Source organism: Paenibacillus sp. LHD-38, assembly GCF_031157315.1.
In the GTDB taxonomy this organism is placed as follows: domain Bacteria; phylum Bacillota; class Bacilli; order Paenibacillales; family Paenibacillaceae; genus Pristimantibacillus.
The window spans coordinates 57672-115342 of sequence record NZ_JAVIFU010000007.1; the positions used below are offsets into that span (position 1 = coordinate 57672).

Here is a 57671-nt window from a genome sequence, read left to right on the forward strand (position 1 = left end):
CATATCAACTATTTGCAGGACGAGAACGACTCGCTATGGTATCACGGCTACAACCATATCAAGAAGGACCATATGTCCGGCATGTACTGGGCGCGCGCCAATGCTTGGGCGGCCTATACGATGTCCCGCGCGGCAAGGATATTACCGGAAGGTTATCTGTATCCTCCGATGATGCATATATGGAGTTCATTGCGCGATCAATTGGCCGCTATCAAGAAGTTACAGAAGGAAGATGGTCTTTGGGGCACCGTGCTCGATTACCCGGAAGCTTACGGCGAAGTGTCGGCCACGGCGGGCATCGCGGCGGCAATGGTTACCCAAGGCAATCCTCTGCACGGGAAGTATGTGAAGAAGGCGCTTGACGGCTTACTGACGAACATCGCGGACAACGGCCGCGTGCTGAACGTATCGGGCGGTACCGCGGTCATGAACGACATCGCCGGCTACCTCGGCATCGATAGGAAATGGGCCCAAGGTTGGGGGCAGGGGTTGGCGCTCGCGTTCTTGGCTTCTGTCATAGAGAATGAGAAATCCTGATTTCGGAAACAAAGTGAATTGAAACGAGGTACCACATTTAAGGGAGGCTAAACCATGTTGTTGGAACCAAAATCGAAATTGGTCATGATCGGCGACTCCATTACGGATTGCGATCGGGCTAGGCCTTACGGGGAAGGGCTCTTCGGGGCTATCGGCAAAGGCTATGTTTCGCTTGTGGATGCGCTGCTGACGGCAGCATATCCGGAGTGCGGAATTAGGGTTGTGAACATGGGAACAAGCGGCAATACGGTTCGTGATCTGAAGGAGCGCTGGCAGACGGACGTGCTGGATCTGAAGCCGGACTGGCTGTCGATCATGATCGGCATTAACGATGTCTGGCGGCAATATGATCTGCCGGCCCAGACCGAGCAGCATGTCTATATCGACGAATATGAAGAAACGCTGGAGGCGCTTGTAAAGCGTACGAGGCCGCAGCTGCAAGGGCTTGTATTAATGACACCGTTCTATATCGAGCCGAATGAGGCAGATCCAATGCGCAGGACGATGGATCAGTACGGCGAGGTCGTAAAGAAGTTGGCGTTCAAGAATGATGCTCGGTTTGTCGATACCCAGGCAGCATTTAATCAGGTTCTAGCCCATATTTATCCGGGCACGCTCGCCTGGGACCGCGTACACCCGAACATGGGCGGACATGCGGTAATCGCTCGAGCTTTTCTGCAAGCGATCGGATACGACTATAAATGCGGTTTATAATACGCTTTATTGTTTATGGAAAAAACAATTAGAAAACCCTTGCGGCGCAAGGGTTTTTTTGTGCTTGAATTTTCTACCATTTGACTCATTTAAGAACTGCAAGGATGTTGTTGACGAATTGTTGATGGGAATTACATTGTCCATTCATGTCTGAATCTGTATTTCTTCCGCAAAGTAGCGGTATTTTTACGCAATATCAAGACACAATCCTAAGGTTGTTCTTGTTACGATAAAAGCAACAAATTAATTGGAGGTTGTGAGATGCTGAAGGTTGCTATTATCGGCGCAGGGGCAATTTCTACCGCGCATATCGAGTCGTACTTAAAGTTTCCAGGCCGTTGTAAGATCGTGGCAATTAGCGACAGTTATGAAGAAAAAGCATGGGCCCAAATCGAGAAGTTCGGACTTGAGGCTAAAGGTTATAAGGATTATCAAGATTTATTGGCGGAAGATATCGATCTCGTTTCAATCTGCACACCTCCTTATACACATGCTTCTCTGACAGTTGAATTTTTGCAAGCGAATAAGCATGTACTCGTAGAAAAACCGATGGCTTCCTCCTTGGAGGAATGCGATTTAATGAATGATGCTGCCCGCAGAACCAGGAAACTGTTGTCGGTCATTGCGCAGAACCGTTTCAGAGCACCTATGATGAAATTGAAATCAGTTCTCGACAGCAAGCTGATGGGAGAAATCGTACATGTTCAAGTAGACTCCTTCTGGTGGCGGGGGCATTGCTATTATGATTTGTGGTGGAGAGGCACGTGGGAAAAAGAGGGCGGAGGGCCGACACTAAATCATGCGGTGCATCATATCGACGCGATGCTGTGGATGACAGGCAGACCAAATCAAGTACAGGCTTTCATGAGTAACGTATCTCATGACAATGCAGAAGTGGAGGATCTGTCTATCAGCATGCTAAAGTTCGATAACGGGGCATTGGGTCAAATTACGAGTTCCGTCGTCCACCATGGTGAAGAACAGCAGTTAATATTCCAAGGGGCCAAAGCTAGAGTTTCTGTCCCATGGAAAGTAACAGCATCGACGTCGCGCTCGAATGGATTCCCCGAGACCGATACTGATTTGGAGAAGCAGCTCCATGACTATTATGAGAGTTTGCCTGAAGTCGTGCACGAAGGGCATGCCGGACAAATTGACGATGTTCTTACAGCTATTGAAAAGCAAACAGCTCCGTTGATTGATGGAATTAGTGGTAGACAGACTTTAGAGATGATAACAGCTATCTATAAATCGGCAAGCACAGGTCAACTTGTTCAACTGCCGTTACAACCAGAAGATGCCTTTTATTCAAGAGAAGGCATGCAGGCTAATGCAACTCATTTCTTTGAAAAAAGTAAATCTATTGAAAACTTTCAAGCGATTTCGATAACGACCGGTAGCGACTACAAAGCATAGGAGAGAATAGAACCACCATATTAGGAACGGATGGTTACATTGAATTGCGCACGGAGAACGCCATGACCCAAGAGCATGCCTTCAAGGCGGCTGAGCTCAGCTTGATCGCGCAACGAGATGCGATTCGAATTATTTGACATGATCCTGCCATTGCCTTCGGTATTGGTAAGGCGTCGATCCGAAATGTTTTTTGAATAACATGCAAAAGTGAGAACTGTTCGTAATGCCCACTTCCTCAGCAATTCGGGAAACGGCATAATCGCTCGATTGAAGAAGAATGACGGCTTGCTGCATTCGCTTAGCGTATAGATACTCCGATATCGTGCTGCCCGTGCAATCCTTAAATAAGTGTGACAAGTGATAAGGTGAAAGATGCAAATCCTTGCTCAACTTCTCCAGGCGCAATGGTTGCTTGTAATGGCTCTCAAGCCACTCCATGATCTTCTCGGCTTGGTGCAATTGACGTGATTGCTGCTCCATTGATGAATTCGAGCGCCGACTTTCGTAAAGAGGTCTGAAAGAACGGAAAAAAGCGATCAGGAATAGCGAGAACTCCTCGAGATATTGATCCTTGGACAAACTCGCTATCGATTCTTGCAGGCTTAGCAGGATATTCGAGAGCCGCTCCATCTCCTTAGGTTCGTAGTATTGGGGAGACGGAGGCTTTCCTTTGTGAAATTGCTTGAAGAAAGCATGAAGAGCAGGCCAATTCTCAAAGAAAGCTTCATATAGTGAGGGTTCGTAATGAATGACGGAGCGCACGAACGGCGTTTGCTCTCCGATTACGGTTTGAACATGATGCAATTGGAAGGGTTGGAACACGCAGATCATGCCTGGCTTGATCTCGTAGTTCCGCTGATTGACGATCAGCGAGCCCTGGCCTTCATGGACCATCAGGATTTCGACGCCTAGATGGGCATGAAATACGCCTTGGTATTGTTCATCGTAGTTGCTTTTACGTTTATATGCAAAGTACAGAGGTACTTTACGAAGGTCGATTGGAATACGGGTCACTCGGATATCTCCCTTGTACCACTTTTTTAGCATCTATCCATAGTTTAATTGTATTATCCCGAAAAGCAAGATTTCTTTGCTTGGTATAAACATTATCTCATGCCGGAAACGGAGAAATATATCTTGATCAATCTAGTTATATGTTGCGATGTCGGAACTCTCGGGGCGACAAGCCGGTCTTTAGCTCTATGATCCTAAGAACAAACGATTGTCTCCATATGGAAGCAACTTAATCAACAGCTATTGCCATGCTTGGAGTTGTACGCCAACCTACTTCATTCGTAAATATTTCAGCTAAAAGGATTTTTCTTATCTATAATGATCTTAATGATAATGCCAAAAAATAGATAAGAAATCTAGATGAAATGAAATAGAATGATGATTTTTTTGGCGTTATAATCTAAGAAAACTGTACGTTCCTTAACCAGGATCGTACAGTTTTCTTATTCATTTGAGACGGCAAGGACGTTATCCGATATGGGCATTAAAAAGAGAATTACATCGCAGCGTCTATTTCCAAAGCTGGTCATTACCTTCCTCCTAGTTATTCGGGATTCCGAATAGTATTGAAGCAGATGTTCAGATTCAACGGGAAAACGGGCTTGCTGCAGATTATTTCGATGTCACATTGCGGTATAATGATAATCTCAAGGTCATTCTCAAATCTTCCCGTTTTGTGCGGGAACCGGGTCCTTGATATATGCTGCACGGCTCGAAAGGTTCATTCACCAAATATGGGAGCGACCCTCAGGAGCCGGCACTGATTGCTGGTGGCACTCCTGATTCCGTGCGGAATTGGGGAAAAGAAGCAAAGGAGTTCTGGGGTAAGCTAAACGCTTCCATAGGCGGGCTTCATGTCGAGGGCAGAATCGAGACTCTTCCTGGCAATTATGCAGATTTCTATCGGAATGTAAATGAACATATTGCCGGTAATGAGGAGCTCGAGGTAAAGCCGGAAGAAGCAAGAACGGCGGTTTGGTTAATGGAATTGGCGTTAAAGATTCATAAAGAAGGCAGATCAATACCCGTTACATATTAGCGAGAGGGAGATGAATATGTTTCCATTCAAAACGGCATTAAACGCTTCTACTTTATTCCCATTTCAATTGGATGTTGAACAGCAAATTCAGGTGGCAGCTGTGGCGGGTTACGAGGGCATTGAGTTATGGGTAGGCGATATTCAAAACTACATAAAAAAAGGGGGGACCACAGCGCAGCTGCGTTCGAAGATGAATGAATCCGGCATTCGGCTTGTAAATGCCATCGCCTTTTTTAAATGGGCGGATTCGGACGATGATATTCGGGCTCAGGGCTTCATGCAAGCCGAAGAGGAGATGCGCCTTCTTGCGGAGCTTGGCTGCGAGGCCGTCGCTGCTCCTCCATTCGGCAATGTGGAAGACGTAACGCTTGATCAATTTGCGTATTACTTCTCCAAGCTTTCTGATATGGGCCATAAAATCGGGGTTGAACCTTACTTGGAATTTTGGGGCAGGGCAAAGAAACTTTCAACCCTTTCAGAGGCCTATCAGATTTTGGCTAAAAGCGGACTTAAAGATGCGAAACTTTTACTGGATCCTTTTCATATGTATACTGGCGGTAGCGATTTTGAATTATTGAAAGAGATAAACGGATCCCATATTGGAATATTCCATGTGAACGATTATCCTGAGAGTCCGTCCTCTGATGTCATTCAAGATAAGGAAAGAGTGTTTCCGGGGGAAGGCATAGCGCCCTCAGCTAGACTCGCAGAACTTTTATTTGACGCAGGTTACAGAGGTTTCTTGTCCTTGGAACTCTTCCAAGAGAACTATGGACAACGAGATGCATTAGAAGTAGCAGCGTATGGCCTGAAGAAAATGAAATCAGCATACAGCGTATGATTGCTGACATTAAAAAATTATTTTGAGTAACGCTTGAACATCAAAAAAGAACCCCTCCAATCGGCGAGCCTACGCCAATTGAAGGAGTTCTTTTTGTGCTTAGGATCTATTGCTGATATAAATTAATCTCTGCAAAGGACCACCATTGACCGGCGGTGCCCGTTTGGTTGATATTGAAGTATCTTGCATTAACGGTTGCGAACTTGACCCGCTGAACCGGTCCTGTACCGTCGCTGCTCGCTATCGGTGTCCAGTTCACGCCATCGTTCGAGACATAGAGGGTGAAACTTCTTGACAGAGGATCCGAATACGGAGCATTTCTCGCCGCCTGTAACCACTCATCGATTGCGACGCCAGGATTTCCTCCCGTCTCGGTATGCGAAGCAGAAGCCGTCCAACCGGTATGACTAATCTTTGTTCCGGCAGCCGAAGCAGATTCGACACCAAGTACGTTGACTTCAGCAATGGATCACCAATTGGCAGCTGATCCGGTTTGTGTCACGACGCGCTGCCAGTTGGTACCGTCAATCGATAGGTCTACGGCATAACCGCGCGGATAGTCGCCGGTAAAGGAAGCCGCATTTAATGTAACGCTGGAAATGGATTGGATCTTGCCCATATCGACTTGGAACCATTGTCCGTTAGCCTGTGAATAGCCATTCGTCCAGCGAGTAGAGAGACTGCCGTCCAGAGTGTCGCTAGCTGTCGTTCCGCTTCCGGAGGCGGAGCCGGTTGCGCTCCAGCCGGAACGATTTAACAGGGAGGGCGCTGCGTTGTAGACGCGGAACTCGGCAATGGACCACCAGTTAGAAGCTGAGCCTGTCTGAATGAAACGAAACCTCTTCATTTATAAAGCGCTTACAAAGTATAGCTTCATTTGTTGAATTCATTATAAATCGGCTGGTTCGCGCATTATATCTCTCTTTGTTTAGTTCTCTTATCTTTTATTTGCAAGATGGAGAGGAGGCTAATAACTAAATCGAGAATAGGGAGTGCATCGCTTTTTGCCAGAACGCCATAGATGTTGGAGTGCTCTGCAAGATGATCAAAAATCATGATCGAATTCACTGTCAGAAGAAAATAAAGTCTTAGACTTCCTGAATATAGCAATAGAAAAGAAATTACATTATTTGCTGTATGTTAATATGGAGTATATATGCGGATAAGTAGGTGTGGCTAATTGAATTATACCGAGCTAATTGAGTCATACAAAAGCGATTTGCAGCGTTATTCCTTGGATCAGTTAAGGTATGTATTCGAGCTAGGGGTTTGGTCTTTAGGACAAATGTATGATCACTTGATACTAGCTGCGCTCGATTACCTTGACAAAGTGAAAATATGTGCATCTTTAAATGAGGAGCAATCTCAAGGGAAAACGGAGGGCGGTGTGCAATTGTTTGATATCGGCGCATTCCCTCCGATCAAAATCAAATTGCCGGATTTCCCCGGAAATAATCCGAGTAATTCGGAAAGTAAAGAGGACCTATTGAGTGGACTCGACTTAGTACTAAAGAGAATGTCTAAATGTGAAGAGAAACTAAATACGATAAACCCAAATTATAAAGTCAGACATGACGGCTTTGGGTGGCTCAACGCGCGAGAGTGGCACGTTTTGGTAGGTATGCATTTTCGTCATCACCTGCGCCAAAAGGTCGAACTGGAACAAAAGCTTGTGTTTTAATTTAATTTGAATGTGAAGAGGTGTTCGTATGAAGACTTTAGGGTCCATGAATGTTGATGAGAATCTGGATCTCGTTTCCAGTTTACCATTCGTGTGGATGATGTGGGTGCAGTATGTAATGAATTGAATACACGAGGCGTTGCTCTACTTAATGGTCCAGTGGACCGTCCGTGGGGAGTACGCACTGCTACCTTTGCAGATCCGGCAGGACATATCTGGGAGCTTGCGCAGCAATTGACATAGATTTAAAGTTTGTGCATTGAACTAACGAGGAACGATAGTTGAAAACTACTAATGGATGAGCAGACACTGTGGTGGACTGCTCATTTTATTAAGTAAACGGGCAGTAATATTTAGTTATAGCTATAATTGACGTTAATCAACATTTGGCCAACTGGTAAAATAGGTGTAAATGCAATTGAACATTGGGGTGAGATTATGAATAATTGGATTGAAATTCGTCAAATGACAGGATCAGACGTAGAACTTGTTTATAGGGTTTTCACTGAACACGGTATTGGAAAACCTAGGGATTACATCTTGAGATGTTGGGAACAGAACGAAGAAGGAGAAAGAATAACTTTACTAGCCTTTTACCAAGGACAGTTTGCGGGAAGCTTACATCTACTTGCTACATCTCATTATCCTTACTTTGTTGAAAATGGCATACCTGAAATTAATGATTTTAATGTCATTCCTCCAGTTCGAAAGTTAGGAATTGGCAATGCATTAATGGGAGCCGTTGAGAAAATCGCATTTGAGAAATACTGTAGAGTGGGAATTGGTGTTGGACTCTATCAAAGCTATGGTAATGCACAGCGATTATACGCTAAAAGGGGATACATTCCAGATGGCAGGGGAGTGATGTATCAAGCACAACCAGTCAACCCTGGTACCATAGTTTGTGTTGATGACGATTTAAATCTGTATTTTACCAAAAGTAGACCATAACATTAAGCTAACGGGCAGGAGAGCTTAAACACCAGAAGTTAATTAAGCATTACAAAAAAACATAGTTTAATATAATGAGCAATATACTATCAAGACATGGGGTGAGATCAAGATCATGAAAAGTGATATGGCTTTGTTAGTAATTGATGTTCAAAACGGTATGTTTCAGGAAGAATACCCAGTATACGACGGCGATGGTTTACTTGAGCGCATAAGCGGACTTATAAAAAAAGCTAGAGCATATGATACTCCCATTATATATGTCCAACATAATGAAGATGAAGGTTTGGTAACCAATAGTCCAGATTGGAACATACACCCCGTGATAACTCCTGTTGGTGGAGACATCATCATTCAAAAGCATATGCCAGACTCGTTCCATGATACTAATCTCCATTCGGAATTGGTGGCGCTCGGGATTAGAAAAGTTGTTTTGGTTGGGCTTCAAACAGATATGTGTATCGATGATAGAGCACTACAACGATCAATTTCGATCTTTCGCGGAAAATCTTGAATCGTCGAATATTGAATTCAGCTAGGTGACAAAGAATGGATAAAAGCCCTCTCAATGAGGGCTTTTATATTTTTCAAATGGTGGCGGGTAGCGACACCGTAATTTGTGTAGACAACATCTGATTCTGATCCCATGTGACATCTGATGCAAGCGATTTGGAAACAAAACTGATTGGGTCGTACAGATCTGTGCATTGTTGTCCCAGTATGGAATAAAATAAGAATAGGGATCCGTCGGCGAATATAATGCCAAAAAAACAAGGAGAAGATGGTTATGATTTCAGATTGGAAACATGCTGAGGAAGCATTGAGGGATATTGAGGTCGTTGGTCATGAAAACAATAAGCCTGTTTCCGTCATCGGTTTTGCGGAAGCTTTGCGTTGCATCGGCATCGGAACGGATGCCGCGGTCTTTTATTACCCGGACACCCCAAATTACGCTTATAAAGTGTATTCCGCTCAGGCATTAGAGAAAAAGGAAGTTGAAGAAGGTATATACAAACGCTTAAAAGGATCGCAGTATTTCCCCCAATGTTATGGATCCGGACCTAACTATTTGGTTTTAAGTTTTGAACAAGGAGTTACCTTATATGATTGTCTTCTACAAGGTGTCCGTGTTCCAGAGCAAGTGATCCAAGACGTTGAGGAGGCTCGCGAGTTTGTCCGAAGTCAGGGGCTGAACCCAAGGGATATTCATCTAAAAAATGTTCTTTTGCAAGAGGGAAGAGGAAAAGTTCTTGATGTATCGGAATATATCAAGGAAGGAAACGATAGTCGATGGGAACACTTGGTATGGGCATACAAACATTTTTATCCACTGATATGCGAGGTACAGGTACCTTTATGGATATTGGAAACCGTATCGAACTGGTATAACCGGATCGATACGGCAGGTTTTGGAATAGAAGACTTCTCTAAACGAGTGAGTCGGCTTTTCTTTGGGGAACGCAAATGAACGGGGAGAAGATTACCCTTTCATCGATAGAGACAGTGCTGCCAAATAGCTTGCTGAAGATGATTCGCTGGATAACCCGTCCCAACACTCGTCTACATTTTTGACCATTCGAATATATTCGTAGAGAGAAGGCAGATGTAGAATGAAGGAGGAAAGGTGCAAATGGAGAGTTTTTCTACCGCTACTAACATACATACAGGCAGCACGCCAAGCATGCAAAAGGTTGATGACTTTATCGATTTTATCCGTGAAGTAAATGAACTTCTTCAAAAAGAAGAAGATCTTTCTCCTGCCAATCAACGGGCGACGAACATGATTGGGCGCCTTTTAAAGCAATTGCGCTCCTACTACTCGTCCGAGGAAGTCAAGGCCGTTCTAAGCAATGAATATATTGTAATGAACCAGCGAATGTTGCAGGATAAGTTGTCTGAAGCCGAATTCCTTGTAGAACTAGGTGATTCTCGTCACATTTGCAAATCTGAGGGTTCCGTCATGGATATCGTTACAAGGCTGCCTACCTGGAACATATACATGGCCTTAGTTAGTCAGGAACTGTCCACTCTTCGTCGGTTCATTCGACAGGATAGTCACACAGAGAAGTCGCCGATTGTCTTTGTTGGTAGTGGGCCGATGCCGCTAAGTCCTATTATTTTGCATCTATTCGGCGATGTGGAGGTAATCTGTCTGGAAATGGATTCTGTGGCCTATGATGCATCAAGCTCTTTACTCGAGCACATGGGCTTAGGGTCTAAAGTGACTGTCGTAATGGAGAATGGGTCAAATTTCGATTATAGCACTTATAACCGAATCTTTGTGGCTAGTCTCGTGAGAAATAAGCGAGCGGTGCTTGAACAAATTAGTCGTACTTCTCCAGATCCTCTCATAGCTATTCGCACAGCTGAGGGGATGAGGCAAATCATGTACGAAGCGATTGATGAATCGCAGTTGAATAAGCAGGGGTGGCGGATTCTGGGACGAACTTGTCCTGAAGATAATCTGGTCATCAATTCGACTTTGTTTCTAGATCGCTTTACTACTCCTACCATATCGGATTGACTAGGGTCGTGCGAAGCGTTGAAATTAAGCATCATCATTGACAACGAAGAGGTCAGTGATTGACCCCTCATATGAAACTAAAAAACCACTTCCTCTGGAAGTGGTTTTTTAGTTGGTGCTTTCTACAGGGTGTTGAGTCTGGGATTTGCAGACGTATGATAGTATGCAAACTGCTCCTATATAGATTAATTATAATGCAGTAGTTTCATTAATCGTAATTATAACTATTTACGACTACAAACGGATGTGCTAATCTTAATCGTAATGCATACGAAATACATGCGAAGTACATACGAAAAAATGGAGGTAAAAAGATGTTTAAGGGATACAAGTTATTATTAATTTTCATTTTATCCGTTTTTATTTTGGCAGCTTGTTCTTCTGTGCCTGTTGAAAAACAAGCTGAGGGAAGTAAAAAGGTAAATCTGCTCTTTAATTTTGCGACTAGCTCGCTTGATCCTAATGTGGATACAAGTTATGTCTCCGTTCGTGCAGGAATAACGGAAACTTTGGTACATCTCAATGATACGGACTTGACCATCGAGCCTTGGCTTGCAGAAAGCTGGGATAGTCAAGATGGTCAATTATGGACAATTGAGCTAAAAAAAGACGTGACCTTTCAGAACGGTAAACCTATGGATGGAGCAGCTGTTAAAGCCTCTCTCGAACGGGCAATGAAAGATAGCCTCGCGATAAAGAATGCCTTGCGTATTGAAACAATAGAAGCCAAGGCCAATACGTTGACGATTAAAACAGAAGTTCCATTTCCTGAATTTCCATCTGAACTGGTACATCCAAACACTTCAATTATTGACGTAACGGAAGCAGACTTTGTTAACAAACCGATAGGCACAGGACCATTTGCTGTATCTTTTTTTACACCGGGTACGGCTGTGGATCTTGTGCGTTATGAGGGTTACTGGAACGGGGCTGCAAAACTGCAATCAGCGAAATTCTCATTTAATGAAGACGCCAATGCCCGGTCTCTTGCGCTTCAATCAGGAACCGCCGATATTGTTTTCCGTCCTGAAGTAGAAACACTCACTAATTTAGAAGCTTCACCAGGAGTAAAAGTGGAGTCCACATCTACGTTCCGAGTGCATCAAATGACGATGAACCTAGAACGGAAGCCGCTGCGAGACATCCTTGTTCGTAAGGCTGTTGATGCATTAATTAATCGGCAAGCTATCGTGGACACCATTTTAAGAGGACATGCTGAAATTGCGACTGGACCTTTCCCATCCACCTTTTCGTTTGCACCGGACTATCCTGAGAAAAAGACGGGTATGGACGCTGCTAGAGCCTATCTTCATGATGCCGGGTATACAGAAGTGAATGGGGTTATGCAAAAAAACGGCGAACCGCTCACATTTAAACTCCTAACTTACAGTGCGCGTGCTGACTTGCCCTTGATTGCACAAGTGTTTCAGTCGGATGCAGGCCAGCTCGGAATAGAGGTTCAAATCCAGCAGATCGAAATTCCAGAAGAGTACATGGCAGCCAATCGCGATTGGGACCTGACTACATACAGCAATTTAACTGCACCTCGAGGGGATGCTGGTTACTATTTGAATGCAACGTATCATCCAAAAGGCGCTTTGAATTTCAGCGGAGCGGATGATAATCATTTAACCGCTCTAATTGATGAATTAAACGCAAGCGTTGGTCAAGACAAGCGTTCGGTTAAAGCTGAACAAGTTGCCTTGTATGTCGATGAGCAAGTCTATAATTCTTTTATTCTGCATCCGAACACACTCATTGCATATAAGTCTGATAAAGTTCTGAACTGGGTAACATCCCGAAGTGAATATTACATGTTAACGAATGAATTGGATGTGAAGTAAATGTTTCAGATTCTAAGCAGGCGATTAATCGAGGTTGTAATCTTTCTTCTGGTCATTACGTTCATAAGTTTTCTATTCGTGCGTCTCGCTCCGGGTGATCCGGTTCTTTCCATGCTTAGAGTCGATGATGTATCGGTTACAACTGAACAAGTGGAAGCACTTCGTGAACAATTAGGATTTAATGATCCTTTACTCGTGCAGTATGGTCGATGGTTGGCTGACTTTGTAAGATTAGATTTTGGTAACTCCTATATAACGAATCAACCTGTGATGGAAATGATTCTACGCGGATTACCTGCAACACTCGAACTGTCTTTCGGTGCACTCATTGTCATGCTAAGCGTGGCTATTCCTCTTGGCTCACTCGCTGCTCTATATCGGGGAAGCTGGATAGACCAATTAAGCCGGGGAGTATCGTTACTCGGCGCTGCCATCCCGAGTTTTTGGCTGGCACTCATTTTTATTGATTTATTTGCGGTGCGGTGGGGCATTCTCCCTCCGATGGGGAGGGACGGCATTATTTCTGCGGTCCTTCCATCCATTACTTTAGGACTTGCCATAACAAGCGTTTACGTTCGCTTATTGCGTTCAAGTTTGCTTGACTCTCTCAGCAATGAATTTATATGGGCGGCACGATCTAGAGGATTATCGGAAATGCGTATTTTTTTCGGCCATGCATTTCGTTATAGTTTGCCGCCTGTTATTACCGTGTTCGGTATTAGTTTAGGCAGCTTGATCGGTGGGGTTGTCGTTATTGAAGTTATTTTTGCCTATCCCGGTATCGGCAAGATGGTTGTTGACTCGATTCGATCACGGGATTACGCCGTCATCCAAGGATATATTTTTGTGATGGCGATTATCGTATTTTTCGTGAACAGCGCTGTTGATTTATCTTATCGATATTTAAACCCAGAACTGCGGATCAAGGAAAGGAAGAACAGCTCATGGAGTTAGTGGTTACAAGAAAACGCAAGAATATTCAAAAACGCTGGAACGTTGCCCTAATGCTCTCTATGGTAACTTTGTTACCAGTTGTGATTGCTTACACCTTCCTTGTGCTGAATCATGACCCATCATTAGTTAAGCTTACCGAACGATTGTTGCCAATGAGTCTAAAACACCCGCTTGGAACAGATCATCTGGGGCGTGACGTATTAACACGTTTGCTGCTGGGCTCACAGCTGACAGTTGGTTATGGTCTCATATCATTGTTAATTGCAGTTATCATTGGTGTGCCGTTCGGTTTGTTGGCTGGCTTTAAAGGTCGTGTAGTTGATCGGATTTTCATGCGTATAGCAGACGTTTTTTTGTCATTTCCGGATACGATAGTGGCGATTGTGTTGAGTAGTTTACTAGGTGCCGGCATTGAAAATCTGCTTTTTGCCATTGTTCTGGTGAAATGGGTTAGTTATTCCCGTCTTGTTCGAAGTACGGTATTAACTGAACGGCAAAAAGACTATGTCATTATAGCTAAAATTAATGGTCTTAGTTCGGGGCGTATTATGATCAAACATATATTGCCGCATGTTATTGGAAACGTACTCGTGCTTGCCAGCCTCGATTTAGGGAAAATCATTCTGCTCATTTCTGCTCTTTCCTATATAGGACTCGGTGCGCAGCCTCCAGCACCGGAATGGGGGGCAATGCTCAATGACGCTCGTCCGCATTTTCAATCCAATCCGCAGCTCATGATTTATCCGGGACTCGCGATTGTATTTATCGTTCTCCTGTCAAACTTATTCGGTGATTACTTGCGAGATAAATTTGACGTCAAAAAGGAGGTTGGAAATTGAACGTTATAACCGTTAACCATCTGTCTGTGACGGGTAAACAAAATAGGATCGTTAATGATATTTCGTTTAAAATTCAAGAGGGGGAATGGTTTGCCCTAGTTGGGCAAAGCGGCAGCGGAAAGAGCATGACTGCTTCGGCAATCGGACAATTATTATCTCCGAACCTTCAAGCAACAGGCGAAATAAAATATGCAGGCAGCAATTTATTAGCGCTTACCCCTTCAGAAATGCGTAAAATTCGCGGTAAACATCTTTCTTATATTTTTCAAGATTACCAAGGCTCGTTTACACCGTTTCTTACCATCGGGCGACATTTCGAGGAATATCAACAGCGACATTTAGATTTATCCAAAACCGCAAGAAAACAGCAAGCCAAGCAAGCACTTGTTTCCGTGGGTCTGTCTGAAGATATTTATACTAGATACCCAGTCCAATTAAGCGGTGGCCAGCTGCAGCGGGTATCCATTGCGATTGCTCTACTCCTTAAGCCAGATTTATTGATAGCGGACGAGCCAACTGCGGCATTAGACAGCGTCACTTCTTTTAAAGTTTTGGAACTATTATCTCAGTTGCAGGCGGAAACCGGTTGTGCGATTTTGTTTATTACTCATGATTTACGTCACGTAAGAAAATATGCTGATCGCATAGCTGTAATGAAAGACGGAGTAATTATTGAAACGGGTAATAAAGACCAGATACTCAATCATCCAAAAAATCCTTATACAGAGCTGCTTATCAATTCATCGCCATCACTTAGGACCATGCTCTCACTTTCGATTGAAGGAGTGATACGATGAGCTTATTAGAAGTGAAGAATGTTTATAAGAAATACGATAATGGTGAGGCTGTGCTCCGGGATGGGAGTTTTACAATAGAGAAGGGGCAATGCTTAGGTCTTGTAGGCGAAAGCGGCTGCGGTAAAAGCACACTTGCGCGCTGCCTTTTGCGCATTGAGCCAATTGATGAGGGAAGTATTTTGTTCGAGGGTATACCTCTCCATAACAAAAACGAACGTCGTTTAAAACCCTATCGAAAACATATCCAAACGGTTCTACAAAATCCTTCTGCAGCGTTGAATCCCAAGCTTAGGATAAAAGATTCCCTAATGGATCCCTATTTGCAATTTGGCAGCCAGGCAGCGATGAAACATTTTCATTATATGAATCATAAAGACTTTGTCGCACAACTGTTAGACGCTGTAGAGCTTCCAGCAAGTCTAGCTGATCGATATCCTCATGAACTGAGCGGTGGGCAGAAGCAGAGGGTAACTATTGCTCGCGCAATTAGCATTGAACCTGATATTATTATTTTGGATGAACCCACTTCGAGTCTTGACGTTCTATCTCAAGCTGCCGTTCTACGTTTGCTGGATGATTTGCGGGTGCAGTTAGGCACCTCTTATCTATTCATTTCACACGATCTCTCAGCAGTGTATACAATGAGTAAAACAATAATGGTCATGCGCGATGGCGTTATTGTGGACAGTTTTGAGAAGGAGGGGCTATTTTCTAAGGTACGTCATCCATATACTCAAGAGCTTGTAGCCATGTTTGATTAATGAACATGCGTAGGGAGAGGTATTTTTGAATCATCGATCTTATCTTGCACTAGCTATTCCACTCATTATCTCAACCTTAACTACCCCATTACTTGGTGCTGTAGACACAGCAGTCGTCGGTCATTTGCCTGACCCTGCTTATATAGGTGGAGTAGCTGTAGGGAACATTATTTTTAATACGATGTATTGGTTATTTGGGTTTTTACGAGTCAGTACTTCGGGTTTTACTGCCCAGGCACATGGAGCTAATAATGAAGTTCAAGGGGTTTTGGCTCTTACAAGGCCGTTTATTATTGCTGTGGTGGTCGGAATAAGCTTTATTCTCCTTCAGGGACCGATGGAGCATTTGTTTTTAGCTTTGATGAGTCCGGAAGCTGACGTTCGAAATGTCGCGTCTGATTATTTCAGCATTCGCATATGGGGCGCCCCGTTTACTTTGTTGAATTACGTGATCCTTGGATGGTTAATGGGAATGTCTAAAATAAAAGTTTCTTTGATCATACAAATTGTTATGAATCTTATGAATATCGTTCTTGCCTTGTTGTTTGTGAGCGTGTTTGCTTGGGGGGTATCCGGCGTCGCAATAGCAACCCTAATATCAGAAGTAACAGCCTTTGTCATTGGAATGTTTTTTATACGGAAGGTTTCTCCTTTCGAATTTAAGCTGCCTCCTTTAAAAGAGATCGTTGATTCCGCCTCATTAGGAAAAATGATGTCCGTCAACCGGGACCTGTTTATCAGAACCCTTTGTTTATTAGCCGTATTTAATCTCTTCACGGCGCAGGGGGCTTCTTTTGGAACGGAAGTCTTGGCAGCGAATGCGGTTCTCATCCAAATTCATTACATTATGGCATACTTCTTTGATGGATTTGCCAATGCTTCAAGTATACTAGTTGGAAAAGCCATAGGATCGGGGGATCAGCGGCTTTATAAGAAGACACTTATGCTATCATGCCAATGGGCTGTCCTCTCGTCTCTTTTTATCGCAGGTACTTACTATCTGTTTAGTGATTACATCATTCATTTATTTACACGCATACCTCATGTCATCGAATTGGCTAACGCCTACGGCATGTGGATTGTCCTGTTTCCGCTTACGGCAAGCTTCGGTATTATTCTCTATGGTGTATTTACTGGGGCGACCGAAGCTTCATCCATACGGAACTCGATGATTTTGGCATTGATGGTTTATCTGATTGCATTTTTCACATTGGTGCCCAACTTTAATAACCATGGCTTATGGCTAGCTTTCATTATATTTAGTATAGGGCGGTCGGCGTTTTTAGCAATTTTTATTCCTAAATTGAACCGGAAGCTGTTCACTAAATGATTCCCAGAAGGAAGACAAACTGGTACATATACTTATTGGTGACTATAATTTTGCAGCTCTGACTAAGTAACTTGGAAATGTTCAAGAAGCCGGATTATAAACCCTTGTTAAACGTACGGGCAGTTAAACTCAATACAGAAGAAAGTTGGGAGGGCTTATTAATATGTTTAAACTTATATTAGGTGTGGGAGTTTATTTTTTTGCGACTTTGCTTATGGGTTATTACTTTATAGGGGTTAGTTTTATAAAGTCTATACAGTTAGCATCTCTTATTACAATAATACATCTTTTGATTCGTTTTATAGATAAGCTCTACAAGAGGGAAACTAATTATAATGGAGAAGGATAGTTGGGCAAAATCATAGGGCAGCGCTACGGCAACTGCACCCTTTATTTGTTAAGCTCCCTTGGTACGATATCAGCGGCGGAAGGTTTTCCAGCCATGTTCTTCCAGTGCCGACATTGGTCAAAAGCACGTGAGCTGGGAGATAATGGCATCCGCTACGCATCTAATTCAAGCACTTTATGAAGCTTGTTGAGAACACCTTGTTGTGTGAGAGGCCCATGTAATTGCGCATGGGCCTACTCGATGCCATCATTTCATATTACTCCATCGGCAGTCTGAGAATGGCGCCCGCATCCTTGTCTCAGAAACCGGCACTAGATGTACAAGGATAAACCCTTGAATTAAAATAGAGATGCCTTCACCTTGACAACTGCTTTTCGGATACTCGATGGAACCGAATCATACAGACCAGAGCGATGGATGTCGCTTGGAAAAAAGACAATAAAATCGCCGGTATGTAGACTTACTTGCCATTCTCCGCTAACCTCTTTATAAATCGTGGAATCGTTTTTCGGATCATAGGCTTTCGTTGGTATATCCCCTTCTTGTTGAATCGCCCAACCGAACGTTTCGCTGCCATCCAGAAGATAATGAATGTCTACAAAACGCTCATGCTTTTCTGCAGATACATCCTCGGTAGGTTTTGTGTTTTTCTGCATCAGGAGCACGTAAAGATCCTCCCCAACAATGGGGTATGTTCCGTCAGTTAATACGGAAAAATCGGTTTCACTAAGATAATCTAAGGTAGCGGGAAATCCCATGAATGACTCATATGCGGGTATTGAATGGCATGAAACAAACCCAATTTTGAACACCCTGATTACTTCAGGGGGTGAACTGACGCTTAGCCCGCTTTAGCCGGGAATTGAGGCGGATGTGGTTAAGATCACGCAGGGGGAGAAGTATTTTGTGCTGAAGGTGTGTAACAAACACTCGAAACCTGACGTCCTGCGCCAATATCGCCTTTTGGAAGCTCTTCATCGGCAGGGAATCCGCGTATCTGAGCAGATCGGCTATGGGCGAACCGAAACTGGGGACGCTGTGCTGCTGACCCGCTATCAAAGGCAACCTCAATGAGCGAACGGGCAGCATTGAATAACTCTAATTGTGATAAATGATGTTTGATGCCTTTCCACGAATAACTGAATAGCTGGCCTTTCATGAACCTAGCCTAGGGAATTTTAAAACAATGTCTGTTAACCGAGTCCATTTCGAAGGGGAAATTCACATGTCATGCTTTATTTGTGATAAGCATCTTGGTTATTCGAATCAACCACCTGATGGATATATTTACGAAGATGAACACTGGAAAGTCTGCCATTTTCCAGCACAGCAATCCATTTTAGGTCGAATTGTTTTGGAATCGAGGCGCCACTTTCTCGACTTTTCGGAGATGACAGAGAAAGAAGCTGGGTCATACGGAGTTGTGACTTAGAATTTGTACTCAGCACTCAAACAGGTCACTGGTGCAGAACGAGTGAACTCACTTATAACTATTGATGGTGTTCCACATTTTCATGCACATTTCATTCCCCGGGGAAGTGATAGCCTGACAAAAGGGATGGATTTCTTAAAACAAGATTGGTCTTGCAATGAAATAGATGCCTCTGATGTGGCACGGAAACTACAGGCTATTCTCAACTCGAATTAGAAATAGACTGGTTACGCCATTGAGCTAACTTGTACGATAGTTAAATGGAATACGTGAGAGCAGCCGGTCAGAACGATCGGCTGCTTTCTTCATTGAAATAACTGGAAGAATGACGTGGTGAATACCAGACTTCTTCCTGTGCCCTTATCTTAAGCAACCCAAAAAAGTTATTGCGAGTAGTTGGCCCAATACCAGCGAAGCTGTCACAGCCCGCAAAGTAAGGACATAGAAAGTTCCTCTAATTGCTGATATTGGAACTTATTCTTCGACTTATTGCCCTTTATCCGCTGAATTTCATGAAGTTTACTGCTGATAGGGATCGTAATTCCAATACCAGAATAAAATCGGAACTTTTGACTGATCTGCAGCTTTATAATCACCATGTATTAACATGTGCATTGCGGGTGGTGTCACGTTCGCTGGTACTGCCCCGTTTAGACGGACGGAGATTTTAGGGAAGGCTTCTTGCTGCGGAATATGGCCTGCGAGTGATTCCGGATCCAAGGAACGACCCAATAATCTCCGCCGAAGCGGCCAGCGTTCATACCGGCTGCCAGGAGGAAAAATTGCATAAGGATCAAGTTCGGATTCGAGCTGATTGCACCGGCGAACAAAAAGTTGAAGTTCATGAAGATTCCCATCAATGCCGCGAACGTTGAAAGAGTGCCCGTAATCAAGGCAAGCCCGACGAGAAATTCTCCCCATGGAACAAGGAAGTTAAATACATCCACATTCGGCAGTGCCAAGCCTTGCAGGAAGTCCCCGTACCATTGCTGAACGTCGGGCCTCTCCCCGGTGGTCTTGGCAATCGCCCCTTTCATGAATCCGGAAGCGTCGAACGGCTTGCCGCCCGATAATTTTCCCCATCCGGCCGTAAGGAACTTCCAGCCGACGTACAATCTCAGCACGGTCATGCATACGGCCGCTGTCTTGCTGCTTTGTAACCAATTCATCATCTAAAATCCCTCCAATATAAGTCTTAAAGCCCAAATCCGTTACGTTCAGCTCATCTTATTGAGAATCCCTCCCTGTATTTTTCCCTTGAGTAAAACTTTAGCCCTAAGAACACTTTGTTGCTCTAGGGAAACTTTTGGTGACTTTAATATAATCCGACGGAAGAATTTTGTAAACCGTTTTTTTTAAGACGGTATAACCGTAATAATCGCGAATACGAATCGTATGATAGAAGAAAATGCTGAAAGGGATTGATCCCCATTATTGAATTATCGGCCTAGGAAGATGAGTCTCCAGTAATCGGCTTCGATAACTATCAGGTCCTGAGTACGCAGCTCGCACAAGCTGTGTTCTTTGCAACAGAATCATCATTACTTGAGTGGGTTCAAAATGGGTTTGTTTTGACTAGCGAGTAAGAGGAAATATGGGTTCTGAAATGTAACAAAATATATATAAGGATGGTTGCACTAACGGGCACGATAGCTCAATAAACATTAAGAACAAATATAAGGCTGCCGGCGAACGGCAGCCTTCATGATCCGCAAGATCAGGTCTTTCCAACTAATCAGCAATATTTCGGGTATAGTATTCAATTATATCTTTGCGACGAATAATACCGAGGAAGACGCGATCGGCGTCTACGACCGGAACGAAGTTCTGATCGGCCGCCAGCGCCAGCATATCGTCCAAATCGGCGCTGATCGCGACGCATTCGACCTTCATCCGTTTTTTGATGGAGACGACAGGAATTTCGTGCATCGTATCGAAGCAGAGGCCGGGTGTCGTTTTCAGTTTCCATAACAAATCGCCCTCGGATAACGTTCCGAAATATAAGCCATTGTCGTCCAAGATCGGAATGGCCGTATAATGGCTCGCCTCCAATTTATCCATGGCTTCTTTCATATTAGAGGATGTCATGAGGTAAGAGACCTCGTTCTTGGGATATAGAAATGATTTGATGTCCATTGAATCACGCTCCTTTGGTATATTAAAACATATTTCGTCGCGGGGCGCATGTGGAAGTGACTGGGGCATGCCTAACATTATCGAATAAAGGATGCAAAAAGTTATGTCGAAAGACAAGAACATAGTCCGAATTAAGTCCGTGCAAATAGCGGGCTTTTACTTGGCTGTCGCGCTAACCGGCTGCGGCATGAAAACTCACGAACAAGCGAAGGAACAAACGCCGGAGTTGGGCACTGTCCAGACCGGACGCCAAGCCGGCGAGGAATCCGGCGGCGGGATCGTGATCCCGCGAATCGATCTGCCGGATCGGCAGCCCGAGAGCGCAGATATGATCGGTCTTGTCGTTTACCAAGGCCGGATCTACACGCAGACGGATACTAAGATAGCGCCGGAGGACGCGGTGCCGCTCGTAGGCGACAAGCTTGGCCAGACGATCGGAACGATCGACGAGTGGAGCAAGCAGGACGCCTTCGCCACCGAATTCGCTTCGAACATCGGGCAGATCGATATGTACACCGTAACGGGGTACGACCCGAAGTTTCGCATTATGTCGTATAAACAATTGGACAATGGCGACGTCATCTCGGAGTTCTATGAATGCCTGAACGGCATTCGCGTCTACAGCGGAAAGGACATCTTTGGATTGCTTCGGATTGATGGACGGATTCAATCGGCCGCATGGGAATCATTTGGCAGCTGGAATTACGGTAAAGAAGAGAAGCAGGCACTACAATCATCGGATACTCCGGAAATCTCCGCCTTTCTGGCGGCGGTCGGCGAAGCCAAGCCGATCAAGCAGGAGGTGCTGCAGAACGAAGGCATTTTCGATGAACCCGATCAACGGTTCCTCCACCTGCGGCTTACGGATCAGAGCGTTGTCACGCTCAGGCTGTTCCAAAATGGATATGTCTGGTATTCGACCGCCCATCTGTTCTTGCAGGTGGAGCAGAAATCGATCGATCGGCTGTGGCAGCTGATGCCGGACGAGGCGTCTAACGAAAAATGAAGAAGCCCGGGCATCCCGCCTGGGCTGGGGCAACGCGGTTTCGTTTTGTTACGCTTTACAACGAATTTACCAGTCAGCGATTTTGATTTTCTTGAAAACAATGAATAGAAAAAATTAAATAGCCCTCCTAGTCTCTTTATGAGATTGAGGAGGGCTATTTTTTAGAATTTTCTGGCTCCTGAGCTAAGGGATTGTTCTGCAATTTGAATTAATGCTCTTGTGATGTTTCCACCAATAGTACCTGCATCACGAGTAGTCATATTCCCATTGTAACCATCTGGAGACCATTGAATTCCAAACTGTTGTGCTACCTCATATTTCAAGTGGTCTAATGCTGCTTGTGCTTGTGGAACAACTAAACTTTTTCTGCTCATGTATGTTCACTCCTTAATTGGATGTAAAGTTATTTTGTGGATTGTTTGGCTTTTTATACATCATTTTTGGAATTAGAAGTGAAATAAATGCAATGTACTTTAAACTGCCTTTTGCTTCGCTAATTGCGACTAAACCTTCTGCTGAAATTTATGATATTCTATTGAAAGTATGAAGTGAGAGATCAAGGAAAGGCGGACAAATGTCATGAAGCTTATATTTCCACACGTGAATACAGCGGAAGAAATCGCTGAGGTTGCTCGGTTGGCGGCAGAAATATGGCGCGAATATTATGTATCCATTATTACAATAGACCAGATTGAATACATGATTGGCAAATTCCAATCGATTCCAGCGATTAAGGATCAGATCCATCATCAGGGATACGAATATTACTTCATCCATCAGGATGGATCTGCGGTCGGATATATGTCGGTCAGACAAGAAGAGGGAAAGCTTTTTCTGAGCAAGTTTTATATAGGCAAGGAGCACCGGGGACGCGGCTATGCCAGCCAAGCGTCGGCATTCCTTGAACAGCTGTGCAAAGACCGAAATCTAAGCCATATTTGGCTGACTGTTAATCGTCATAACGAATCCACTATTGCGGTTTATGAGAAAAAAGGGTTCCAGACCGTACGAGAACAAATTGCGGATATCGGGAATGGATTCGTCATGGATGATTTTATCATGGAAAAAGAAATTCCGGTTTCATAAGTGAAAGAGATTTATACGCGAATACGAGGAACCGCTCTGGAGACAGGGCGGTTTTTTGTTTAAAGATCCGCAAGGGTCATACCTTGCCCGGCATATAACGCCTTACAAGAAGGATGAGCAGAATTCTGAAGGGAAATATACTGCCCCATCTTTTAGAAAATAGTAGGGGTAGCTTTTAGAAAAATATTTTCTATAGCGCTTTGAAGCTTTTCTTAGCCGCTTGCGTGCTGTCCTCAATTGACATTAATAGAACGTTAACTTAAGATTTACTTTAAGGTTAACCTATCGGATAGGTAGTAAGGTGAGGAGTGGGAAGCGGGCTATGGCGAAAATTCAAAAAATACTTGTGCATGAATTGGTATCCCAGGAAATTCAAAATTATATTCAAGAGAAGGATCTTCAAGAAGGGGACAAGCTTCCGTCCGTTGAGGAAATGACGCAAATGTTCGGCGTCGGCCGTTCCTCGCTGCGGGAAGCTTTGCGATACTTGGAGGCAATTGATATCGTTCGCGTGGAAAACGGCAAGGGCATTTTTGTCCGGGATGTCGACACGTTCCGCTTTACGGGGAAAGTTAAAATCGAGCGGGAGCGCCAATACTTGCTGAACACGCTTGACATCCGCAGAGCGCTGGAAGGCAAGGCGGTGGAGCTGGCATCTAAGAACATTACGGTGGCCCAAATCAAGGAATTGGAGCTATGCCTTGAGCGGTACCAGGCTTTGAAGGAGAGCAGCAAGGATACGTCCCAGATTGATCTTGCTTTCCACCGTTACATTATCAAGGCCGCCCACAACCCGATTCTCGAGACCGTGATGGATTCCATCTCTGGATTATACGAGAAGTTTTTCAATGAGCCGTTAGGCGAAAAACAGCTTTTCGACGAGACGTACCCCTATCATCGCACGATGTTCGATGCTGTTGCCGCCCATGATACGGAAAGGGCGCTTGAGGAGTTTAACAAAATGATGGATTGCATCGAAGAAAAGATCAAAAGCTTTTAACGAGGAGCGCTTTATTATGTGTTGACAAGGTAAAGCGCTTTCAATATAATCAACCTATCAGACAGGATGACTGTATGATACATGTGATTTAAAGGGGGATTTTAATCGATGAGAACGCGCAATAAAGTGTTGGCTTCGCTGTTATGTGCCGTATTGACGATCGGTCTATTGGCGGGATGCGGCAGTAAGAACGAAGATGAAGGCGGAAACGCTGGCGGCGAGAAGATCACGCTTCGCATGATTGAAAGTTTGACAAGTCCCAAGAGAACCGAATTGATTCAAGCAATGGTCACCAAATTCGAGGAGGCCAATCCGAACATTAAAGTAGAATTCATCTCGCCGCCATTTGATCAGGCGGACAACAAAATCAGAACGATGCTCGCATCCAACGAACAGATTGACGTTCTAGAAGCACGGGATTTGAACGTTGCCGAATACGTGAACAACGAGTATCTCGAACCGCTTAACGCTTACACTGACAAATGGAGCGACTTCGCTACGGTGAGCGCCGTATCCAAGTCGGTCGGCTCGATAGGTGACAAACTGTATTTTGTGCCTAACGGCCTCTATGAAAGACAAATGTTCTACCGTACGGACTGGCTGAAAGAAGCGGGTCTAAATCCTCCGACAACTTGGGAGGAACTGTACGAGGTTTCGAAAAAATTAACGGATCCTGCCAAAAACCGTTTCGGTTTCTCGTTCCGTGGCGGCGCTGGCTCCACGGGTACTACGGACGCTATCATTCTCGCATACAACGGAGACAAAGTGAACCTGGACGATTCCATGTTTACGAAAGACGGCTCAACTGTTTATTCCACGCCTGAAGCGAAAGCAGGCATGGAGCTGTACCTGAAGCTCTACAAGGACGCTTCGCCTCCGGATTCAATCAACTGGGGCTTCCAAGAGCAAGTACAAGCATTCACTTCAGGCGTAACCGGCATTCTGCTGCAGGATCCGGACGTTATCCAATCCTTGCAGGAGAAGATGACCGAAGGCACTTGGGCAACGGCTCCACTCGTAACCGGGCCGACTGGTAAAGCGCTGTTCGCAGCTGGCGGAGCCGGATGGGGAATCGCATCCCAATCCAAGCATAAGGAAGAGGCTTGGAAGCTGATTGAATTCCTATCAAGCCCTGACGCAAACACAGCGTTCTCCAAGGATTACGGATTGATTCCGATCCATACCAATGCTACGGATGACGAGTTTTTCAAAACCGGCCCGTACAAAACGCTCATTGATATGTCCAACAATCCAGATGTGTTCGTAAACTTCAAGCCGGCATTCCAATATCCGGGCAACGCACAATGGGGCCAAGTTGCGATGGAGTCTGGACAATCGCTGCTGCTCGGCAGTTCAAACCTTGACGATACGCTTAAGAAATGGGACGAATACTGGGTTGATCAGAAAGCGAAATTAAAATAATAAGGGTGTGTAATTATGATGGGTGGCGAAATAGTTGCTGCCCATCATCCTTTATCCACGAAAGGCGGTGCGGAAATGAAAGAACAAAGGGTGTTTATTCTATCTGGGTTGATTCCCGCCTTACTGCTTGTGCTGGCGTTCACCTATTACCCCTTTCTCAAAGGGATCGTTATGGCTTTCCAGGATTACAAGCTTTTCGATTTGAGAAATGTCCACTTCATTGGGCTGGACAACTTTAAAAATGCCTTTAACGACCCAAAATTATTAATGGCTATGCAGAATAGCGCCTACTGGGTGTTCTTCTCGCTCATTTTTCAATTTTTATTCGGGTTTACGCTTGCGCTTCTGCTCAAGAAGCCGTTCAAGGGGCGGGGGATTTACCAAGGCTTCGTGTTTTATTCTTGGGCGTTGTCCGGTTTCCTGATCGGGATGATATGGAAGTGGATGTTCAATTCTCAGATCGGCGTCATTAACGACATTTTGCTCCAACTAGGCATCATCCATGAGCGAATCGGCTTTCTGTCGGACCCGAATTGGGCGATGACATCCGTCATTATCGCCAACGTATGGTATGGCGTAGCGTTCTTCGCCATCATGCTTTTGGCAGCTTTGCAATCCGTGCCTTCTGAACTTTATGAAGCGGCGGTTATGGACGGCGCAAGCAGCTTCCGCAAGCTGTGGAATGTCACGCTGCCTTATATTATGCCGACGATCATCGCGACCACGCTGCTAAGGGCGATTTGGATTTTCAACGATCCGACGATTATATACGGATTGACGAACGGGGGACCTGCAGGCAGCACGCATATTCTCTCTTCTCTGATGCTGGATAAGATTATTTACGCAGGAGATTACGGAGCGGCCTCTGCCATCGGCATCATTATGATCGTTATTTTGCTGCTCTACACGATCTTCTTCCTATCAGTCACCAAGGCGGAGAAAGCGGGGGATTTCTAATGAAGCTGCGACTATTTGGAGTGTCCAAAGTCATTTATCTGGCCATCTATTTGCTGGTCATGGTTTTCCCGCTGTATTGGATCGTCATCACATCGCTCAAGCCGCAGAAGGATATATTCTCATATCCGTTGAAATATTGGCCTGAACGATTTACGCTGGACAATTACATTCATATTTTCAAAATATCAAAGTTCCACATTTACATCGGCAACAGTTTGCTAGTAGCCATTACTTCGGCGGTAATCGTACTCGTTATCGCTACATTAAGCGCATATGTGCTCGCCCGCTTTAAGTTTCGGGGACATAGGCAAATCATGCTCGCATTCTTTGCAACGCAAATGCTGCCCGGCTTTGTTGCCCTTGCACCGCTGTATTTGATGATGAGCAATATGGGGTTAATCAATAACCGGATTTCGCTCGTTCTTATGTACACCGTTGGCCTCATCCCTTTCTCGACCATCATGCTGCGCGGTTTCTTCGAGCGGATCCCGTCGAGTCTGGAAGAAGCAGCGATGATCGACGGATGCTCGAGGTGGACGGCATTGGTGAGAATCATTATTCCGGTCATGCTGCCGGGGATCGCTTCGACATTTATATTCGCTTTCGTTCAAAACTGGAATGAGCTGTTTCTGGCGGTCATGTTCATCGATAACGACGCGCTTAAGACACTGCCGGTAGCGATGAACTCATTTATCCTGAAATTTGACGTGGATTGGGGCGCGATGTCGGCTGGGGCGGTATTATCGATCATTCCAACAATTTTATTGTTTGCTTTCGCACAACGATTCATTGTGGAAGGTTTGACGCAAGGAGCGGAAAAAGGATGAGCAAACTAGAGAATAAGTTCACCAAAGCAGCTTATGATCCGCTGGATGCCAGACATCATGGCGCTATACATGTACCGATTTATCAGAACAGCCTGTTTGCCTTTCCGAGCTACGAACAGTTCGACGAAGCGATGAAAGCGCAGCAAAGCCATCACATCTACTCGCGCGGGAACAACCCGACGGTTCAATATTTGGAGATGAAACTGGCGGATTTGGAAGAAGCCGAGTCCGCCAAATGTTTTGCTTCGGGAATGGCTGCCATTTCCTCGGCGATTATGTCAGTCGTCTCGCAAGGCGACCATGTCATTTGCGTTAATCAGGCGTACGGCCCGACAAAGGAGTTTCTACGCTCTTATATGAGCCGGTTTGGCGTGGAAACCTCGTTTATCGACGGCAGCTCGAATGAAGAGTGGCGCAGTGCCGTGCGTCCCAATACGAAGCTGTTCTATTTGGAAAGTCCTACGACGATGTATTTTGAGCTGCAGGACCTAAAGCAATGCGCGGAGCTGGCCCATAGCATAGGCGCCGTTACGATCATCGACAATACTTGGGCGACACCATGCTTTCAAAACCCGACAACGATGGGAATTGATCTGGTGGTGCATTCCATCACTAAATATATCGGCGGGCACAGCGATTGTATCGGCGGCGTCGTGCTGGGCTCGAATGAGCTTGTAGATCGGATTGCGAATAATGAGTATATGCTGCTTGGCGGCATTATGACTCCGCAAACGGCGGCGCTCATAGCGAAAGGCCTTCGGACGCTGCCATTGCGCATGCAGCGGCATGAAGAGAGCGGACTTTATGTGGCTGAGCATATCGCAAAGCTAAGCTTTGTCTCCCGCGTCAACCATCCGGGCTTGCCCTCCCACCCACAGTATGAGCTGGGGCAGCGCCAGATGTCGGGGTCCGGGAGTTTGTTCTCCTTTCTGTTGAATGAGCCTGCCGAACGAATGAAGGAATGGGCAAACCAGCTGAAGTTTTTCAAAATCGGTGTAAGCTGGGGCGGATTTGAAAGCCTAATAACGGTTAATCGCCATATGATCGACGAGAAAGCCGGAGATGAGCCGGTCGCGATCGTTAGATTGTATGTCGGCATAGAAGATCCGCGGGAGCTCGTTGCGGATATCGAACAGGCTTGGGAGCAAGTGAAAGGATAGAAACAGTATAGGCTCACTCTAGCATTAATCAGCGGCTTTTTTGAGGTAACTATAGTTGAATAACATAATGGGATGAGCAGGCACTGCGGTGGCCTGTTCATTTTATTAAGCAAACGGGCAGAAGTGTATAAATGTTTTTTGCGTGCACATTGGAACAAATCTATGTTAATATACGTTTGATTGAAGGGGGCTTATGAGAGATTTGAAGGCTTAGTGCATTTTAATGGCGGAATAAAACCCTAAAAGGCTTATGGGACAACGCTTTTGTTAAAATAAGGTTATGCCTTTTTGTACATGGTTATAATGATTTTATCATTACAAATCTTTTAAATAAACAATTCTTATATGAATACTAGGATAAAAGGGTTGACACAAAACCACCTGCGTTATAATATTCATGTAGTCAACATGTCCATACATTACAGATAAGAATAGCGAGGGGTAATAACATGAAGAGATTAAGCACACTAACACTGTTGATAGTACTTACCGTATTGCTTCTGGCAGCTTGCGGCGCCAAAAAAGACAATAGCAATGGAGGCACCCAGGAGCCAGCGGTAAGCCCAACTGCGGAGGCAGCACCGGGACAAGCGGCTTGGGATGCGATTAAAGAGAGCGGCAAGCTCCGTATCGGTACGGAGGGCACATACGCGCCATTTACATTTCATGATGAGTCAGGCAAGCTCACCGGGTTCGATGTCGAGATCGCAGAAGAGATTACTAAGCGGCTTGGCTTGAAGGCTGAATTCATTGAGACTTCGTGGGATTCCATTATCGCTGGCCTTGATGCTGAGCGCTTTGATACTATTTTCAACCAAGTGGGCATTACGGATGAACGGAAAGAGAAATATGATTTCTCTGATGATTATATCGTTTCCAAAGCAGTATTGATCGTTGCTGAAGATAACATGGATATTAAAACGTTCGCGGACCTGAAAGGCAAAAAAGCAGGACAGTCGTTAACAAGCAACCTCGCTGATATTGCTCGCGAGAATGGGGCAGAGATTGTAACGACGGATGGTTTCAACCAAGCGATCGATCTGCTTGCTTCGGGGCGTATCGATGCTACCGTAAATGACGGAATATCTTTCTTGGATTTAAAGAAACAAAAGCCTGACCTGCCGCTTAAAATTGTTGCTGAAGCACCGGATGCAGCCAAGAACGCCGCTCTTTTCAGAAAAGGAAATGAAGCTTTGATTGAGGCGGTAAACGGCGCGCTTGCCGAGATGAAGAGCGATGGCACTTACTTAAAAATCTCCGAGAAATATTTTGGAGCAGACGTCTCCAAATAATGAATGCTGCCATGCTGACTAACAGCTCACAGGCGTAAAGGATGCTTATAATATGACTGATCGTCAAATAGAGATTCTTATAGATTCACTGCTGCCCCTGCTTAAAGCAGGGGTACTTTTTACGATTCCGCTAGCTTTAGTTTCATTTACTCTTGGTCTCATTTTAGCTGTTGCTACTGCTCTTGCAAGACTATCCACCATAAGAGTACTGCGGCTTGTTGCACGCTTCTATGTATGGATCATTCGCGGAACTCCGCTGCTTGTCCAATTGTTTATTATCTTCTATGGTCTTCCTTATGTGGGGGTTATATTAGATCCGTTTACTGCATCTGTCATCGGCTTCACGCTCAGTGTAGGCGCCTACGGCTCCGAGATCGTACGTGCAGCGATTCAGTCGATCCAGAAAGGCCAATGGGAAGCAGCATATTCACTAGGTATGACGAGGTGGCAGGCGCTTCGGCGAGTCATTTTACCGCAGGCGGCTCGCGTGTCGATTCCGCCGCTTGGCAGCTCGTTCATTAGCTTAGTAAAGGATACGTCTCTTGCAGCTACCATTACTTATGTGGAGATGTTCCGTGTAGCGCAACAAATTAACGCAGCTAAGTACGAGCCTCTTCTGATTTATTGCACCGCTGGGGCCATCTATCTTTTGTTCTGCTCAGTACTGTCATGGCTGCAGAATGTTACCGAGAAACGATTGGCGCGGTATTCCGCAAGCTAAGGGAGAGAGTATAGATGATTGAAATTCGCAATTTGCATAAGTCCTTCGGATCATTGGAAGTTCTGAAAGGAATTGATATGACGTTGGAGAGGGGCAAAGTGCTCGCGATAATAGGCCCCTCAGGTTCCGGCAAGACGACGCTGCTTCGATGCTTCAATCTTCTAGAAGTGCCTGATCGAGGCATATTAACGGTCGGTAAGCAAACGTTGGATTTTGAGGCGGGGAAGAAAGTTCGGGAGAAGGAAGCCGTAGCCCTACGCAAGCAAACGGGTATGGTGTTCCAGTCGTTTAATCTTTTTCCACATAAAACAGCTATTGAGAATATTATGGAAGCGCAAGTGACTGTGCAGAAGAAGAGCAAGTCAGACTCTCGGCAACGCGCCGCAGAGCTGCTGGCTAAGGTTGGCTTGGCCGATAAGGCTGAATTTTACCCGCATCAATTGTCAGGTGGACAACAACAGCGGATTGGCATTGCCAGAGCAATGGCTACTGATCCCGAGGTGCTGCTGTTCGATGAGCCGACATCAGCGCTGGATCCTGAATTGGTTGGCGAGGTGCTCAAGGTTATTAAGCAGCTTGCAGCAGATGGGATGACGATGATAATCGTCACTCACGAGATGAAGTTCGCAGCGGATGTAGCGGATCGCGTCATTCTTATGGTTGACGGAGTTATTATTGAAGAAGGGCCGCCGGAGAAAGTTTTGGAAAATCCTCAGAGCGCACGTGCCATTCAATTTTTAAATCGATTAGCCAGTTATGAAATCTAGTAGAAGAACATACGATAGAGGGGATGCTGCCAGGTTGGCAGCATCCCCTTTTTAACGATTGATAGAAAAACAGAAACACTGACATACCCTTGTCAGTAACGGTAGCTTATAATCGTAATAGAGACCAGTACTAAAATGATCTTAGGAGGAAATTGAATATGAGCAAATTACAAACATTGCGAGGATTTGCGACTATCAGTTATTGGGCGGATGATATGGAGGCGGCAAAGGCGTGGTATTCAGAGCTGCTGGGCAGTGCACCTTACTTCGAACGCTCAGGACCAGATGGTCAACTAGTGTATGCCGAGTTTCGCCTTGGTGACTACCAGCACGAACTGGGTCTGATCGATCGCCGTTTTGCTCCTCCGCGTGGAACGGCTGGCCCCGGTGGTGCCATCATGTATTGGCATGTTGATGATATAGAAGCTGCACTTAGCAATTTGAAGGCCATGGGAGCGGAAGAGTACGAACCGCTAGTACACCGTGGGGAGGGATTCATCACGGCTTCCGTCACTGATCCATTTGGTAACGTGCTGGGTATTATGTACAACTCCCACTATTTAGAGATACTGAATTCCAGAATTCAAGGGTGAGCAATAGATTAAATAGTACAAGTTCACACTCAACAAGAATAGCGAAAATGGCTAAGTAACAATCACAGTACTAAAGATTATTGTTGGTTAATAAAGAAAAAGAGGGAACTTAATGATTATTCGAGTTTTGGATGAGCAAGATGCTGGATTGTATCAGGATCTGCGATTAAATGCCCTAAAAAACAATCCTGAGGCTTTTGGCTCGACGTATGAGAGAGAAGAAAAATTTTCACTGGAGACTGTAATAGAGCGAATAAAACCCACCAAGGACAAGTTTGTTCTGGGAGCTTTTGATGATGGTTGTTCGCTCGTTGGAAGCGTTGGATTTGTTCGGGAGAATGGTCTAAAAACTTCTCATAAAGGTAATGTTTTTGGGATGTATGTAGCACCTGAAGGAAGAGGGCAAGGGGTAGGGAAATCCCTAATGCTTGAACTAAGTAGAAAGGCAAAAGTTTGTGATGGACTAGAGCAAATAAACTTAGCAGTCATTTCTGAAAACCACGCTGCAAAAAAACTTTACACCTCCATAGGGTTTAAGGTATACGGTGTGGAACAAAACGCCTTAAAGTATAAAGGGCAGTATTTTGATGAGGATTATATGGTTCTAAAAACTCAATGAAGAACTCTAGACAAACGATGAAGGAGCTGCCGCGGCAGCTCCTTTTTACAACTTCACAAAATATAGGTTATTGTACAAATATACTGCTGGGCATTGAGTTAACGGGAAGGATAACGCAGTAGTAGTGATTGTTAATTTCCATTGTACTGAGAACGTATGTTTGGTAAAATTATACACATACTGAGTTATTGGGGGCTGCCAATGGATATCGTTGCACACATTAGAGGTGCGGTACACTCTCGAATTGAAACAATCCTCTTAGATATTCCCGACACAAGAGATAGCGAGAAGGAATTTGAAAAAGGTCTAGAAATGTCAAAAGAACAAGCCATAATAATGACCAGGGATGCTTTAAATATCTTGAATGTCTCAAATCTAGCCCGGAGTTATTGATGTCACAACCCTTTCTTAATTTACCGCCTCTTACATACAGCCAAGTAAATAACGAGACGATAGCTCTTAATCTTATGATAGCGATGGTGAGAGAAATCCATTATCATACAGGGCAAATCATCTATGCAGCAAAAGTCAGAAAGGGACAGCTTGTGTGGCAATACGAAGTAAATATGGGAGGTTTTTGAGATGGAAAGAAAAAACACTTTTAACGAAATTGCAAGGGAATACGATAAGTACAGACCTAGTTATCCGGATCAGTTGTTTACTGACATCTTGGAGTTCACGGCTATCAAGGAAGGCGATTCCATACTTGAAATCGGCAGTGGCACAGGTCTGGCAACGAAAGGTTTTGTAGATTTAGGGTTTGATAATGTGACTTGTATTGAATTAGGTCAAAATTTAGCGGAACTTACTCGTGAAAAATTTAAAAACAGACCCAATGTTAACATAATCAATTCCCCATTTGAAACTTGGCAGAGTGAAAAGAGTAACTTTGACCTGGCTATATCCGGTACAGCTTTTCATTTTATTCAGCCACAAGAAGTTGGCTATCGCAAGGTCTTCGACCTGCTCAGCGAGGAAGGCTCTATAGCATTCTTTTGGACCGTCCATGTCCCGTCTTTTGATGATGTCTCTAATCGAATTCGGGAAAGTTATAAGAGATATGCCCCTCAACTAGATGATTCAAAAAATCCAACCATTGAACAAATTATTGATGAAAGGTCAGTTTTAACTCTAAAGGAGGGGTTATTTAAGGAATTAAAAGTAAAGCAATACATATGTAATCACACCTATACAGCTAATGAATATATCTCTTTATTAAACACTAATTCCAGACATAGACTAATTTCCGACAATGTGCGATTTGAATTGTTTGGGGAAATTAAAGAAGCGATTGAAGAACATGGTGGAAATCTTATTAAACCTCAAGCTGTTGTATTGTTTCATGCCAAAAAAAATCTAAAGTAAGCGATTTTTTTCGCTCTAGCTGCTTTTTCCACTTATACAGCGTCGTTTCAGATAGTCAGCTATCCCTTGCGATCTGACTTGCGGACTCATTGTTGGGCGGTATAATTCGTTGCATTAGGGTACGACAACTATTCTGACAGAGGGAGTACCACAAAAGCTCTGAAGATGCTGTCGAAATAAGTATGTCGAAAATAATAAACATGATACTTGAAAATGACACGAAGCCGAGTAACAAACTACAATAGAAATCGCGGATATGTCGCAATTCCGTAGCAAATGTTCCGAATAATGGAGTTATAATGGGGCTATTTCCGATTTTTTTTCCTCCTTTGATTTTGTCGATAATTATTTTTTAGTTACACCAGCTTATGACATGCTTCGTAACGATCATCTGGTACTATTTTTTGAGTTACTCTTTTTGGCTTAGGAGAGTATACAACACCAATAGAGGAGATGATCCGTATAACACAGAAGAAATGTATTGCTATGTTACTTGCAGGTGGAGAAGGAAAGCGGCTTGCTCCGCTAACCCAGAAGCTAGCTAAGCCGGCGGTGCCATTCGGTGGCCAATATCGCATTATTGATTTTCCGCTCAGCAATTGTTTGAATTCAGGAATTGACACGATTGGGGTATTGACCCAGTACAAGGCGGAGACCTTGCATATGCATATTAAAGACGGTGGATTTTGTTTGAATGACAATGAAACCGAAATTACGCTTCTTGATGCCAGTCGTCAGGCTAATGGCCTCTATACGGGAACGGCTGATGCCATCTACAAAAATTTGGATTACATACAGCGGAATAATCCGGAGCACGTACTATTGCTCTCTGGGGATCATATTTATAAGATGGATTATAACGCCATGATTCAGTTCCATGAGGAAAGCGGAGCAGAAGCTACGATCTCGGTAAAGCAGGTTCCGTGGAAAGACGCACATCAATTCGGCATTATGAATGTAGACGATTCGTATAAAGTAACTAACTTTATCGAAAAGCCATCCCAGCCTGAAAGCAATCTTGCTTCAATGGGCATTTACATATTCCGGTGGTCGTTCCTAAAGCGTTATTTGCTCCAGGATGCTGAGAATGAGCTTTCTTCTCATGACTTCGGAAAGGACCTCATCCCTCAGATGCTGGCGGCAGGGTCGAATGTGTATGCTTATCCTTTTCAGGGATACTGGCGTGATGTGGGCACGGTGGAGAGCCTTTGGGAGGCACATATGGAGGTGCTCGGCGGTGAGATCGTTCTTGATGACGGACAATGGCCGATGTACACAAATAAGCGTCTTCAACCATCGCCAACGAATCTCTACAAGGCTGCTGAATCTCATAAATCGTTGATTAATCCTGATAGTATAATTGAAGGAGAGTTAGTAAGATCGGTCGTATTTAGCGGCGTACATATCGGCCCAGGATGCGAAATCCGGGAAAGCATCATTATGCCGGACGTCAAAATCGGACGCAATGTCCAAATCTATAAAGCTATTCTTGGCGAAGGAAGTGTGATAGAAGATGGGGCAGTTATAGGGAATCCAAATGGAGAAATTACCGTGATCGGAAAGGACGAATTCATATCAGCCGACTCTCCAGCTGTTCTTGACATTATTATTGCTTAAATGGGTTGTTGAAAAAAGCTTATCCGTCTAAAAAAGCTGGAACATGAGAGAATCATGTTCTAACTCAGGCTGTCGAGAAACCTCGACAGCCATTTTTCCGTCCATTATTACGCCTGGCAATGTTCATGATTCAATGCCTAACAACGACTAACTGATCTCATTCTTTGGAGTGCTCTAGTTTCCGATAGGCGCGGGGTGAGAGGCCTGACAGCATTTTAAACACTTTTCCAAAGTGGGAAAAGTTCTCAAAGCCGCAGTGTTCTGACACCTGAGTTACACTCCAGTCCGTTTCTCGCAGGAGGAGTTCGGCCTCTTTTACCCGGGTGATGTTGATGTACTGGGTAAAACCGAAGCCGGTGACTTCCTTGAAGACGCGGCACAGGTGGCCCTTGCTAATAAAAAACTGCTTGGCAAGCATGTCCAGATGAAGAGGCTCCTTGTAATGCAGATTAATGTGGCGGATGATATCCGTTACCTTCCGCTGGATCGGAGTAAGCTCAACATCCGGCAGAGCCTTACGTTTCAGAATGTGACGAGCTGTGAACAGCAGCAATTCAATAGCCATGTTCCGGATGTGCAGTTGATAGCCTGGAGGGCATTCACTTAGTTCGCTTAGCAGAGAGCCAAGGAGCTCTTCCACATGCATCCGTTCTTTAAGGTTCAGCCTGACGAGCGGTTGGGCTTCGGCGAACGGGGCCAGTAGCAGATCCCTATCCTCCTGCGAATATTCCTTAAAGAATGATTGAGCAAAATGTAGAACGATCCGTTCATGATTGGGTTCGCTCCGCTCGGACGTTTTGTGAACGGCGTTGGAGTCGATGAGCACCATATCACCCGCGTGGACAGGATAGAAGGAGTCTCTGATAAAGTAGTTCCTTTCCCCGCGAAACAGATAATAAATTTCATACGCCATATGGTAGTGGGTATGATTCATTGAATAATGGCCGATTCTCCGGTCGTATTCGATCCACAACGGATCGCTCATTGAGCCTAAGCTAAGCTTGCCAGGGAGTGATTGAACGGTCATGGAGGGCTCCTTTCTCATAAACTTCGAACACCTATTATATCAATATATACGGTGTTTAAGGTATATTTGTGCATAAATGCGGAGAAATCATTCCTATTTTCATGATAATCTTGAAGCAAGAGAATCATTTTTGGCACAGTATAATGAAAACTATTAGTTTCATCGTGCAGAGTATACGGAGGAATAAATATGCGAAAATTTGAATACGACGAAAACGAAGTAAAAGAGCTTATAGACCGGGTAGTCCGCAGAACAATGAATATGGATTTCACTTGGAACTGGTCATGCGGAGTGGCTTATTACGGGATTTGCAAAGCGTGGGAAGTGACGGGAAATCAAGAATACATCGATTTTCTGGTCAAATGGGTGGACGAGTACCTGGAGCTCGGGCTGCCGCCTATGATGGTCAACGCTTGTGCCATGGGGCATACGATGCTGACCCTGCATGAAGCCACAGGCGACTCCAAATACCTTGATCTGGCGCTTTTGAAAGCCGAATATTTGCGAAAAGACGCCATCCGATTCGGAGAAGGCGTGTTCCAGCATACGGTATCCTCCGAAAATGACTTTCCTGAGCAGGCTTGGGCGGATACGTTGTTTATGGCCGCCTATTTCCTGCTGCGGCTTGGATTTAAGCTTGACAAAAAGGAATACATTGAAGATGCGCTCAATCAATTTTACTGGCATGAAGAATACCTTCAGGACACGAAGACGAATTTGTTCTATCACGCATGGGATAATGTCAAGCAAGATCATTTGTCCGCTATTTACTGGGGCAGAGCCAATGCATGGGCCGCGTATACGATGGCTCAGGCCTATAAAATGCTGAATCCCTTTATGCCTATGTGGATGCAGATTGGAGGGGCTCTCGGTGATCAATTAAGCGCTCTGGTCAGGCTGCAATCACCGAATGGACTGTGGCGTACGGTCTTGAATGATGAAACTTCCTATGAAGAAACCTCCGCCTCCGCCGGTATTGCCGCTTCACTAGTAACCTATGCACATCCGCTGCATCAGAATTATATGGCCAAAGCTTATGAAGGCATCTTGGCTAACATCGATGAAGACGGTTCGGTCCGGAATGTATCTGCAGGAACGGCAGTGATGTATTCTGCAGATGACTACAAGGTGATTTCCAAGAAGAGAGTACAAGGATGGGGCCAAGGATTGACTTTGGCTTTTCTTGTAGCTCTGCTTCAAAATAAGGAAGTAGTAAGTAAAATCTAAGTAGGCGACTATGACTGTTGGTACAAGCAAGCGACCAGAAAATAATCAACAACGGATGGAGGCATCAATCGATGCCTCCATTTTTCAACCTGCATTTCATGCGCCTCAAATTGAAGAACGATTGAAAGGGGATATCGTTATGAGTATGAAAACGCTGAAGGAGAGAGGCCTCGTCATCGATCCGCGAACTAGAGCTTATCTCGAGCCTACGCGTCTTCTGTGGACCACGAATTCTGGTGCCGACTCCGAGGTGATCAATCCGGAAGGACTGCTTTGCTCGAACGGCGGCCAGGTGACGAAAGAAGCGCCAAACGCGTGCATTCTTAGCCATAAAGGGGAAGCGCCGGGCATACTGCTGGACTTCGGAATGGAGCTGCATGGAGGCATTAGGATATCGGTTGTTGAAGGACGCTTCCCGTCGAGGAACGTTAGGGTACGTGTCCGATTAGGCGAATCCGCCATGGAAGCGATGAGTGATCTGGGAGGTCCGGGCAATGCGACCAATGACCATGTGGCACGCGACAGTATCGTGGACGTCGGACTCCTCGGGACAACCGAGTTCGGTACGACGGGATTTCGTTTTGCGCGGATCGATCTATTAGATGAAGGCACACTTGAGCTGCAGAGCGTACAAGCCGTGTTCCTGTACCGGGATATCGAGTACAAGGGTAGTTTTAGAAGCAGCGATTCGCTGTTGAATCAGATATGGGAGACGGGCGCCTATACGGTTCATCTGAATATGCAGGATTACCTGTGGGACGGGATCAAGCGGGACCGGATGGTATGGACAGGCGACATGCATCCCGAAGTCGCCACAATCTGCGCCGTTTTTGGAGAATACGAGATTGTGCCGTCCAGTCTGGATTTCAAGAGGGATCGTTCCCCGTTGCCCATGTTTATGGACATGCCGACCTACTCGATTTGGTGGCTGCTCGTTCAACATGATTGGTACATGCAGCACGGGAACGAGGGGTATTTGCAGGAACAACGCACATACTTGACTGGGCTGCTTCGTGAGCTGGCGGGGAAAGTAATGGCGGATGGAACGATCGATGTGTACCGACCGTTCTTGGATTGGCCCGCATCATCCAATCCGGCCGGCGTTACGGCCGGTGTTCATGCGCTTTTTGTGCTTGCGATGCAAGCAGGCGCACGGCTTTGTAGGCTGCTTGGCGAGGATGAGATCGTCAAGCTCTGCGAGTCTCTCGAACGGCAGCTGCGCGAAATTGCGCCTCATCATGCTTTCAGCAAGCAAGCGGCAGCGCTGCAAGGGCTTACCGGACTGTTGGATCTTTCTGAAGCGAACCGCGAGGTCATTGCGCCGAACGCCCCGAAAGGCTATTCGACATTTTATGGCTACTATATGCTCCGTGCCCGCGCTGAAGCCGGCGACATCGCCGGTTGCTTTGACAGTATCCGCGCTTATTGGGGAGGCATGTTGGAACTCGGCGCGACGACGTTCTGGGAAGACTTCGACATCGCTTGGATGGACAATGCATCACGAATCGATGAACTGACGCCACCAGGGAAAATCGATGTGCACGGTACATATGGCGGTTATTGCTACAAGGGATATCGCCATAGTTTATGCCACGGTTGGGCATCCGGGCCTACCGCTTGGCTGTCAGAGTACGTGCTCGGCATTACGCCGGTGGAGCCGGGCTTTCGCAAGGTGAGGATCAAGCCGAATTTACATGATTTGGATTGGGTTGAGGGTAAGTATCCGACGCCGCACGGCATCATTCATGTCAGGCACGAACGGGAGAAAGACGGAAGCGTACGAACGGAATATCAGGTGCCGTCAGGGGTTCAGGTAATTGATTAAAAGCTTAATGGAGAATAGTGAGTTTCTCCTAAGCATTGTATTTTCCTCTAGTCATGAAAAAAGCTCCTCTCACAGTAGCAGGTTTTATTATTTCACCTGTCTACTGTAAGGGGAGCATATCAGGTCCTAGACTGCCGCTGGTTTATTATCTAACGTCTCCCGTATAGTTCAATACGGGAGATTGTTCATTTATTCCTTGATTGTCTCGTCACTTTTGTATTCTAAAATATCTCCAGGCTGACAATCTAAAGCCTTACAAATCGCCTCTAAAGTGGATAATCGAATCGCTTTTGCCTTTCCGTTTTTCAATATAGAAAGATTAGCCATCGTGATTCCAACCCTGTCCGAAAGCTCTGTTACGCTCATTTTCCTTTTAGCCAACATCACATCAATATTGATTATTATCGCCATGTTATTCACCTCAGACTATTAAGTCATTTTCTGATTTTATATCAATAGCCTCTTTTAAAAGCCTTTGGAGAACGGCAGCAAAAACGGCAATAACCATGGAGGCAAAAATCAAGACTAGCCCGATTACAATGATACCTGGGGCATCGTCTTTCTCCGCTATGAGATAGAAGAGCGGCATGCCTAACACAAACAAGCTGCTGATTGTGATTGCACAGTATTTTATATTCTTTAAAGCTCGTACAGATAATTCTGAGAAAGCTTCGTTCTTGTCAATATAGCTCAAAAGTTTAAAAGCTTGATACAGAGCAAAGTAAAAAGGGATCGCCGCCGCATAGAAATCAATAAAAAAGAGATATTTCAAATAAGCACTATCTGGATACAACTCTGCTGCAAAATTCCCTATCTCAGGCACCAAAAATATGCACAAAGCAAGAACTGGGATTCCAATAAGAATAACAGATATCTTTAAAAAGAGTGTCGTTCCACGTTTCATAAAAAGCACCTCACTTGTTATTATTGAATTGACTTTAACACAAAATTTATCGTTTTACAATATGTTTTGATTGTTATGCAATGCATTGTTATTGTCTTGTACTAGATGGATCTAAGCTTCAGGCTGTCGAGACTTTACATCAGCCTGCAAACCATTTCTTAGGAAGTGGTTTTTTTATTTTTTAGTGGAGTTCAACATAGAGACAAACCCGGGGTTATTCCGGTAACGGAAAAAGCTCTTGATGTCCTCCTCTTTGTAACTCGAAGCACAATACCTCAATGCGGTCGAAGATCGGAAATATCCATGAATGAAATTTCCTCCTTAAAATTATGATTGATTTGCGCAGCGTATATATGTATTATTTAGATTAAGCGCTTTACCTATTGTCTTATTATGAACTATTATTGTTAAGTAAGCGGTGACATAAAAAGCGCTTAACCTAGTAATCAAGGAGGATACTATGAGTACAATCCGGTTAACAATGGCACAGGCCTTATTAAAATTTCTCGATCAACAGTACATTTCCATTGACGGTGTAAAGACGAAGTTCGTAGCAGGGGTAATGGGCATTTTCGGCCATGGAAACGTGACGGGAATCGGCGAAGCGTTGGAACGAAGCCCGGGCAACCTAGTTTTCGTGCAAGGAAAAAACGAACAAGGAATGGCGCACGCGGCGACCGCGTACGCCAAGCAATTGAACCGCACAAGTATTTACGCTTGTACGACATCGATTGGTCCCGGCGCTTTGAATATGGTAACCGCAGCCGGAACGGCGACGGTTAACCGTATCCCGCTGCTGCTTCTTCCGGGAGACAACTTTGCATCCAGACAGCCTGATCCAGTGCTTCAGCAATTGGAAGCCGGACATGATTATACGATTGCGGCGACTGACTGCTTCAAGCCGGTGAGCAAATATTGGGATCGCATCGTGCGTCCTGAGCAATTGATGAGCGCTGCGCTTCAAGCGATGCGGGTGTTGACGGATCCGGCGGATACCGGAACGGTGACGCTTGCCTTACCGCAGGATGTGCAGGCGGAAGCTTACGATTACCCGGTATCCTTCTTTGAGAAACGGGTACATGTCGTGGATCGCCAACAGCCTTCGACTGACGCGATAAAACGAGCGGTCGAGCTCGTTGCCTCGAAGCGCAAACCGCTTATCGTAGCAGGTGGAGGCGTTCAATATTCCTTCGCGACGGAGGCACTAGCTGCATTCGCCGAAAAATTCGGCATTCCAGTCGCCGAGACGCAAGCGGGCAAAGGCTCTTTGCCTTGGGATCATCCGTTGAACGTCGGGGGCATTGGCGTAACCGGCGGATTGGCTGCAAACAAGCTGGCCAAAGAAGCAGATCTGATCATTGGCGTAGGGACACGGTACTCCGACTTTACGACGTCCTCCAAGTCTGCCTTCCCACATCAGGACGTCCAATTTCTGAATATTAATATCAACCGCATGGATGCGGCAAAGCTGGAAGGCACGGCATTGGCAGGGGATGCGAAGGAAGTTATCCGTATGTTGGCGGAAGGGCTTGCGGAAGCGGGATATGCATCCGCCTATAAAGACGGCGAGATTGCTGATGTCAATATGGAGTGGAATGCTGAAATTGACCGGCTGTATACGTTGGAGCGGGAAGATGGCTTTGCCCAAACGCAGGCACTCGGCGTCATCAATGAAACGATTGATGAAGATGCCGTGATTGTCTGCGCAGCAGGCAGCCTGCCAGGCGATCTTCAACGGTTGTGGCGGGTTGGCTCGCCGGGCGGCTATCACATGGAGTACGGATTCTCCTGTATGGGATATGAGGTGAGCGGCGCGTTTGGCGCTGCGCTGGCTGAGCCCGAACGGGAAGTTTATGCCCTCGTAGGAGATGGAAGCTATTTGATGCTTCACTCCGAGCTGGTGACGAGCTTGCAGGAAGGAAGAAAACTAACGGTACTGTTGTTCGATAATCACGGCTATCAATGCATTCATAACTTGCAGCGCGGCCATGGCAGCGACGGCTTTGGCAATGAATTCCGCTACCGCGAGTCTGATACTGGCCGTTATACCGGCCAACCACTGCCAATCGACTTTGCGGCTCATGCCCGCAGTCTGGGTCTTGCCTCGTACAAAGCGTCTAATGCGGAGGAACTACGCCAAGCGCTGAAGCAAGCGAAGGCGGAAACGCGCACGACGTTAATAGAAATTCCCGTTCTAGCCGGAACAAATACGGACGGCTATGAGTCGTGGTGGAACGTTGGTGTCCCGGCCGTATCGGAGAGTACGAAGGTCGTTGCTGCGCATGACGAAATGAACAAAAAACTGGCACAGGCAAAAGCCTACTAGGAGGCGAAAAAGATGGCGTTGTTTCCTTTTCAATTAGGAATTCATCCGATCAATTGGGTCGGCGAAGACGTAAAGGAGCATGGCGAGCATACAACTTATGAGCAAATTATGGACGACATTCAAGCACTCGGCTTGACCGGAACGGAGATGGGGAGAAAGTTTCCGACCGATATCGAATTGCTTAAGCGGGAGCTTTCGAAACGAAACATTCAGCTCGTCTCTCAATGGAAATCGGTGCTGTTCTCCGATCCCGCTTACCGTGAATCGGAACTGGAAGCATTCCGCAAGCATGCCGAGTTTTTGCAGCAGATGGGAAGCAAGGTCATCAGTACCTGTGAAGTTGGAGGATCACTGCATTTCGATCCCCGTCGTACACCGAACGAGACCGAAGTGATCCGTCTGGACGAAGCCGGCTGGGAGAGCTTGGCCGAAGGCTTAAATGCCGCCGGTAAAATCGCGCTGGAATACGGGTTGAAGCTGACGTACCACCATCATGGCGGGACTGCGGTCGAAAGTCCGGAGGAAATCGACAAGCTGATGGCATTGACCGATCCAGAAGCCGTGTTCCTGCTGTTTGATTCAGGCCATGCGTTGTACGGCGGGGCGGAACCAGCGGAGCTGCTTCGCAAGCATTATGATCGAGTCGCTTATATTCATCTGAAGGATGTGCGCGTAAATCGGCTTAAGGAAGCGAAAGTGTTGAATGTGGATTTTGTCACATGCATCCGCAATGGCGTGTTTACCGTTCCAGGAGACGGGAATATAGATTTCCGTCCGATCTTGAATGAGCTTCTTGATCGGAAATACGACGGCTGGGCTTTGCTAGAGGGAGAGCAGGATCCGGGCGAGCATCCAGCACGCGAGTATGCGGCTAGAGCTATCGAGTACCTTGGCTCCCTAAAAGGTGAGAAGGAGAGTGAGTAAGTTGTCTACCATTTCTTTCCCTTCCGATAGGAAGTTTGATTTTACGGCAATTGGCCGTCTATGCATCGATCTCAATGCCAACGAGATTAACCGACCGATGGAGCAGACAATGACGTTTACGAAATACGTAGGCGGTTCACCGGCGAATATCGCAATCGGGATGAGCAGGCTGGGCAACAAAACGGCGTTCATCGGCAAAATCGCGGACGATCAGATGGGCAGATTTATCCGAAATTACCTCGACAATGAGGGTATCGACACAAGCAATGTCGTGACTGACAAGACAGGGGCTGTTACGGGCCTTGCTTTTACCGAGATCAAAAGCCCGTCGGAATGCAGCATCCTTATGTACCGGGATAACGCTGCCGATTTGCTGCTGAATCCGCTGGAGGTCAGTGAGTCGCTCATCGCAGACAGCAAAGCGCTGCTCGTTTCCGGTACGGCGCTGGCGGCAAGTCCTTCACGAGAGGCAGTGCTTCTGGCACTGGATTATGCCCGTAAGCACGGCACCACCGTTATTTTCGATATCGATTTCCGCCCTTATTCCTGGGTGTCTCCCGAAGAAACAGCCGTATATTACAACTTGGCGGCGGAAAAAAGCGACATTATCGTTGGAACGCGTGAAGAGTTTGACAGCATGGAGCGGTTCGAGCAAAACGTGGAACACAGCGACCGGTTCACCGCTTCCAAATGGTTCAACCATTTCGCTAAAATCGTCATTATCAAGCATGGCAAAGAAGGTTCGATCGCCTATACGACGGACGGTTTGGAGCATCGAGCGAAATCGTACCCGGCCAAAGTCGTCAAAACCTTCGGGGCAGGAGATTCCTACGCGGCTGGCTTCATTTACGGGGTCATGTCGGGATTGACGCTTGAGAAGAGCATGGAGTTCGGAAGCGCAGCGGCATGTATCGTCATCTCCAGCCATAGTTGCTCGGATGCGATGCCAACGGTAGAACAAGTCAAGGATTACATCGAACGCTGCAATCGTGGTGAAATTACTGCAAGTTAGGTTTCCGGATTCATACCTTACAAGCTTACAACTTGAAGAAACGAGGGATTAACATGACGACTACTCTTAAAAACTGGATTGGCGGACAATGGGTCGAGGCCTCTGCCGAAAAGTATGACAATGTATATAATCCTGCAACTGAGGAAATTTTAGCGCAAGTTCCGCTCTCTTCCGAAGCAGACGTGGACGCGGCCGTTCAAACGGCAAGAAATGCATTCGAGACCTGGAGCAGGACGCCGGTTCCAAAACGTGCCCGCGTATTGTTTAAATACCAGCAACTGCTTGTTGACCATTGGGAAGAGCTTGCGCGCCTCATTACGACAGAGAACGGCAAAAGCTATGCCGAAGCGCACGGTGAAGTGCTTCGCGGCATCGAATGCGTCGAATTCGCAGCAGGCGCACCGGCGCTTATGATGGGCAAGCAGCTGCCAGATATCGCAACAAATTTGGAATCCGGGATGTTCCGCTATCCGATCGGTGTCGTAGGAGGCATCTCGCCATTCAACTTCCCGATGATGGTTCCTTGCTGGATGTTTCCGCTCGCGATTGCTTGCGGCAACACCTTCGTATTGAAGCCTTCGGAGCGTACGCCGCTGCTGGCTAACCGCCTTGCCGAGCTATTCCACGAAGCGGGATTGCCTGCTGGCGTGCTCAATGTCGTCCACGGGGCGCATGATGTGGTTAACGGCATTTTGAAGCATCCGAACGTTCAGGCTATTTCTTTCGTCGGCTCACAACCGGTTGCCGAATATGTATACAAAACGGGCACTTCTTACGGTAAACGGGTTCAAGCGCTAGCCGGCGCCAAAAACCATTCTATCGTAATGCCAGACGCGGATCTTAAGCTCACGGTTAAAGAAATCGTCAGCGCGGCATTTGGTTCGGCGGGTGAGCGCTGCATGGCCTGCGCCGTCGTTATTGCAGTCGGCGAAGTTGGCGATGAGCTGGTACGAAGATTGTCCGAAGCAGCGGACAACATTACGATCGGCAACGGACTGGAAGAAGGAACGTTCCTAGGTCCTGTTATTCGCAAGCCGCATAAGGAAAGAACGATCGGCTATATAGAGTCCGGCGAGACCGAAGGCGGCTTGCTCGTGCGTGATGGCCGCAAAGACGCTGCCGTTGAAAATACAGGTTATTTTGTAGGACCGACCATTTTCGATCAAGTTAGCTGCGAGATGAAAATTTGGAAAGATGAGATCTTCGCTCCCGTCCTCTCCGTCATGAGAGCAGAAACGCTGGAAGAGGCGATTGCTATCGCAAACCGATCGGAATTCGCAAACGGCGCTTGCCTGTTCACAAGCAATGGCAGCAGCGTACGGCAGTTCCGGGAGACGATTGATGCAGGCATGCTTGGCGTTAACCTGGGTGTACCTGCTCCAATGGCATTTTTCCCGTTCTCGGGCTGGAAAAAATCGTTCTACGGCGACCTTCATGCCAACGGCACGGACGGCGTAGAGTTCTATACCCGCAAAAAAATGGTAACCGCTCGCTGGTAATCGCAGCATTATTTACATCCGGCGCGCGAAGCGACCGAGGCTGCTGTCCGCGACAAAATGCGGCTATTCGGCAGCTCGGAACAATAGAAAGGCGGACGAGTATGAAGAAAATTAAAATTGGCATTATCGGAGCAGGTCGAATCGGCAAAATCCATGCCGACAATTTAAGAAGACACCCGCAAGCGGAAATCGTTGCGATCAGCGATCTGTTTGGCGGTCCAGAGCTGGCAAAGTGGGCGCTGGAAAGAGGAATTCCCATCGTAACGAACGACAGCGACGAGCTGCTGGCGAATCCGGATATAGACGCCGTTTTCATTTGCTCTTCAACGGATACGCATGTTCCGCTCATTAAGCGTGCGGCGCAGCATGGCAAGCATATTTTTTGCGAAAAACCGGTAAGCATGGACATCCGGCAGACGGAGGAAGCGCTGGAAGAGGTTCGAAAGGCAGGAGTCCAGCTCCAAGTAGGCTTCAACCGCCGCTTCGATCATAACTTCAAGCGGATCCGCGAGCATGTACAAGCTGGAGCTATCGGCGAAACGCATCTGATCAAGATTACCTCCCGAGATCCCGAACCTCCACAGGAAGCTTACATTAAAGTGTCGGGCGGCATCTTCATGGATATGATGATCCATGATTTCGACATGGCTCGCTTCCTCTCGGGTAGCGAGGTAGAAGAAGTATACGCACAAGGCAGCGTGCTTATTGATCCGGTATTCGGCAAACATGGCGACGTCGATACCGCGATTGTAACGCTCCGTTTCGCAAACGGCGCGCTTGGCGTTATTGATTGCAGCCGCAAAGCGGTTTACGGTTATGACCAACGGGCTGAAGTATTTGGGTCGAAGGGCTCCGTAGCAGCAACGAACGATCATCCTAACACGGCCGTGCTAAGCACGGAAGAAGGCGTCATCAGTGAAAAGCCGCTTCATTTCTTCCTGGAGCGCTACAATTCGGCTTATATCGAAGAGACCGAGCAGTTTATCAATGTTTTGCTTCAAGGCGGCGACGTTTCGGTCAGCGGAGCGGATGCCTGTCAGGCAGAGAGAATCGCGTTGGCTGCAAAGCTGTCGCTGCGCGACAACCGCAGCGTGAAGCTGTCGGAGCTTAAGGAATTGAAAGAGGAGGTGTGATCGAATGAGCAAACTGATTGTGAGACCGGAGCGTCAACCTTCGGGAATTACTCCCATACTTTCGATTACTCCGGAATCGGCAGGCTGGAGCTATGTCGGTTTCGAAGTTTACCAATTGAATCCGGGGGAAAAGTTAAGCCGAGTAACCGCGGACAACGAAGTATGCTTGGTGCTGCTCAGCGGATTGGCTAACGTGACGACGGCAAAATCCTCATGGATGAATATTGGTCAAAGAATGAACGTCTTCGAGCAGACGCCGCCTTATTCTGTCTATGTTCCGAATGACGACAGGTACGAGGTTGAGGCGCTTACGAAGGTGGAGCTGGCTGTATGTGAAGCACCGGGCAAAGGCAATCATCCTGCACGCCTGATCGCGCCGGGAGACGTCGGCGTCGAGGAAAGGGGAGCGGGAACAACGCAGCGGTTCATTCACAATATTTTGCCCGAGCAAGAGCCTGCTGACAGCCTGCTTGTCGTGGAAGTGTTTACGCCGGAAGGACATTGGTCCAGCTATCCGCCCCATAAGCATGATCGCGACGCGCTTCCCGAGGAGTCGCTGCTGGAGGAAACTTATTATTACCATGTGAAGCCTGAGCAGGGCTTCGCCATCCAACGCGTCTATACGGATGACCGCTCGCTGAATGAGACTTTGGCGGTCGCAGACGGTGAAGCGGTGCTTGTTCCGCAAGGGTATCATCCCGTTTCGGCGCCTCCGGGCTATCAGGTCTACTATCTCAACGTTATGGCGGGGCCGAACCGCATCTGGAAGTTCCATAACGATCCGGATCATGCATGGATTGCGACAAGGCAGCAACCGTAATCTTCTTTTTGTTTGCAAATTGTTTGCAATTCGAGCGGATAAATCGGATAATATCCGGGTAAGGGGGGCTTTTTGCCTGTCCTTAACATCCGACGATAATGAGGTTGGGTATGAAATCGACCACGATATATGATATTGCCAAGGAGGCGGGCGTTTCCATCGCGACCGTCTCCAATACCATAAACGGCAAGGGAAAAGTAAGCAAAAAAAAGCGCGATGAAATATTTAAGGTAATGGAACGTCTGCAGTACCAACCGAGCGTGATCGCTTCGGCCTTGATGGGCAAGAAGACGTACACAATCGGGCTGCTCATTCCCGATGTATCCAACCCCTTTTTCTCAGAGATTGCCCGTTCTGTAGAGGATTTGGCTCATTCCGAAGGGTATAGCGTCATCGTCTGCAGTACGGACAACAAAGATGACAGGGTAGAGAAATATATTCGGCTTTTGGAGCAAAAAAGCGTAGACGGCATTTTGATAGGGACCGGCGTGGAAAATACAGATATTTTGAGTCAGCTGGCGGAAAAATCGCTGTCTATCGTCATGATCGCAAGGGAAGCCGTCGCGATGCCGGTTCACAGTGTACTGACGGACGACTTCAAGGGCGGGGCACTTGCCGCAGAGCATTTGCTTGGCAGAGGCCACCGCCGGATTGCAGTGTTGTCTGAAAATTTCAAGGTAACCAGCAGCTTCGAGCGGATCCGAGGTTTTCGATTCGCGTTGTTCGAAGCGGGAATTGCCCTAGACGAAGCGGGCATTATCTCGTGCGATTCCAGCATTAGAGATGGAAAACGGGCGGCCGCGGAGCTACTTCACGGGGAAAACCGTCCATCGGCGATATTTTGCTGTAACGATTTGCTTGCGATCGGTGCATTGCAAGCCGCGAAGGAAGCAGGGGTACGAGTACCCGAGCAGTTGTCGATTATCGGCTTTGATGATACGATTCTCTCTACTGTGACGAATCCGGAGCTTACGACGATCGCCCAGCCGATGGACCAAATGGTCAAGCTGGCATTCGATTTGTTGATCCGCAGCGTGGAGAATACGGATGAAATCAAGCAAAGGATCGTTATGCAGCCGAAGCTGATTGTCAGGGAATCGACAAGCTCGCCGGCAAATTAATCGGAGTAAAGGTTGATTAACATATGGAGAAAAGATTGATTGTATTTCTGGACAGCGGCGACACTATTATCGATGAATCAACGGAAGTAAGGGACGATGAGGGAATCGTCCTGTGCGCAGAGCTGATTCCGGGCGCAGACGTCATGGTGAAGACGTTGTTCGACAAAGGATATACACTTGCGCTGGTCGCTGACGGCGACGCGCAATCGTTCAAGAACGTGTTTAAGCAGCACGGGCTTTACGATTATTTTACGACCATGATTTATTCCGAAACCGTGAAAGCAAGCAAACCAAGTCCCCGTATGTTCAAAGCTGCTGTAGGCGCTTTGGATCTGTCCGAGGCGGATTTCCCGCGAATTGTCATGATCGGCAACAATCTGAGCCGCGACATGAAGGGCGCCAATGCGCTGGGCATTACGAGCATATTCCAAAGCTGGACGACTCGCTATCCGCACACGCCTGCAGACGAGTCGGAGCATCCGACTTATACGGTGCGCGAACCGCTGGAGCTGGTGGAGCTGATAGAGCGGCTGAATGCCGAGCTTTCCTATTAAGCGCAACGAAACTATCGGTCTTATCCATATAAAATAAAGAACAGCCCTTCAGGCAGCCTGAAGGGCTATTCTTCTGTGATACTATCGCAAATAATAAAGTTAACAGAAGAAAAGGGCTCTATATTGTTCAGTTTTGTCGGAGCTTGTAATCACAACGTTTCTCAGGCTAAGGAAATTGCTCTTAAGTCTCTTCAATACATTGATCATGCATTGGTTGAGCAAGTAAAAGGTATCGCGTATTTGCACAATCTTCTTGACGTTGTTTCAAACAAAGAAGGTCAATAATTAATATGTATATGATTATTTTCGAAGAGCTCAGAGAAAAAATTATTACAGGGGAGTATCCGCCTGATTATCAGCTGCCGACAGAAGTGGAATTAGCGGCACAGTCGGGTGTAACATTGCTGACGGTGCTCAGCGGGTAAAGAATGATGCCGCTCGAACCGTTCTTAGGCACCCTGATCAGCAGCTCCTTCTCTTTTTCCTTGCTCCAGTTACTATTATGAATACCTAAATAATAGCCTCTTGAGTCCAAGTAATCCGATGCACCTTTAATATATTCCAGCTCGCTTGATGCCATATAAGGCAATACCATCGAAATGATGCGGTTAGCATTCACGGTGCCTGTATTGGGACCAAGCTGTGTTTCTTGCTTTCGAAAAATGAACTTGGCGATTGCCGCATGCAGATTTACCATGGAGGTGGGACATCCCCTTTTTCTTGGAAATTTGGTCTGGTAACCGTAATTTCGCTAAGAAGATTGGATGTCCTCTTTTAGTTTGTCTAGAATGACAAATGTTCTGTTCATTCGAGCGGAAACTACAAGACTTTATGCGACATGTTTTTTGCAAGAGTCAAGTTATTAACTCAAATTGCCGGAGAAATTCAATTCCGCAAAAAATTGGAGACAAGGTTGCACCTCGGTTTTTCAGCATTCAAGGATCAAACCTTTAATCTGTGGGTGCAGGGCCGGCTGCAGGATGAACGGGTGGTGGAGCACCTCAGCCTTTTGAATATGGAGGTAAAGGAATACTCCTGCTACTGCTGTATTCTGGTCGAGATGGATTTCCATGAAACCGTGGATGCACAGATGAACGAACAGGATATCGAGACCGCCCGTTTCGCGGTACGCAATATTATGGAGGAGCTTCTGAACGGACATGGAGTGCTGTTTGAAGTATCGAAAGAGAGGTGCGGAATCCTGGAATATCGTCATTCCGTGCATGAGGAACCACAGATAATGGCGGCAGAGATTCGGGAATGTGTGCTGAAGTATGCCAAGATTTTCTTTAACGATCGGGGTCGGGCCGGTCGTGAACTCGATCAAGGATGTGGAGCATTCCTTTTACTCGGCTCAGCTGGCGCTGGATCGCAGATTTTTGCTGGGAACGTCTCCGATTATGAACGGCGTGGATGTGCCAGCAGATTTGAATGCATGTGATATGATCAAAATCAGGGACGCGAAGCTTCAATACGAGGAGCTGGTACAGCAGGGAGATCTTTCACAAATCGTACCGCTGCTGGAATATCAGATGGAATATTTTATTTCCCAATCGGTTCCAAAGTCAGTGGTCCAGATCGTGATTCTGGACCTTTTCTCCAGTATATTCCGGCTGGAACGCAGGCGAGTCAGCCAGTTGGACAACGACCTGCGACTGCCTCCAGAGGAGTATGCTGAAGTTATGCGTGCTTCAACGATCCGGGAGTTGTTTCAGTACGCCAAAGAGAAATGTCTGGACATCAGCCGTTGGATAGAACATAGCCAGAATTCCTTATCTTCAAATGCAATCGAACAAGTCAAGTTGATCGCCAAGACCGAATATGCGAACAATATCAGCCTGAAAAATATCGCAGAGAAAATATTTATGAATCCGGTTTACCTGGGGCATCTGTTCAAATCGGTTGAAGGCATTTCCTTCAGTGATTATTTACTGAAGATACGTCTGGAGGAGGCGAAGCAGAAACTCATATATACAGATATGAAGGTATATCAGATTGCGCATAATATCGGGTATCGTCAGCTGGATTGGTTTTACCGGAAGTTTAAGGAATACACCGGGCTTAGTGCAAGCGAGTTCCGATCCAGGTACGGGAACCAAAACGATAAAGGGGATATGTAAGATGAAGCTGAGTTTTATAGGGGATTTGGAATCGTTAAGACAAGGGATTCAGGAGCTGCAGACGCAGTTATCTTTTGAATGGGATCCTCAAGGAGCAGAGGTTGAGGTTGTACAAGCTGAAGGGGAATTGGTGGTATCACTTCAGCAGGGACACGGTCTAATCCAGTATGATCAGCTTGTCCACTTTTTCCGGGGTCTGGGGTTATTCATTGAGCATGCGAAACAGTCCAATTCATTTACACGACGCGAGAGTCCGAAATTCGACTTTAACGGCCCTATGCTGGATATGTCCTGAAACGCTGTATTGACTGTACATTCTGTGCAGCAGATGATTCGTTATCTGGCCGTCATGGGATTGAACAGACTCCTGCTTTATACCGAGGATACGTATGAAATTAAATCCCGTCCCTATTTCGGCTACATGCGGGGACGCTATTCACATGATGAGCTGAAAAAAATCGATGACTATGCATTCATGTTCGGGGTGGAAGTGGTTCCGTGCATACAGACTCTCGCCCATTTGCAGCAGGCTTTAAAATGGTCTAGCGCTTCAGAACTGAGGGATACAGCCGACATTCTTCTGGTCGGGGAGCCTCAAACCTATCAATTCATTGAGGATATGATTACTGCAGCAAGCGCCCCGTTCCGCTCGAGCAGGATTCATATTGGAATGGATGAAGCCTTCGCCGTGGGCCTTGGCCAATATCTGGCAAAGAACGGTTACCGTACCCGCTTTGACATTATGATCAGCCATTTGGAGCGGGTACTGGAAATAACCTGGAAGCTTGGGCTGAAGCCTATGATATGGAGTGACATGATTTTTCACTTTCTGTCAAATGATGCTCAAGGATTCCATTATCCGCTGGATGTGGATTTTTCACAGGAGATGCTGAGCCGGCTCCCCGCCGACCTTCAGTATGTATATTGGTGCTACGGCACGACGGGTCAATTGAAATATGAGATCATCATGGAAAAGCATAAAGAGCTTGGCTCGACATCGGTCTTTGCAGGAGGTATACACTGCTGGGGTGGGTTTAGCCCAAATTACGGGAAGACATGGAACATCTCTCATCCCGCGCTGCGGGCTTGCGTAGCCCAGGGGGTCCGCGAGGTGATCGCGACTTCATGGGGCGACAACGGGCAGGAAACCAATCATTTTACATACTGCCGGGCCTGCAGCTGTTTACGGAGTACGGGTATGCCGATGATGTGACCGATGAGCAATTAAGCAGACGTTTTGAAGCTTGTACAGGAATGGATCTCTTCCATGAGATCGTGGACCTGAAGTATATGGATGAGACACCTGGGATCGAGGAAGGAAACCACTGGATGGCGAGACCTTCCAAATACATTCTTTATCAGGACGTGCTGCTTGGATTGTTTGACAAGCATCTCGAGGGAGGACCGGATCTTGCCGGGCACTATTCCGAGATGGGAAGAAAGTGGCATGCTGTCAGAGCGAAAACAGAAGAGCCATTCAGCACCATGTTTGAGTTTTTCGAATGTTTGAGCATGGTGGCTGCGGTGAAAGGACCGCTTGGATTAGAAATAACCCGCCTGTACAAGGGGCGGAATATGGAGGAGCTGACCACGCTCGTCCAGCACCGCCTTCCCTCTCTGATCACTCAAGTGAATGAACTCAGACGGGTGCACCGCCGATTGTGGATGCTGACGAATAAGGCACAAGGCTGGGAGGACCAGGATATCCGTTACGGCGGCATCATGGCCAGACTTCATACGGCTGCGGAGAGGTTAGAGGATTTTCTCGAGGGAAGAGTGGATTTGTTAGAGGAATTGGAACAGCAACGGCTAATGTTTGAGCCACAACTGCCCGATGGCCAAGGACCATTGACGATTGATTCGAATTCGTATCAGCGAATTGCAGGGTTGTTGATAAAATGGGTTGAGGACAACATCCTCCACCCATTTTTCCGGGCGTCACAATAGGAGATAATTCCGTTATCGCAGCTAAGAGCACCGTTAATAAGAATGTTCCTACCAATGTTTTGGCTGGAGGAAGACCTGCAAAGGTGATTCGCGATCTAATAATAGAGGATGGAGTTAAGGATTAATGACTAACTGTTCATACCCTCGATAATTTGGTATACTCTTTTTTATGAGGAACAAAGTAGAAAAGAGGCTGACTATGTCGCAAGATGCCAGACCACTTTATAGCAGGATATATAAGGAATTAAAAAATAAGATAGAATCCGGGGATTACAAGGTAGACCAACAGATTCCTACTGAAATTGAACTTGCTGAAATGCACGGAGTAAGCAGAATTACATCAAAACGTGCACTAATCGAGTTGGAGCGGGAGGGATTGATATATCGAAAAAGGGGAAGCGGCAGCTTTGTGAAAAAGCTCGATAACCGCTCTCTCTCGTCGATCTCGGAGGGCAAGATTATATCGATGATTTTGCCTTATGTAGCGGCTAACGGATTATTAGGTTATATTCATGGCGCGACGGACTACTTGGACGATAAGGGGTACTATCTCGCTATCCATTCGAGCAATTGGAGCAAGGATAAAGAAAAAGAGTTGATATATAGTCTGCCCCGGCGCGGGGTATCAGGCATTCTCCTCTACCCGGTCAGTACATTAAAGAACCTCGACGCGGTATATTCGCTATATATGAACCGACACCCGATTGTGACGATCGACCAGTATTATGACAATGTGCCAGTGGGAAGCGTAACTTCTGACAACTTCAATGGCGGTTACACGGCTGCGTCTAAGCTTATTGAATTGGGCCATCGGAATATTGCCTTTGTGTCAAGCATTAATCTGCAATACAGAAGCTCTGTCAGGGATCGATTCTACGGTTATTGCAAAGCGCTGCAGGATGCAGCTATTTCAGTCGATGGAGATATTATCGTTGACGATTTTATAGATAAATACGAATCCTCAGAAAAACCGGAATTCGTTCAATCGTTAATCGATCGTTTATTGGAGAAGGGTGTTACCGCGATTCAAGCAGAGCACGATCATTTGGCCGTAGACCTTGTGCGTGCGGCTGTGGAACGAAACGTAATGGTACCGGAAGATCTATCAATTGTAGGTTTCGATAACCACGAGATTTCCGCAAACATCGAAATACCTGTTACGACGATAAACCAAAATTTTTATGAAATCGGCAAGCAGGCTGCCGCGATGCTTGTGGATCAGATCGAGCAGGGAATCGTGCGACAGCAAAACAAAGTAGAAATTGAAGTGGAATGGGTCGGCCGGCAATCAACAGGGCTTGCCAATTAGGACGGAGAGGATTTGTGAATGGGGAAAGGGTGATGGGTAACGTGACGGAACAGCATCATGCACATCCGAACGTTGGAGCGATGCCCCGCTGGCGGGTGACGTACGAGCAAGCGGAGGCGGAGAAAGGTGCGGGCATGAACGGACAAGCGCTCCATTTCAGCGGAGCCGCCGTTGTGCGCAAAGCGGTTTCGGAGCCTAACCCGCTGCAGGAGCACCCGGGCGATTTCACTGTGAGCGTATGGGTGAAAGGCGAGCCGGAAAGCGGTTACGGCAGATCTTACGAGGTTCTGTCCGCAGTCACGGGTATAGGCGAACGGGAGTATGGCTGGAAAATGGGTGTGAATCCGAGCGGAGCCTGGTACTGGAAGGCATCTGGGGAAGAGGTGTATACATACGAGCCGACTTTTGCGCGCCAGCCGATCAGGGATGGACGGTGGCATCAGCTCGTATTTACGTATGCTGCCGCGCAGCCGGAAGTACGCTTGTATTATGACGGCGTGAATGTGGCCATTTACAGCGTGCCGATGCTTGCGCCGCATATCGGTTTGGAGGCGCGGGAAGCCGCGGCAGCAGGCATTAAGCTGTCACCGCCTGCGTGGCTCCGTGCGGATACGCTTTGGATTGGCGGCGAACCGCAGGGCGATACGGAGCGGGAGACGTTTCCCGGTTGGATCGATAAGCTGTGGATCGATGACCGGGCATTAACGGCAGACGAAATAGGCCGGCGTTACGGTATGCACCGCACGCCGGCTCTTCCGCCGCAGCTGGACGGCGATGAGCTCACGTTGAGCATCATGACGTTCAACATTTGGAACGGCGGACGTGAAACGGGTGCGGAAATCGGCGTGAAGCGTATCATCGATGTCATCCGCGATAGCGGCGCGGACATCGTCGCGATGCAGGAAACGTACGGCTCGGGACCGATTATTGCGGATGCGCTCGGTTATTACTTTTACTTGAGAAGCTCGAACTTGTCCATCATGAGTCGCTTCCCGATCGAGGAGACCTATCCGTTTTATCAGCCGTTCCACTGCGGGGGTGCGCGGTTGAAGCTGAACGATGGCCTGCGCGTAAACGTGTTCTCGATCTGGCTGCATTATTTGGCGGATTATTGGGGAGAGCTGTACCGGGAGTCCGGCCGGAGTTTGGAGCAGCTTCTCGAAGGTGAACGGGGGCGAATGAAGGAGCTGGCAGAGATCATGCGTGCGCTGGAGCCGCTGGCTGCCCGTTCCGAGCAAGAGCCGCTGCTATTGTGCGGCGATTTCAACAGCGGTTCGCATGTGGATTGGATTGAAGCGACCCGGCAGATGCACAACGGGTACACGTTCCCGTTTCCCCAGTCGATTGCGCTGGAGCGGGCGGGGTATCGCGATACGTACCGGGAAGTCCATCCGGATCCGTCAGCCGATCCGTCCGTCACTTGGCCGGCGTGGGAGCAGGAAGGATGCATCGGAGACCGAATCGATTTTATTTACGCGCACGGCTCGAAGCTTCGTCCGGAGAAAGCCAGCAAGATCAATGCGCATTCCGTCCGCTATCCGTCCGATCATGCGGCCGTAGTCGTAGAGATACATATGAATCGCTGAGCCAGCCTGAAGAAGAAGGGGATGCCGACAATGAACAGGCAATTGAAATTTCGTGACGACGGTACGTTCGTCATCGTGCAATTTTCCGATGTTGAATTTCTCGATGAATTTGATTACGATCCTGAAACGCCGAAGGATGACGCGGAGACGAGAGCGCTTATGGAACGGATCATTGAAGCGGAAAAGCCCGATCTCATTGTGTTCGCCGGCGACGTGATCGCGAGCAACCGGGCGAGAGATCCGATTCATTCGTTCCGCCAAGCGGTAGCTGCGGCAGAGCAAAGCCGTATTCCATGGGCGGCCATATTCGGCAATCACGACTCGGAGGGCGAAGTGCCGAGAAAGACGATGCATGAGCTGCAGCTGCAACATGAATATTGCGTGGCAAAACCGGATCCGGAGGGCGTTAACGGGGCAGGGAACTTTTTGTTGACCGTGGCGGACAAACACAATCACGCGGCAGCCGTGCTTTATTTTTTGGATAGCGGCGATTACTCTCCGATAGGTCATCGGGTCGGCGGATATGATTGGATTCGCAGAAATCAAATCGAATGGTATGTCGGAGCGTCGCGAGAGCTGACGAAGGGAAATGGCGACCAGCCGCTGCCGGCACTCGCCTTCTTCCATATTCCGATACCGGAGTACAATGACGTTTGGGATTTTCACATCTGCTACGGACATCGCCATGATTCCTGCTGTTCCTCTCCGGTGATTAATTCGGGAATGTTTGCGGCAATGGTGGATAT

The 57671-nt window shown here is 46.6% G+C and carries 61 protein-coding genes and 1 pseudogene (2 of these 62 cut by a window edge); 52 read left to right on the forward strand and 10 right to left on the reverse strand.

Features of this window, described 5'->3' with window-relative positions:
- The 3 genes from RCO25_RS08005 to RCO25_RS08015 all read left to right on the forward strand — a co-directional run.
- On the forward strand, positions 1 to 537 hold the 3' portion of the coding sequence (locus RCO25_RS08005) for a glycoside hydrolase family 88/105 protein (protein ID WP_308995615.1). Its footprint begins 492 nt before the window's first position; only the last 537 of its 1029 coding nucleotides appear in the window; the start codon falls outside the window, past its left edge; the stop codon is at positions 535 to 537.
- Positions 538 to 591: 54 nt separating this feature from the next.
- Complete coding sequence (locus RCO25_RS08010) at positions 592 to 1251, forward strand: SGNH/GDSL hydrolase family protein (protein ID WP_308995616.1); 660 nt, start codon at positions 592 to 594, stop codon at positions 1249 to 1251.
- Positions 1252 to 1512: 261 nt separating this feature from the next.
- On the forward strand, positions 1513 to 2667 hold the full coding sequence (locus RCO25_RS08015; RefSeq protein ID WP_308995617.1) for a Gfo/Idh/MocA family protein: 1155 nt from the start codon (positions 1513 to 1515) through the stop codon (positions 2665 to 2667).
- Positions 2668 to 2796: 129 nt separating this feature from the next.
- Here RCO25_RS08015 and RCO25_RS08020 read toward each other — a convergent pair whose 3' ends face one another.
- On the reverse strand, positions 2797 to 3681 hold the full coding sequence (locus RCO25_RS08020) for a helix-turn-helix domain-containing protein (protein WP_308995618.1): 885 nt from the start codon (positions 3679 to 3681) through the stop codon (positions 2797 to 2799).
- Between the two features lie 700 nt (positions 3682 to 4381).
- Here RCO25_RS08020 and RCO25_RS08025 point away from each other — a divergent pair.
- Positions 4382 to 4720 (forward strand): Gfo/Idh/MocA family oxidoreductase, encoded by a 339-nt coding sequence (locus RCO25_RS08025; protein WP_308995619.1) that lies wholly within the window; start codon positions 4382 to 4384, stop codon positions 4718 to 4720.
- A 16-nt stretch (positions 4721 to 4736) separates the two neighbouring features.
- Positions 4737 to 5561 carry a sugar phosphate isomerase/epimerase family protein gene (locus RCO25_RS08030; RefSeq protein ID WP_308995620.1) on the forward strand — a complete coding sequence of 275 codons (825 nt, stop codon included), beginning with the start codon at positions 4737 to 4739 and terminating at the stop codon, positions 5559 to 5561.
- 106 nt (positions 5562 to 5667) lie between these two features.
- Here the strand turns inward: RCO25_RS08030 and RCO25_RS34805 are convergent, their stop codons facing one another.
- On the reverse strand, positions 5668 to 5820 hold the full coding sequence (locus RCO25_RS34805) for a hypothetical protein (RefSeq protein ID WP_374992078.1): 153 nt from the start codon (positions 5818 to 5820) through the stop codon (positions 5668 to 5670).
- Positions 5821 to 6030: 210 nt separating this feature from the next.
- Complete coding sequence (locus RCO25_RS08035) at positions 6031 to 6408, reverse strand: discoidin domain-containing protein (protein ID WP_308995621.1); 378 nt, start codon at positions 6406 to 6408, stop codon at positions 6031 to 6033.
- A gap of 333 nt (positions 6409 to 6741) precedes the next feature.
- On the opposite strand from RCO25_RS08035, the gene RCO25_RS08040 reads away from it, so the two are divergent.
- The 12 genes and pseudogenes from RCO25_RS08040 (at position 6742) to RCO25_RS08095 (ending at position 17242) form a co-directional block, all read left to right on the forward strand.
- Complete coding sequence (locus tag RCO25_RS08040; RefSeq protein ID WP_308995622.1) at positions 6742 to 7242, forward strand: DinB family protein; 501 nt, start codon at positions 6742 to 6744, stop codon at positions 7240 to 7242.
- 60 nt (positions 7243 to 7302) lie between these two features.
- Positions 7303 to 7485, forward strand: a pseudogene (locus RCO25_RS08045) (VOC family protein); the annotation flags it as partial.
- A gap of 195 nt (positions 7486 to 7680) precedes the next feature.
- Positions 7681 to 8193 carry a GNAT family N-acetyltransferase gene (locus RCO25_RS08050; protein WP_308995623.1) on the forward strand — a complete coding sequence of 171 codons (513 nt, stop codon included), beginning with the start codon at positions 7681 to 7683 and terminating at the stop codon, positions 8191 to 8193.
- 115 nt (positions 8194 to 8308) lie between these two features.
- Entirely contained in the window at positions 8309 to 8707 is a 399-nt protein-coding gene (locus RCO25_RS08055) for an isochorismatase family protein (RefSeq protein ID WP_308995624.1), read from the forward strand.
- A 273-nt stretch (positions 8708 to 8980) separates the two neighbouring features.
- Positions 8981 to 9661: a protein kinase family protein gene (locus RCO25_RS08060; RefSeq protein ID WP_308995625.1), complete on the forward strand. Its 681-nt coding sequence runs from the start codon at positions 8981 to 8983 to the stop codon at positions 9659 to 9661.
- A 162-nt stretch (positions 9662 to 9823) separates the two neighbouring features.
- A complete protein-coding gene (locus tag RCO25_RS08065; RefSeq protein ID WP_308995626.1) occupies positions 9824 to 10717 on the forward strand; it encodes a nicotianamine synthase family protein in 894 nt (297 codons plus the stop codon).
- A 314-nt stretch (positions 10718 to 11031) separates the two neighbouring features.
- On the forward strand, positions 11032 to 12561 hold the full coding sequence (gene nikA / locus RCO25_RS08070) for a nickel ABC transporter substrate-binding protein (RefSeq protein WP_308995627.1): 1530 nt from the start codon (positions 11032 to 11034) through the stop codon (positions 12559 to 12561).
- Positions 12562 to 13515: a nickel ABC transporter permease gene (gene nikB, locus RCO25_RS08075; RefSeq protein WP_308995628.1), complete on the forward strand. Its 954-nt coding sequence runs from the start codon at positions 12562 to 12564 to the stop codon at positions 13513 to 13515.
- Entirely contained in the window at positions 13506 to 14354 is an 849-nt protein-coding gene (gene nikC, locus RCO25_RS08080; RefSeq protein WP_308995629.1) for a nickel transporter permease, read from the forward strand. Before nikB ends, nikC begins: the two co-directional genes overlap by 10 nt.
- The gene (locus RCO25_RS08085) at positions 14351 to 15151 is read left to right on the forward strand and encodes an ABC transporter ATP-binding protein (RefSeq protein ID WP_308995630.1); all 801 of its coding nucleotides are present in this window, start codon (positions 14351 to 14353) and stop codon (positions 15149 to 15151) included. The genes nikC and RCO25_RS08085 overlap by 4 nt, the downstream gene beginning before the upstream one ends.
- Positions 15148 to 15912 carry an ABC transporter ATP-binding protein gene (locus RCO25_RS08090; RefSeq protein WP_308995631.1) on the forward strand — a complete coding sequence of 255 codons (765 nt, stop codon included), beginning with the start codon at positions 15148 to 15150 and terminating at the stop codon, positions 15910 to 15912. Before RCO25_RS08085 ends, RCO25_RS08090 begins: the two co-directional genes overlap by 4 nt.
- Before the next feature lie 25 nt (positions 15913 to 15937).
- Positions 15938 to 17242: an MATE family efflux transporter gene (locus RCO25_RS08095; protein WP_308995632.1), complete on the forward strand. Its 1305-nt coding sequence runs from the start codon at positions 15938 to 15940 to the stop codon at positions 17240 to 17242.
- A gap of 687 nt (positions 17243 to 17929) precedes the next feature.
- Here RCO25_RS08095 and RCO25_RS08100 read toward each other — a convergent pair.
- Positions 17930 to 18349, reverse strand: coding sequence for a NanQ anomerase/TabA/YiaL family protein (locus RCO25_RS08100; RefSeq protein WP_308995633.1), 420 nt, complete (start codon positions 18347 to 18349; stop codon positions 17930 to 17932).
- Positions 18350 to 18452: 103 nt separating this feature from the next.
- Here RCO25_RS08100 and RCO25_RS34810 point away from each other — a divergent pair, with 103 nt between their 5' ends.
- Positions 18453 to 18665 (forward strand): hypothetical protein, encoded by a 213-nt coding sequence (locus RCO25_RS34810; protein WP_374992084.1) that lies wholly within the window; start codon positions 18453 to 18455, stop codon positions 18663 to 18665.
- Between the two features lie 1008 nt (positions 18666 to 19673).
- Here RCO25_RS34810 and RCO25_RS08105 read toward each other — a convergent pair.
- Positions 19674 to 20195, reverse strand: coding sequence for a DoxX family protein (locus tag RCO25_RS08105; RefSeq protein ID WP_308995634.1), 522 nt, complete (start codon positions 20193 to 20195; stop codon positions 19674 to 19676).
- Between the two features lie 559 nt (positions 20196 to 20754).
- Positions 20755 to 21159 (reverse strand): CBS domain-containing protein, encoded by a 405-nt coding sequence (locus RCO25_RS08110; RefSeq protein ID WP_308995635.1) that lies wholly within the window; start codon positions 21157 to 21159, stop codon positions 20755 to 20757.
- Between the two features lie 103 nt (positions 21160 to 21262).
- On the opposite strand from RCO25_RS08110, the gene RCO25_RS08115 reads away from it, so the two are divergent.
- Positions 21263 to 22165: a hypothetical protein gene (locus RCO25_RS08115; RefSeq protein ID WP_308995636.1), complete on the forward strand. Its 903-nt coding sequence runs from the start codon at positions 21263 to 21265 to the stop codon at positions 22163 to 22165.
- Positions 22166 to 22326: 161 nt separating this feature from the next.
- Here RCO25_RS08115 and RCO25_RS08120 read toward each other — a convergent pair whose 3' ends face one another.
- A complete protein-coding gene (locus tag RCO25_RS08120; RefSeq protein ID WP_308995637.1) occupies positions 22327 to 22539 on the reverse strand; it encodes an alpha/beta-type small acid-soluble spore protein in 213 nt (70 codons plus the stop codon).
- A gap of 205 nt (positions 22540 to 22744) precedes the next feature.
- On the opposite strand from RCO25_RS08120, the gene RCO25_RS08125 reads away from it, so the two are divergent.
- From RCO25_RS08125 to RCO25_RS08190, 14 genes are all read left to right on the forward strand, one after another.
- Positions 22745 to 23251 carry a GNAT family N-acetyltransferase gene (locus RCO25_RS08125; protein ID WP_308995638.1) on the forward strand — a complete coding sequence of 169 codons (507 nt, stop codon included), beginning with the start codon at positions 22745 to 22747 and terminating at the stop codon, positions 23249 to 23251.
- A 322-nt stretch (positions 23252 to 23573) separates the two neighbouring features.
- Entirely contained in the window at positions 23574 to 24251 is a 678-nt protein-coding gene (locus tag RCO25_RS08130; RefSeq protein WP_308995639.1) for a FadR/GntR family transcriptional regulator, read from the forward strand.
- 108 nt (positions 24252 to 24359) lie between these two features.
- Complete coding sequence (locus RCO25_RS08135; protein ID WP_308995640.1) at positions 24360 to 25673, forward strand: ABC transporter substrate-binding protein; 1314 nt, start codon at positions 24360 to 24362, stop codon at positions 25671 to 25673.
- 15 nt (positions 25674 to 25688) lie between these two features.
- Positions 25689 to 26630 carry a carbohydrate ABC transporter permease gene (locus RCO25_RS08140; RefSeq protein ID WP_308995641.1) on the forward strand — a complete coding sequence of 314 codons (942 nt, stop codon included), beginning with the start codon at positions 25689 to 25691 and terminating at the stop codon, positions 26628 to 26630.
- On the forward strand, positions 26630 to 27457 hold the full coding sequence (locus RCO25_RS08145) for a carbohydrate ABC transporter permease (RefSeq protein ID WP_308995642.1): 828 nt from the start codon (positions 26630 to 26632) through the stop codon (positions 27455 to 27457). Before RCO25_RS08140 ends, RCO25_RS08145 begins: the two co-directional genes overlap by 1 nt.
- A complete protein-coding gene (locus RCO25_RS08150) occupies positions 27454 to 28617 on the forward strand; it encodes a trans-sulfuration enzyme family protein (protein ID WP_308995643.1) in 1164 nt (387 codons plus the stop codon). The genes RCO25_RS08145 and RCO25_RS08150 overlap by 4 nt, the downstream gene beginning before the upstream one ends.
- 449 nt (positions 28618 to 29066) lie before the next feature.
- The gene (locus RCO25_RS08155) at positions 29067 to 29909 is read left to right on the forward strand and encodes an amino acid ABC transporter substrate-binding protein (RefSeq protein ID WP_308995644.1); all 843 of its coding nucleotides are present in this window, start codon (positions 29067 to 29069) and stop codon (positions 29907 to 29909) included.
- A gap of 52 nt (positions 29910 to 29961) precedes the next feature.
- Positions 29962 to 30630, forward strand: coding sequence for an amino acid ABC transporter permease (locus tag RCO25_RS08160; RefSeq protein ID WP_308995645.1), 669 nt, complete (start codon positions 29962 to 29964; stop codon positions 30628 to 30630).
- Between the two features lie 14 nt (positions 30631 to 30644).
- Positions 30645 to 31397, forward strand: a complete 753-nt coding sequence (locus RCO25_RS08165; RefSeq protein WP_308995646.1) for an amino acid ABC transporter ATP-binding protein — start codon at positions 30645 to 30647, stop codon at positions 31395 to 31397.
- Between the two features lie 158 nt (positions 31398 to 31555).
- The gene (locus RCO25_RS08170; RefSeq protein WP_308995647.1) at positions 31556 to 31990 is read left to right on the forward strand and encodes a VOC family protein; all 435 of its coding nucleotides are present in this window, start codon (positions 31556 to 31558) and stop codon (positions 31988 to 31990) included.
- A 112-nt stretch (positions 31991 to 32102) separates the two neighbouring features.
- Positions 32103 to 32609 (forward strand): GNAT family N-acetyltransferase, encoded by a 507-nt coding sequence (locus tag RCO25_RS08175; RefSeq protein ID WP_308995648.1) that lies wholly within the window; start codon positions 32103 to 32105, stop codon positions 32607 to 32609.
- 201 nt (positions 32610 to 32810) lie between these two features.
- Positions 32811 to 33002 (forward strand): hypothetical protein, encoded by a 192-nt coding sequence (locus tag RCO25_RS08180; RefSeq protein ID WP_308995649.1) that lies wholly within the window; start codon positions 32811 to 32813, stop codon positions 33000 to 33002.
- A gap of 189 nt (positions 33003 to 33191) precedes the next feature.
- Positions 33192 to 33974: a class I SAM-dependent methyltransferase gene (locus RCO25_RS08185; RefSeq protein WP_308995650.1), complete on the forward strand. Its 783-nt coding sequence runs from the start codon at positions 33192 to 33194 to the stop codon at positions 33972 to 33974.
- A 453-nt stretch (positions 33975 to 34427) separates the two neighbouring features.
- Positions 34428 to 35591 carry a glucose-1-phosphate adenylyltransferase gene (locus RCO25_RS08190; RefSeq protein ID WP_308995651.1) on the forward strand — a complete coding sequence of 388 codons (1164 nt, stop codon included), beginning with the start codon at positions 34428 to 34430 and terminating at the stop codon, positions 35589 to 35591.
- Positions 35592 to 35748: 157 nt separating this feature from the next.
- Here RCO25_RS08190 and RCO25_RS08195 read toward each other — a convergent pair whose 3' ends face one another.
- The gene (locus RCO25_RS08195; RefSeq protein ID WP_308995652.1) at positions 35749 to 36618 is read right to left on the reverse strand and encodes a helix-turn-helix transcriptional regulator; all 870 of its coding nucleotides are present in this window, start codon (positions 36616 to 36618) and stop codon (positions 35749 to 35751) included.
- A gap of 189 nt (positions 36619 to 36807) precedes the next feature.
- Between RCO25_RS08195 and RCO25_RS08200 the strand changes: the two genes are divergently transcribed.
- On the forward strand, positions 36808 to 37845 hold the full coding sequence (locus tag RCO25_RS08200; RefSeq protein ID WP_308995653.1) for a glycoside hydrolase family 88/105 protein: 1038 nt from the start codon (positions 36808 to 36810) through the stop codon (positions 37843 to 37845).
- Positions 37846 to 37984: 139 nt separating this feature from the next.
- A complete protein-coding gene (locus tag RCO25_RS08205; protein WP_308995654.1) occupies positions 37985 to 39670 on the forward strand; it encodes an alpha-L-rhamnosidase-related protein in 1686 nt (561 codons plus the stop codon).
- A 189-nt stretch (positions 39671 to 39859) separates the two neighbouring features.
- On the opposite strand, the gene RCO25_RS08210 is transcribed toward RCO25_RS08205, so the two are convergent.
- Positions 39860 to 40081 carry a helix-turn-helix domain-containing protein gene (locus RCO25_RS08210; protein ID WP_308995655.1) on the reverse strand — a complete coding sequence of 74 codons (222 nt, stop codon included), beginning with the start codon at positions 40079 to 40081 and terminating at the stop codon, positions 39860 to 39862.
- A 10-nt stretch (positions 40082 to 40091) separates the two neighbouring features.
- Positions 40092 to 40574 (reverse strand): DUF2975 domain-containing protein, encoded by a 483-nt coding sequence (locus RCO25_RS08215; RefSeq protein ID WP_308995656.1) that lies wholly within the window; start codon positions 40572 to 40574, stop codon positions 40092 to 40094.
- A gap of 460 nt (positions 40575 to 41034) precedes the next feature.
- Here RCO25_RS08215 and iolD point away from each other — a divergent pair, with 460 nt between their 5' ends.
- The 17 genes from iolD to RCO25_RS08305 all read left to right on the forward strand — a co-directional run.
- The gene (iolD, locus tag RCO25_RS08220; RefSeq protein WP_308995657.1) at positions 41035 to 42900 is read left to right on the forward strand and encodes a 3D-(3,5/4)-trihydroxycyclohexane-1,2-dione acylhydrolase (decyclizing); all 1866 of its coding nucleotides are present in this window, start codon (positions 41035 to 41037) and stop codon (positions 42898 to 42900) included.
- A 12-nt stretch (positions 42901 to 42912) separates the two neighbouring features.
- Entirely contained in the window at positions 42913 to 43824 is a 912-nt protein-coding gene (gene iolE, locus RCO25_RS08225; protein ID WP_308995658.1) for a myo-inosose-2 dehydratase, read from the forward strand.
- Position 43825: 1 nt separating this feature from the next.
- Entirely contained in the window at positions 43826 to 44836 is a 1011-nt protein-coding gene (iolC, locus tag RCO25_RS08230) for a 5-dehydro-2-deoxygluconokinase (protein ID WP_308995753.1), read from the forward strand.
- Positions 44837 to 44889: 53 nt separating this feature from the next.
- Positions 44890 to 46335 carry a CoA-acylating methylmalonate-semialdehyde dehydrogenase gene (locus RCO25_RS08235; protein WP_308995659.1) on the forward strand — a complete coding sequence of 482 codons (1446 nt, stop codon included), beginning with the start codon at positions 44890 to 44892 and terminating at the stop codon, positions 46333 to 46335.
- A gap of 101 nt (positions 46336 to 46436) precedes the next feature.
- Positions 46437 to 47468 carry an inositol 2-dehydrogenase gene (iolG, locus tag RCO25_RS08240; RefSeq protein ID WP_308995660.1) on the forward strand — a complete coding sequence of 344 codons (1032 nt, stop codon included), beginning with the start codon at positions 46437 to 46439 and terminating at the stop codon, positions 47466 to 47468.
- A 4-nt stretch (positions 47469 to 47472) separates the two neighbouring features.
- The gene (gene iolB, locus RCO25_RS08245) at positions 47473 to 48288 is read left to right on the forward strand and encodes a 5-deoxy-glucuronate isomerase (RefSeq protein WP_308995661.1); all 816 of its coding nucleotides are present in this window, start codon (positions 47473 to 47475) and stop codon (positions 48286 to 48288) included.
- A gap of 110 nt (positions 48289 to 48398) precedes the next feature.
- Positions 48399 to 49409, forward strand: coding sequence for a LacI family DNA-binding transcriptional regulator (locus RCO25_RS08250; protein ID WP_308995662.1), 1011 nt, complete (start codon positions 48399 to 48401; stop codon positions 49407 to 49409).
- Between the two features lie 23 nt (positions 49410 to 49432).
- On the forward strand, positions 49433 to 49963 hold the full coding sequence (locus RCO25_RS08255; protein WP_308995663.1) for an HAD family hydrolase: 531 nt from the start codon (positions 49433 to 49435) through the stop codon (positions 49961 to 49963).
- Positions 49964 to 50259: 296 nt separating this feature from the next.
- Positions 50260 to 50388, forward strand: coding sequence for a GntR family transcriptional regulator (locus RCO25_RS08260; RefSeq protein ID WP_308995754.1), 129 nt, complete (start codon positions 50260 to 50262; stop codon positions 50386 to 50388).
- A 413-nt stretch (positions 50389 to 50801) separates the two neighbouring features.
- The gene (locus RCO25_RS08265) at positions 50802 to 51404 is read left to right on the forward strand and encodes a hypothetical protein (RefSeq protein WP_308995664.1); all 603 of its coding nucleotides are present in this window, start codon (positions 50802 to 50804) and stop codon (positions 51402 to 51404) included.
- A complete protein-coding gene (locus RCO25_RS08270; RefSeq protein WP_308995755.1) occupies positions 51286 to 52083 on the forward strand; it encodes a helix-turn-helix transcriptional regulator in 798 nt (265 codons plus the stop codon). The genes RCO25_RS08265 and RCO25_RS08270 overlap by 119 nt, the downstream gene beginning before the upstream one ends.
- 1 nt (position 52084) lies before the next feature.
- Entirely contained in the window at positions 52085 to 52378 is a 294-nt protein-coding gene (locus tag RCO25_RS08275) for a hypothetical protein (RefSeq protein ID WP_308995665.1), read from the forward strand.
- A gap of 9 nt (positions 52379 to 52387) precedes the next feature.
- A complete protein-coding gene (locus RCO25_RS08280; protein WP_308995666.1) occupies positions 52388 to 53296 on the forward strand; it encodes a beta-N-acetylhexosaminidase in 909 nt (302 codons plus the stop codon).
- On the forward strand, positions 53209 to 54030 hold the full coding sequence (locus RCO25_RS08285; RefSeq protein ID WP_374992079.1) for a hypothetical protein: 822 nt from the start codon (positions 53209 to 53211) through the stop codon (positions 54028 to 54030). Before RCO25_RS08280 ends, RCO25_RS08285 begins: the two co-directional genes overlap by 88 nt.
- A gap of 199 nt (positions 54031 to 54229) precedes the next feature.
- Positions 54230 to 55339, forward strand: coding sequence for a GntR family transcriptional regulator (locus RCO25_RS08295; RefSeq protein WP_308995667.1), 1110 nt, complete (start codon positions 54230 to 54232; stop codon positions 55337 to 55339).
- A gap of 32 nt (positions 55340 to 55371) precedes the next feature.
- Positions 55372 to 56925, forward strand: coding sequence for a LamG-like jellyroll fold domain-containing protein (locus RCO25_RS08300; RefSeq protein ID WP_308995668.1), 1554 nt, complete (start codon positions 55372 to 55374; stop codon positions 56923 to 56925).
- Positions 56926 to 56955: 30 nt separating this feature from the next.
- Positions 56956 to 57671 carry the 5' portion of a metallophosphoesterase family protein gene (locus RCO25_RS08305; protein ID WP_308995669.1) on the forward strand. It continues 268 nt past the right edge of the window, so 716 of the gene's 984 nt are visible here — the first part of the coding sequence; the start codon lies at positions 56956 to 56958; its stop codon lies off the right edge, out of view.

Bases quoted from the DNA above. Each gene is read 5' to 3' on its own strand.
- RCO25_RS08010 (WP_308995616.1), top strand. From the start codon at position 592: ATGTTGTTGGAACCAAAATCGAAATTGGTCATGATCGGCGACTCCATT.
- RCO25_RS08015 (WP_308995617.1), top strand. From the start codon at position 1,513: ATGCTGAAGGTTGCTATTATCGGCGCAGGGGCAATTTCTACCGCGCAT.
- RCO25_RS08025 (WP_308995619.1), top strand. From the start codon at position 4,382: ATGCTGCACGGCTCGAAAGGTTCATTCACCAAATATGGGAGCGACCCT.
- RCO25_RS08030 (WP_308995620.1), top strand. From the start codon at position 4,737: ATGTTTCCATTCAAAACGGCATTAAACGCTTCTACTTTATTCCCATTT.
- RCO25_RS08035 (WP_308995621.1), bottom strand. From the start codon at position 6,408: ATGAAGAGGTTTCGTTTCATTCAGACAGGCTCAGCTTCTAACTGGTGG.
- RCO25_RS08050 (WP_308995623.1), top strand. From the start codon at position 7,681: ATGAATAATTGGATTGAAATTCGTCAAATGACAGGATCAGACGTAGAA.
- RCO25_RS08055 (WP_308995624.1), top strand. From the start codon at position 8,309: ATGAAAAGTGATATGGCTTTGTTAGTAATTGATGTTCAAAACGGTATG.
- RCO25_RS08060 (WP_308995625.1), top strand. From the start codon at position 8,981: ATGATTTCAGATTGGAAACATGCTGAGGAAGCATTGAGGGATATTGAG.
- RCO25_RS08065 (WP_308995626.1), top strand. From the start codon at position 9,824: ATGGAGAGTTTTTCTACCGCTACTAACATACATACAGGCAGCACGCCA.
- nikA (WP_308995627.1), top strand. From the start codon at position 11,032: ATGTTTAAGGGATACAAGTTATTATTAATTTTCATTTTATCCGTTTTT.
- nikB (WP_308995628.1), top strand. From the start codon at position 12,562: ATGTTTCAGATTCTAAGCAGGCGATTAATCGAGGTTGTAATCTTTCTT.
- nikC (WP_308995629.1), top strand. From the start codon at position 13,506: ATGGAGTTAGTGGTTACAAGAAAACGCAAGAATATTCAAAAACGCTGG.
- RCO25_RS08090 (WP_308995631.1), top strand. From the start codon at position 15,148: ATGAGCTTATTAGAAGTGAAGAATGTTTATAAGAAATACGATAATGGT.
- RCO25_RS08100 (WP_308995633.1), bottom strand. From the start codon at position 18,349: ATGGGATTTCCCGCTACCTTAGATTATCTTAGTGAAACCGATTTTTCC.
- RCO25_RS08105 (WP_308995634.1), bottom strand. From the start codon at position 20,195: ATGATGAATTGGTTACAAAGCAGCAAGACAGCGGCCGTATGCATGACC.
- RCO25_RS08110 (WP_308995635.1), bottom strand. From the start codon at position 21,159: ATGGACATCAAATCATTTCTATATCCCAAGAACGAGGTCTCTTACCTC.
- RCO25_RS08115 (WP_308995636.1), top strand. From the start codon at position 21,263: ATGTCGAAAGACAAGAACATAGTCCGAATTAAGTCCGTGCAAATAGCG.
- RCO25_RS08120 (WP_308995637.1), bottom strand. From the start codon at position 22,539: ATGAGCAGAAAAAGTTTAGTTGTTCCACAAGCACAAGCAGCATTAGAC.
- RCO25_RS08125 (WP_308995638.1), top strand. From the start codon at position 22,745: ATGAAGCTTATATTTCCACACGTGAATACAGCGGAAGAAATCGCTGAG.
- RCO25_RS08130 (WP_308995639.1), top strand. From the start codon at position 23,574: ATGGCGAAAATTCAAAAAATACTTGTGCATGAATTGGTATCCCAGGAA.
- RCO25_RS08135 (WP_308995640.1), top strand. From the start codon at position 24,360: ATGAGAACGCGCAATAAAGTGTTGGCTTCGCTGTTATGTGCCGTATTG.
- RCO25_RS08140 (WP_308995641.1), top strand. From the start codon at position 25,689: ATGATGGGTGGCGAAATAGTTGCTGCCCATCATCCTTTATCCACGAAA.
- RCO25_RS08145 (WP_308995642.1), top strand. From the start codon at position 26,630: ATGAAGCTGCGACTATTTGGAGTGTCCAAAGTCATTTATCTGGCCATC.
- RCO25_RS08150 (WP_308995643.1), top strand. From the start codon at position 27,454: ATGAGCAAACTAGAGAATAAGTTCACCAAAGCAGCTTATGATCCGCTG.
- RCO25_RS08155 (WP_308995644.1), top strand. From the start codon at position 29,067: ATGAAGAGATTAAGCACACTAACACTGTTGATAGTACTTACCGTATTG.
- RCO25_RS08160 (WP_308995645.1), top strand. From the start codon at position 29,962: ATGACTGATCGTCAAATAGAGATTCTTATAGATTCACTGCTGCCCCTG.
- RCO25_RS08165 (WP_308995646.1), top strand. From the start codon at position 30,645: ATGATTGAAATTCGCAATTTGCATAAGTCCTTCGGATCATTGGAAGTT.
- RCO25_RS08170 (WP_308995647.1), top strand. From the start codon at position 31,556: ATGAGCAAATTACAAACATTGCGAGGATTTGCGACTATCAGTTATTGG.
- RCO25_RS08175 (WP_308995648.1), top strand. From the start codon at position 32,103: ATGATTATTCGAGTTTTGGATGAGCAAGATGCTGGATTGTATCAGGAT.
- RCO25_RS08180 (WP_308995649.1), top strand. From the start codon at position 32,811: ATGGATATCGTTGCACACATTAGAGGTGCGGTACACTCTCGAATTGAA.
- RCO25_RS08185 (WP_308995650.1), top strand. From the start codon at position 33,192: ATGGAAAGAAAAAACACTTTTAACGAAATTGCAAGGGAATACGATAAG.
- RCO25_RS08190 (WP_308995651.1), top strand. From the start codon at position 34,428: ATGATCCGTATAACACAGAAGAAATGTATTGCTATGTTACTTGCAGGT.
- RCO25_RS08195 (WP_308995652.1), bottom strand. From the start codon at position 36,618: ATGACCGTTCAATCACTCCCTGGCAAGCTTAGCTTAGGCTCAATGAGC.
- RCO25_RS08200 (WP_308995653.1), top strand. From the start codon at position 36,808: ATGCGAAAATTTGAATACGACGAAAACGAAGTAAAAGAGCTTATAGAC.
- RCO25_RS08205 (WP_308995654.1), top strand. From the start codon at position 37,985: ATGAGTATGAAAACGCTGAAGGAGAGAGGCCTCGTCATCGATCCGCGA.
- RCO25_RS08210 (WP_308995655.1), bottom strand. From the start codon at position 40,081: ATGGCGATAATAATCAATATTGATGTGATGTTGGCTAAAAGGAAAATG.
- RCO25_RS08215 (WP_308995656.1), bottom strand. From the start codon at position 40,574: ATGAAACGTGGAACGACACTCTTTTTAAAGATATCTGTTATTCTTATT.
- iolD (WP_308995657.1), top strand. From the start codon at position 41,035: ATGAGTACAATCCGGTTAACAATGGCACAGGCCTTATTAAAATTTCTC.
- iolE (WP_308995658.1), top strand. From the start codon at position 42,913: ATGGCGTTGTTTCCTTTTCAATTAGGAATTCATCCGATCAATTGGGTC.
- RCO25_RS08235 (WP_308995659.1), top strand. From the start codon at position 44,890: ATGACGACTACTCTTAAAAACTGGATTGGCGGACAATGGGTCGAGGCC.
- iolG (WP_308995660.1), top strand. From the start codon at position 46,437: ATGAAGAAAATTAAAATTGGCATTATCGGAGCAGGTCGAATCGGCAAA.
- iolB (WP_308995661.1), top strand. From the start codon at position 47,473: ATGAGCAAACTGATTGTGAGACCGGAGCGTCAACCTTCGGGAATTACT.
- RCO25_RS08250 (WP_308995662.1), top strand. From the start codon at position 48,399: ATGAAATCGACCACGATATATGATATTGCCAAGGAGGCGGGCGTTTCC.
- RCO25_RS08255 (WP_308995663.1), top strand. From the start codon at position 49,433: ATGGAGAAAAGATTGATTGTATTTCTGGACAGCGGCGACACTATTATC.
- RCO25_RS08260 (WP_308995754.1), top strand. From the start codon at position 50,260: ATGATTATTTTCGAAGAGCTCAGAGAAAAAATTATTACAGGGGAGTAT.
- RCO25_RS08265 (WP_308995664.1), top strand. From the start codon at position 50,802: ATGTTTTTTGCAAGAGTCAAGTTATTAACTCAAATTGCCGGAGAAATT.
- RCO25_RS08275 (WP_308995665.1), top strand. From the start codon at position 52,085: ATGAAGCTGAGTTTTATAGGGGATTTGGAATCGTTAAGACAAGGGATT.
- RCO25_RS08285 (WP_374992079.1), top strand. From the start codon at position 53,209: ATGGGGCGACAACGGGCAGGAAACCAATCATTTTACATACTGCCGGGC.
- RCO25_RS08295 (WP_308995667.1), top strand. From the start codon at position 54,230: ATGTCGCAAGATGCCAGACCACTTTATAGCAGGATATATAAGGAATTA.
- RCO25_RS08300 (WP_308995668.1), top strand. From the start codon at position 55,372: ATGGGTAACGTGACGGAACAGCATCATGCACATCCGAACGTTGGAGCG.